Annotated in this window: 48 protein-coding genes, 1 tRNA gene, 1 other RNA gene and 3 pseudogenes (2 of these 53 cut by a window edge); 27 read left to right on the top strand and 26 right to left on the bottom strand. The window is 59.6% G+C overall.

The genetic code is table 11. The features are described 5' to 3' along the window. The 4 genes and pseudogenes from ACCQ06_RS17280 to ACCQ06_RS17265 all read left to right on the top strand — a co-directional run. Positions 1-465, top strand: the 3' end of a protein-coding gene (locus ACCQ06_RS17280) for an autotransporter outer membrane beta-barrel domain-containing protein (RefSeq protein WP_316692647.1). It extends 1,320 nt beyond the left edge of the window; the window shows 465 of its 1,785 coding nt (coding positions 1,321-1,785); its start codon lies off the left edge, out of view; it ends in the stop codon at positions 463-465. 116 nt (positions 466-581) lie between these two features. Further along, a tRNA-Gly gene (locus ACCQ06_RS17275) sits at positions 582-655 on the top strand. Positions 656-722: 67 nt separating this feature from the next. Further along, positions 723-2,278, top strand: a pseudogene (locus ACCQ06_RS17270) (tyrosine-type recombinase/integrase). 163 nt (positions 2,279-2,441) lie between these two features. Further along, entirely contained in the window at positions 2,442-3,251 is an 810-nt protein-coding gene (locus tag ACCQ06_RS17265) for a hypothetical protein (RefSeq protein WP_316688091.1), read from the top strand. Positions 3,252-3,569: 318 nt separating this feature from the next. Here ACCQ06_RS17265 and ACCQ06_RS17260 read toward each other — a convergent pair whose 3' ends face one another. From ACCQ06_RS17260 to ACCQ06_RS17250, 3 genes are all read right to left on the bottom strand, one after another. After that, positions 3,570-5,060 carry a hypothetical protein gene (locus tag ACCQ06_RS17260; protein ID WP_316688088.1) on the bottom strand — a complete coding sequence of 497 codons (1,491 nt, stop codon included), beginning with the start codon at positions 5,058-5,060 and terminating at the stop codon, positions 3,570-3,572. 221 nt (positions 5,061-5,281) lie between these two features. After that, complete coding sequence (locus ACCQ06_RS17255) at positions 5,282-5,959, bottom strand: hypothetical protein (RefSeq protein ID WP_316688086.1); 678 nt, start codon at positions 5,957-5,959, stop codon at positions 5,282-5,284. A 200-nt stretch (positions 5,960-6,159) separates the two neighbouring features. Next, positions 6,160-7,262, bottom strand: a protein-coding gene (locus ACCQ06_RS17250) for an IS3 family transposase (protein ID WP_316688085.1) whose coding sequence is annotated in 2 segments (ribosomal slippage) — positions 6,160-7,004 and positions 7,004-7,262 — 1,104 coding nt in all. Because the reading frame shifts where the segments join, the coding sequence is not laid out codon by codon here. A 60-nt stretch (positions 7,263-7,322) separates the two neighbouring features. Between ACCQ06_RS17250 and ACCQ06_RS17245 the strand changes: the two are divergent. Further along, positions 7,323-7,967, top strand: a pseudogene (locus ACCQ06_RS17245) (hypothetical protein); the annotation flags it as partial. A gap of 73 nt (positions 7,968-8,040) precedes the next feature. Here the strand turns inward: ACCQ06_RS17245 and ACCQ06_RS17240 are convergent. From ACCQ06_RS17240 to ACCQ06_RS17225, 4 genes are all read right to left on the bottom strand, one after another. After that, positions 8,041-8,409: an HVO_A0114 family putative DNA-binding protein gene (locus ACCQ06_RS17240; RefSeq protein ID WP_316688084.1), complete on the bottom strand. Its 369-nt coding sequence runs from the start codon at positions 8,407-8,409 to the stop codon at positions 8,041-8,043. A gap of 7 nt (positions 8,410-8,416) precedes the next feature. Beyond that, positions 8,417-8,698, bottom strand: coding sequence for a toxin-antitoxin system TumE family protein (locus ACCQ06_RS17235; protein WP_228325566.1), 282 nt, complete (start codon positions 8,696-8,698; stop codon positions 8,417-8,419). Between the two features lie 64 nt (positions 8,699-8,762). Further along, entirely contained in the window at positions 8,763-9,104 is a 342-nt protein-coding gene (locus tag ACCQ06_RS17230; protein WP_316688082.1) for a hypothetical protein, read from the bottom strand. A gap of 608 nt (positions 9,105-9,712) precedes the next feature. Further along, positions 9,713-9,997: a hypothetical protein gene (locus tag ACCQ06_RS17225; protein WP_316688080.1), complete on the bottom strand. Its 285-nt coding sequence runs from the start codon at positions 9,995-9,997 to the stop codon at positions 9,713-9,715. 169 nt (positions 9,998-10,166) lie between these two features. Between ACCQ06_RS17225 and ACCQ06_RS17220 the strand changes: the two genes are divergently transcribed. The 3 genes from ACCQ06_RS17220 (at position 10,167) to ACCQ06_RS17210 (ending at position 12,128) form a co-directional block, all read left to right on the top strand. After that, complete coding sequence (locus tag ACCQ06_RS17220) at positions 10,167-10,712, top strand: hypothetical protein (protein ID WP_104617557.1); 546 nt, start codon at positions 10,167-10,169, stop codon at positions 10,710-10,712. 542 nt (positions 10,713-11,254) lie between these two features. Continuing rightward, the gene (locus ACCQ06_RS17215; protein ID WP_316688076.1) at positions 11,255-11,647 is read left to right on the top strand and encodes a hypothetical protein; all 393 of its coding nucleotides are present in this window, start codon (positions 11,255-11,257) and stop codon (positions 11,645-11,647) included. Positions 11,648-11,735: 88 nt separating this feature from the next. After that, entirely contained in the window at positions 11,736-12,128 is a 393-nt protein-coding gene (locus tag ACCQ06_RS17210; RefSeq protein ID WP_104617555.1) for an H-NS histone family protein, read from the top strand. A gap of 554 nt (positions 12,129-12,682) precedes the next feature. Here ACCQ06_RS17210 and glgX read toward each other — a convergent pair. Further along, on the bottom strand, positions 12,683-14,815 hold the full coding sequence (gene glgX / locus ACCQ06_RS17205; RefSeq protein WP_316688074.1) for a glycogen debranching protein GlgX: 2,133 nt from the start codon (positions 14,813-14,815) through the stop codon (positions 12,683-12,685). A gap of 497 nt (positions 14,816-15,312) precedes the next feature. Here glgX and rimK point away from each other — a divergent pair, with 497 nt between their 5' ends. From rimK to ACCQ06_RS17185, 4 genes are all read left to right on the top strand, one after another. Continuing rightward, positions 15,313-16,188, top strand: a complete 876-nt coding sequence (rimK, locus tag ACCQ06_RS17200) for a 30S ribosomal protein S6--L-glutamate ligase (RefSeq protein WP_055848862.1) — start codon at positions 15,313-15,315, stop codon at positions 16,186-16,188. A 103-nt stretch (positions 16,189-16,291) separates the two neighbouring features. Beyond that, entirely contained in the window at positions 16,292-16,876 is a 585-nt protein-coding gene (locus ACCQ06_RS17195; protein WP_316688070.1) for a hypothetical protein, read from the top strand. Positions 16,877-16,894: 18 nt separating this feature from the next. Then, positions 16,895-17,572: a response regulator transcription factor gene (locus ACCQ06_RS17190; protein WP_003490678.1), complete on the top strand. Its 678-nt coding sequence runs from the start codon at positions 16,895-16,897 to the stop codon at positions 17,570-17,572. Further along, positions 17,565-18,899 carry a sensor histidine kinase gene (locus ACCQ06_RS17185; protein WP_316687925.1) on the top strand — a complete coding sequence of 445 codons (1,335 nt, stop codon included), beginning with the start codon at positions 17,565-17,567 and terminating at the stop codon, positions 18,897-18,899. The genes ACCQ06_RS17190 and ACCQ06_RS17185 overlap by 8 nt, the downstream gene beginning before the upstream one ends. A gap of 144 nt (positions 18,900-19,043) precedes the next feature. On the opposite strand, the gene ACCQ06_RS17180 is transcribed toward ACCQ06_RS17185, so the two are convergent. The 7 genes and pseudogenes from ACCQ06_RS17180 to ACCQ06_RS17150 form a co-directional block, all read right to left on the bottom strand. Then, positions 19,044-19,535 (bottom strand): GNAT family N-acetyltransferase, encoded by a 492-nt coding sequence (locus tag ACCQ06_RS17180; RefSeq protein WP_316687924.1) that lies wholly within the window; start codon positions 19,533-19,535, stop codon positions 19,044-19,046. Beyond that, positions 19,532-19,822 (bottom strand): type II toxin-antitoxin system TacA family antitoxin, encoded by a 291-nt coding sequence (locus ACCQ06_RS17175; RefSeq protein WP_228325572.1) that lies wholly within the window; start codon positions 19,820-19,822, stop codon positions 19,532-19,534. Before ACCQ06_RS17175 ends, ACCQ06_RS17180 begins: the two co-directional genes overlap by 4 nt. 75 nt (positions 19,823-19,897) lie before the next feature. Beyond that, a pseudogene (locus tag ACCQ06_RS17170) lies at positions 19,898-20,301 on the bottom strand (SymE family type I addiction module toxin). Between the two features lie 636 nt (positions 20,302-20,937). Further along, on the bottom strand, positions 20,938-25,719 hold the full coding sequence (locus tag ACCQ06_RS17165) for an RHS repeat-associated core domain-containing protein (protein ID WP_316687923.1): 4,782 nt from the start codon (positions 25,717-25,719) through the stop codon (positions 20,938-20,940). Between the two features lie 153 nt (positions 25,720-25,872). Then, positions 25,873-26,493 (bottom strand): dephospho-CoA kinase, encoded by a 621-nt coding sequence (gene coaE / locus ACCQ06_RS17160; protein WP_316687922.1) that lies wholly within the window; start codon positions 26,491-26,493, stop codon positions 25,873-25,875. A 13-nt stretch (positions 26,494-26,506) separates the two neighbouring features. Beyond that, positions 26,507-27,370: a prepilin peptidase gene (locus ACCQ06_RS17155; RefSeq protein ID WP_115513691.1), complete on the bottom strand. Its 864-nt coding sequence runs from the start codon at positions 27,368-27,370 to the stop codon at positions 26,507-26,509. 6 nt (positions 27,371-27,376) lie between these two features. Next, positions 27,377-28,639 (bottom strand): type II secretion system F family protein, encoded by a 1,263-nt coding sequence (locus ACCQ06_RS17150; protein ID WP_316687921.1) that lies wholly within the window; start codon positions 28,637-28,639, stop codon positions 27,377-27,379. A 350-nt stretch (positions 28,640-28,989) separates the two neighbouring features. On the opposite strand from ACCQ06_RS17150, the gene ACCQ06_RS17145 reads away from it, so the two are divergent. From ACCQ06_RS17145 to ACCQ06_RS17125, 5 genes are all read left to right on the top strand, one after another. Then, a complete protein-coding gene (locus ACCQ06_RS17145) occupies positions 28,990-29,388 on the top strand; it encodes a pilin (protein WP_316687920.1) in 399 nt (132 codons plus the stop codon). A 100-nt stretch (positions 29,389-29,488) separates the two neighbouring features. Beyond that, the gene (locus ACCQ06_RS17140; RefSeq protein WP_316687919.1) at positions 29,489-29,911 is read left to right on the top strand and encodes a pilin; all 423 of its coding nucleotides are present in this window, start codon (positions 29,489-29,491) and stop codon (positions 29,909-29,911) included. Positions 29,912-29,969: 58 nt separating this feature from the next. After that, positions 29,970-31,790 carry a hypothetical protein gene (locus tag ACCQ06_RS17135; protein WP_316687918.1) on the top strand — a complete coding sequence of 607 codons (1,821 nt, stop codon included), beginning with the start codon at positions 29,970-29,972 and terminating at the stop codon, positions 31,788-31,790. 123 nt (positions 31,791-31,913) lie between these two features. Next, complete coding sequence (locus tag ACCQ06_RS17130) at positions 31,914-32,672, top strand: class I SAM-dependent methyltransferase (protein WP_316687917.1); 759 nt, start codon at positions 31,914-31,916, stop codon at positions 32,670-32,672. A gap of 256 nt (positions 32,673-32,928) precedes the next feature. Continuing rightward, complete coding sequence (locus tag ACCQ06_RS17125) at positions 32,929-33,855, top strand: glycosyltransferase family 9 protein (RefSeq protein ID WP_316687916.1); 927 nt, start codon at positions 32,929-32,931, stop codon at positions 33,853-33,855. 2 nt (positions 33,856-33,857) lie between these two features. Here the strand turns inward: ACCQ06_RS17125 and ACCQ06_RS17120 are convergent, their stop codons facing one another. Genes ACCQ06_RS17120 through ACCQ06_RS17105 form a run of 4 tightly spaced genes read right to left on the bottom strand, consistent with a single transcriptional unit; the run spans position 33,858 to position 37,617 of the window. After that, the gene (locus tag ACCQ06_RS17120; protein ID WP_316687915.1) at positions 33,858-34,700 is read right to left on the bottom strand and encodes a glycosyltransferase; all 843 of its coding nucleotides are present in this window, start codon (positions 34,698-34,700) and stop codon (positions 33,858-33,860) included. Continuing rightward, positions 34,694-35,869 (bottom strand): glycosyltransferase, encoded by a 1,176-nt coding sequence (locus ACCQ06_RS17115; RefSeq protein ID WP_316687914.1) that lies wholly within the window; start codon positions 35,867-35,869, stop codon positions 34,694-34,696. Before ACCQ06_RS17115 ends, ACCQ06_RS17120 begins: the two co-directional genes overlap by 7 nt. Further along, positions 35,854-36,714 carry a glycosyltransferase family 2 protein gene (locus tag ACCQ06_RS17110; RefSeq protein ID WP_316687913.1) on the bottom strand — a complete coding sequence of 287 codons (861 nt, stop codon included), beginning with the start codon at positions 36,712-36,714 and terminating at the stop codon, positions 35,854-35,856. Before ACCQ06_RS17110 ends, ACCQ06_RS17115 begins: the two co-directional genes overlap by 16 nt. A 51-nt stretch (positions 36,715-36,765) precedes the next feature. Next, positions 36,766-37,617 carry a glycosyltransferase family 2 protein gene (locus ACCQ06_RS17105; RefSeq protein WP_316687912.1) on the bottom strand — a complete coding sequence of 284 codons (852 nt, stop codon included), beginning with the start codon at positions 37,615-37,617 and terminating at the stop codon, positions 36,766-36,768. A gap of 154 nt (positions 37,618-37,771) precedes the next feature. Between ACCQ06_RS17105 and pilB the strand changes: the two genes are divergently transcribed. After that, positions 37,772-39,505, top strand: a complete 1,734-nt coding sequence (gene pilB, locus ACCQ06_RS17100; RefSeq protein ID WP_316687911.1) for a type IV-A pilus assembly ATPase PilB — start codon at positions 37,772-37,774, stop codon at positions 39,503-39,505. A gap of 318 nt (positions 39,506-39,823) precedes the next feature. Here the strand turns inward: pilB and ACCQ06_RS17095 are convergent, their stop codons facing one another. The 3 genes from ACCQ06_RS17095 to ACCQ06_RS17085 form a co-directional block, all read right to left on the bottom strand. Continuing rightward, entirely contained in the window at positions 39,824-41,218 is a 1,395-nt protein-coding gene (locus ACCQ06_RS17095; protein ID WP_316692646.1) for a sigma-54-dependent transcriptional regulator, read from the bottom strand. 371 nt (positions 41,219-41,589) lie between these two features. After that, positions 41,590-41,664, bottom strand: a non-coding RNA gene (locus ACCQ06_RS17090) — sX9 sRNA. Positions 41,665-41,715: 51 nt separating this feature from the next. Beyond that, complete coding sequence (locus tag ACCQ06_RS17085; RefSeq protein ID WP_228325307.1) at positions 41,716-43,332, bottom strand: sensor histidine kinase; 1,617 nt, start codon at positions 43,330-43,332, stop codon at positions 41,716-41,718. A 232-nt stretch (positions 43,333-43,564) separates the two neighbouring features. Between ACCQ06_RS17085 and sucC the strand changes: the two genes are divergently transcribed. From sucC to ACCQ06_RS17065, 4 genes are all read left to right on the top strand, one after another. Further along, positions 43,565-44,734 carry an ADP-forming succinate--CoA ligase subunit beta gene (gene sucC / locus ACCQ06_RS17080; protein ID WP_316687910.1) on the top strand — a complete coding sequence of 390 codons (1,170 nt, stop codon included), beginning with the start codon at positions 43,565-43,567 and terminating at the stop codon, positions 44,732-44,734. 24 nt (positions 44,735-44,758) lie between these two features. Continuing rightward, a complete protein-coding gene (sucD, locus tag ACCQ06_RS17075) occupies positions 44,759-45,634 on the top strand; it encodes a succinate--CoA ligase subunit alpha (protein WP_011038208.1) in 876 nt (291 codons plus the stop codon). Positions 45,635-46,086: 452 nt separating this feature from the next. Continuing rightward, positions 46,087-46,458, top strand: coding sequence for an endonuclease domain-containing protein (locus tag ACCQ06_RS17070; RefSeq protein ID WP_316687851.1), 372 nt, complete (start codon positions 46,087-46,089; stop codon positions 46,456-46,458). Positions 46,459-46,479: 21 nt separating this feature from the next. Next, positions 46,480-48,120 carry an NAD+ synthase gene (locus ACCQ06_RS17065; protein WP_316687849.1) on the top strand — a complete coding sequence of 547 codons (1,641 nt, stop codon included), beginning with the start codon at positions 46,480-46,482 and terminating at the stop codon, positions 48,118-48,120. Here the strand turns inward: ACCQ06_RS17065 and ACCQ06_RS17060 are convergent. Both ACCQ06_RS17060 and ACCQ06_RS17055 read right to left on the bottom strand, forming a co-directional pair. Continuing rightward, complete coding sequence (locus ACCQ06_RS17060; RefSeq protein ID WP_316687847.1) at positions 48,114-49,091, bottom strand: glycoside hydrolase family protein; 978 nt, start codon at positions 49,089-49,091, stop codon at positions 48,114-48,116. The genes ACCQ06_RS17065 and ACCQ06_RS17060 overlap by 7 nt on opposite strands. 253 nt (positions 49,092-49,344) lie before the next feature. Continuing rightward, a complete protein-coding gene (locus ACCQ06_RS17055; RefSeq protein WP_055848912.1) occupies positions 49,345-50,226 on the bottom strand; it encodes an outer membrane protein assembly factor BamD in 882 nt (293 codons plus the stop codon). A 120-nt stretch (positions 50,227-50,346) separates the two neighbouring features. Here ACCQ06_RS17055 and rluD point away from each other — a divergent pair, with 120 nt between their 5' ends. Genes rluD through ACCQ06_RS17035 form a run of 4 tightly spaced genes read left to right on the top strand, consistent with a single transcriptional unit; the run spans position 50,347 to position 53,107 of the window. Continuing rightward, positions 50,347-51,342 (top strand): 23S rRNA pseudouridine(1911/1915/1917) synthase RluD, encoded by a 996-nt coding sequence (rluD, locus tag ACCQ06_RS17050; RefSeq protein ID WP_228325303.1) that lies wholly within the window; start codon positions 50,347-50,349, stop codon positions 51,340-51,342. 1 nt (position 51,343) lies between these two features. Next, complete coding sequence (gene pgeF / locus ACCQ06_RS17045; protein WP_316687842.1) at positions 51,344-52,159, top strand: peptidoglycan editing factor PgeF; 816 nt, start codon at positions 51,344-51,346, stop codon at positions 52,157-52,159. Further along, complete coding sequence (locus ACCQ06_RS17040; protein ID WP_316692645.1) at positions 52,156-52,686, top strand: DUF4166 domain-containing protein; 531 nt, start codon at positions 52,156-52,158, stop codon at positions 52,684-52,686. Before pgeF ends, ACCQ06_RS17040 begins: the two co-directional genes overlap by 4 nt. Then, positions 52,673-53,107: a thiol-disulfide oxidoreductase DCC family protein gene (locus tag ACCQ06_RS17035; protein ID WP_228325302.1), complete on the top strand. Its 435-nt coding sequence runs from the start codon at positions 52,673-52,675 to the stop codon at positions 53,105-53,107. Before ACCQ06_RS17040 ends, ACCQ06_RS17035 begins: the two co-directional genes overlap by 14 nt. A gap of 122 nt (positions 53,108-53,229) precedes the next feature. Here the strand turns inward: ACCQ06_RS17035 and ACCQ06_RS17030 are convergent, their stop codons facing one another. Then, positions 53,230-55,098 (bottom strand): methyl-accepting chemotaxis protein, encoded by a 1,869-nt coding sequence (locus ACCQ06_RS17030; protein WP_104616309.1) that lies wholly within the window; start codon positions 55,096-55,098, stop codon positions 53,230-53,232. 442 nt (positions 55,099-55,540) lie between these two features. Here ACCQ06_RS17030 and ACCQ06_RS17025 point away from each other — a divergent pair, with 442 nt between their 5' ends. After that, positions 55,541-55,768 carry a hypothetical protein gene (locus ACCQ06_RS17025; protein WP_228325301.1) on the top strand — a complete coding sequence of 76 codons (228 nt, stop codon included), beginning with the start codon at positions 55,541-55,543 and terminating at the stop codon, positions 55,766-55,768. A 61-nt stretch (positions 55,769-55,829) separates the two neighbouring features. Here ACCQ06_RS17025 and ACCQ06_RS17020 read toward each other — a convergent pair whose 3' ends face one another. Further along, positions 55,830-57,671 carry the 3' portion of a membrane-bound PQQ-dependent dehydrogenase, glucose/quinate/shikimate family gene (locus ACCQ06_RS17020; protein ID WP_316692644.1) on the bottom strand. Its footprint extends 597 nt past the window's final position, so the window shows 1,842 of its 2,439 coding nt (coding positions 598-2,439); its start codon lies beyond the right edge, outside the window; it ends in the stop codon at positions 55,830-55,832.

Below are 57,671 nucleotides of genomic sequence, written 5' to 3'. Positions count from 1 at the left end.
AACCTCACCGCCGCCGTCAACGCCGGCTATTCGCTGGGCGAAGGCAACGTCAAGTACGGCCCGGTGGTCGGCCTGACCTGGCAGAAGCTCAAGCTCGACGGCTACACCGAAAGCAACGAGAGCTCCACCGCGCTGGGATATGCCGACCAGGACATCGACTCGCTGGTCGGCCGCATCGGCTTCCAGGTGCGTCTGGACGGTGCGGCGGTCAAGCCGTACGTGCAGGCGACCTACGACCACGAGTTCAAGGACGGCGGCGAAGCCAGCGCCTGGCTGCAGTCGATGCCGGAAGTGGGCATGTACACCGTGCCGGGCCAGAACTTCGACCGCAATTACGCCACCGTGGTGCTGGGCGCGCGTACCGGCCTGTGGGGCCTGCAGAGCAACGTGGGCCTGAGCACCACCACTGCTCAGCGCAGCGCCCGCGACGCCACCTTGTTTGTGAACTTCAGCGGCAATTTCTGATCGCGCCGACTGGCTGGGTAGCACTTATGTAAGACACGAGGGCCGGGCAACCGGCCCTCGTCACGTCTGCGCATTGCGCCCGACACCTGCACCCGCCTAAACTCTCCCCACGCCGCGCGGGCGTAGCTCAATGGTAGAGCTGTAGCTTCCCAAGCTACTGACGAGGGTTCGATTCCCTTCGCCCGCTCCAGAGCTTCTACTCAGTCCGTAACTGTTTGATTGAGTTGGATATTCAGGCCGATTGATGATTCCGAGCGATGCCCCCTGAGGTATCAATCGAGGTATCAATCTTGCCCAAGCCTCTGATGATTGCGCGCTCGGCAGGCCTGTATGCGCGCTTCTTTGTTCCCACCGATCTTCGAGCCTCCATCGGCTCGCGTTACCTTGTCCGATCGCTGGGAAACCGTCGCGGTGACCACGCCAGGCTGGCGGCGGCTACGATGGGGATGGCACTATCGATTGCATTCGATGCCATGCGGAAAGGGATTGCCGTGGACGTGGACGAGCTGCTGAAGAAGTTTCGGGATGGAGAGATCTACGAGTTGACACTGCACGATGTGAAGCTGCCCAACGGCACTCGCATCGCCCAAGCCCAGCTGGACACGCCCGCGGATGCGGTGTTGTTTAGCGACCTGATGGCCAGAGCTGGAGCAGACGGATCCTCCAGCATCGTCACCCCAAAGATGCCCAAACGTCCGAAGATTAACTGGGACGCGGATGAGCCCAGGACAGGCAAGTCTGCGGGCGGGTTGATGCTGTCGAAGGCAATGGCCGATCATTTGAGGGACCTGGCCGGGGCGCGCTTGCATCAGAAGACTGTGCTCGAAAGCCGCCACACGCTGCGCCTGTTTGCCGGGATCATCGGCAAGGACGTGCCCGTCGCGTCGCTGTCCCAGGATCACGTGCGGGCCTTCTTTGAGGGCGTGCGGTATTGGCCGTCGAATGCGACCAAGCGGCCGGCCTATCGGGACCTGTCGGTGCCTGACGTCATCAAGCTGGCGAAGAAGAACCAGGAGCCAGAGCCGGCGGCGTGGACGATGGCTAAGCACCGGCAGCGGTTGAGCGTCTTCCTGGTGTCGCTGGTCGAAGGCAAGCATCTGGCGGTGAACCCGCTGGCAGGCATCCGGGCGATTTCCACGCCGGATTCGGAAGATACGGGCTCGCCTTTTACGGATGCCGAGTTGAAGGCCATCTTCGACCCGGTCGAGTTTCCGAAGTGGGCTTCGAAGTATCCGCATCGCTGGTTTGGGCCGATCTTGGGCCTCTACTCGGGCGCCCGTGTCAACGAGATCGCGCAGCTTCGGCTGGAGGACATCGACACCATCGACGGGGTGCCTGGCTTCTTTGTCCGCAAGATCGGGAAGAAGCAGAGCATCAAGAACAAGCACAGCCGGCGGTTCATTCCGCTGGCTCAGCCGGTGATCGATTGCGGATTCCTAGATTACGTTAAAGAGGCCCGGCAAGCTGGGGTTGAGCGGTTGTTCCCAGACCTACCCAACTCGACCGGGCTGGGTTATGGGCGCAGCTGAGCCGCCAGTTCTCCGTCTACATCAAGCGGCAAGGAGTGTTGGAGAAGGGCCAGGGGTTCCACGGGTTCCGCCATACCATTGCTTCAAAGCTCGACGAGGCGGGGGTGTCGGCTTCGGCGATTGGGGCGCTCACGGGCCATGGGAGTGGACAGACCGTGCTCGAGAGGTTCTATATTGATCGGCGGAGCTTGCCGGACCGGGTGGCGACGCTTGCCAAATTTATTCCGCCTGTATTGATTCCCACATATAAGCCGGATGAATTTGAAATCAATTTGCGCAGATGAAAGGCCCTATGAATGATGAGCTTGTTGATGCCTACTGGAAGGCGCGCTCCAATCGGATAGAAGCTTTTTTTCCGGGACCTGGAACATAGATCAATATTGAAAGTGGGTTCCGCCGTGTCGTAAGGGATGTCCTCGAAAATCACAACCATTAAGAGGGATGGCGATGGGTATCGGTGAAGAGATTTTTTCTAGATTCGGGCCTTCAGAAATTTCCGGGTCGCAATTGCGCTATTACCAAGACCGTCTGAGTGGATTGTATGCTTCCATTTCATCTCATGAGATTACAGGTCAGTATCTGAGTGCGCACAACGTTTCATTTCTAGGAAATGGGCTTGCTAAGCACAGAAAGGTCGGGGCATTCAATTTGAATCCTATTGACCTCTGTAGGCTCTTTATGGTCTTCAATAATGCTTGTGCTTATGAATATACAAAGACGTGGTCAAGGCGCTACGGGCAAAGAAAATCTCTAGAGGCTCCATTGGGAGTTTATGTGATTAGTTCTGTTCGCGGTTTAACGACTAAAGATGTTCGGGTCGGTATATTTAAGGATAGTCCTTTTGACCTTTTTGGTAAGTCTCTATACATGGATCACCTGAAGTTTGATGAGAATTTTTCGAGGCAACTTATTGGCACCGTCGCGATATCGCTCTCGCTTCTCACGGCTTTCCGAGTCGGCATTAAGTCAGTCAGGCTATTCGCTGCGGGGGGATATGATCGCTTTCGTCATGCCCAACCAAAATCCGGGTATTGGGGCTATAGAGTGTGCCCAAGATTGGGTTTCGACGCGCCGCTTTTTCGTGAAGAAATGAGGGCACAAAAATTCAAGGGATGTAAAAAAGTTTCAGATGTTGTTAGGCAAGATCCTGATTTGTGGGATGAGTTTGGCTTCGAGCGAATGATGGAGTTTGATATGAGGCCTGATAGCCATTCTTGGAATACTCTGATAGCCTATCTCCATGGAAAAAATTTTTAAATTTATCTTGTTAGGAAATTAGGATTTAAATATGGCTGGGGTAGATGATAGGAAAGAGTGGATGATAGAGGCGGGGAAACGTGTTCCACCTTGTGGGCTGCGTGACTGGTTCTATTCAAAGTTTGTGATCAGGAGAGGTTATGACGACTATCCTGAGCCCATGCCGGATGTGTTTTTGGATAGTTCTTCGATAGCGCAACATGAGGAATTAGAGCATTTGGAAGGGTCGATTGGTTCTGATTAGTGATAATTTCTAACGAAGAGAAATGGGTGCATCGAAAGTAGGTGCTATAGAAGCGATGTTCCACAGTTGTTAGATTATTGACCCGATTTCACCGGGAATCGGATTCTGAGGCGCTCCATCAAATCCTTCCATTCGCCGTCAAACATTGCGGCCGCCGGCCCCTCGCTGAATAGGTTGGCCTCGCTCAAAAACTGCGGAAAAAAGTAGCCTTTGAAGCGCTGAGAGGCTTTGTCCGTGAAGATATGTAGCCCATGCTCACTGATTGAGTCGACCACACGTGGCAATGCGGCGCATCCGACAATGGCAAATGGGTAACGTTGCGGGATGCGCGCATCCATCCCGCGCTCGCATAGCTCTTGCTCCACGAGGCTGGTAAGGGCATCTACTGCCTTCTGACCAAATAGGATCCAGTCTTCAAGGGTGACAATCAGGGAATAGATAGGCCCATCGGGCAGTTTAATTTCTGCGCGGCCTGACGTTACGTCGATGATATTTCGATAGTTCTGGACTACGGCTTGCGCTAGGCGCCTCAGGCCGTGCTCCAGCTCGCCAGGGCTAGCCGAAAGCTGTGCCGAGATGGGCATCCTCATTGTCTTGCATTCCATGAAGACTGTGGTGGCCGCGTCTCGGAGAATCCAGTCGCTACCGTGTCGCTGGGAACCGGCAACGGTGTAGGGGGCGGGGCGCTCGGCAGTCGTTGCACCTGTGAGGTGACCAAGGCAGTCGCCCACCAAATCCTCGAATGCATCTCCGTAGGCTTGGGCAAAGCCGTCAGCGTTCGCAAGGTCATAAAAAAGTCCTGCGAGTAGTCGCTTTCCCAGGAGTGACGGGCGTGGACAGGACAGCCTAGTCGGGGCGTCGGGTCGCAGTAGGATTAGGGGTTTCACCGCTACAGGATTAGGGGTGTAGTCCCACGACGAGTCATGCCGCGCATCCAGTAGGCAGCGGTTACGCAACAGCTTGGGCGTGGCAGTGATCGCAGCTACCCTTGCTGTCACTGCCGCGACGTCCAAGTCGAGTGCGGTCAGCTGTGACAACAATGGGACTTCATAGTTGCTCATGAAAAGCGCTTGGGTGGCTCCGGCGAACAGAAAGTAATCTTCGGATGTTAGGCCCAATGCGTTGTAAAGGACTTCGGAGAGGCGACCACGCTTGTAGAGAGACCAGTAGCGTCCAAGATATGAGGATCCAAAGCGATCGAAGTGAGGCAACTGTTGATGCCCGATACGGTGCATTGTGGTCCAGATGTCTAAGTTACACTTCGCTTTGAAATCGCTGTAGCTGCGAATGGCGTTGTGGAGTGTTCCAAGGTCATTCCAGTCCCGTAGCGAGCGGCGCGCGCCTTCCGAAGCCCCTGCGTGAATAAGCACCTCTCTGAGGTAGAGGTCCAGGTAGAATTCATGGACGCTTGGCTTCATTTGATTGTGAAAACCTTGCCTGGAGTGCGAATACTCAAATGGAAGGTTGTATCCATAACTGACATGTAAGCTGTATGCCCAAATATGGATGATGGAATCTCGCAGTCCAAAAGAAGCAGCAATCTTGGCAAGCTGGTCGTAAGTCACGTTTGGCCTCTTCCGGTCTTTTCATATTTTCTCGCTACTCATTCGATATGAGGCCAGTGCAGTCATGGCGCAGCAGTAGTCGTCCTTGGGCGTTGACTGCATCATACTGTGATGGGCCCGTGTTCGGAGTCCGAGGTTTGGAGCCTATCCACGCTCGCATCTAACAAGGGAGCTCGAGCGAAAAGTCTGTATCCACCAAGATGCGACCCAGCTTAAAGACTTCAGTTTTTTAGCTCCGTTTGCAGCTGAGTCGATTGAGGTATGGAAACATCTGAATTAGCCCCAGGATCTGGTTTGGCGGATTGCGGTGCCGGTGACCAGCGTTGGGGAGCTTGGGCGCGCAAAACTGTAGCTTCAGGGGCAAGGGCACAAGCTTTTCGAGCAAATTGTGGCCCGGCTTCGGTAAGTCGGCCGACAAGCACCAAGTTGTCGTTGACGCGAGCTACTTTGTCGCCTTCCAGTGGAGCGCATGCCGCGTCCTGCTGTAAATCAAGGAAGAAAGCACTGTAAGCGGCAACCCATCGCATAGCTGGGTAGACGACAGATTGGCTATTCGATAGGGCAGATGCTCCAAATAAAACCACAAATGCAGAGAGCCCCCTGATCAGGGTAACGATTACATCTAAGTGACCATTGGTGGCTTCGGATCTGGAAAGCTTCAGTAGACCCCATCCCATGGCAAGAAAGGCAGGGATGGCGCCAAGGACGGTCATCAGGGTTGCTGTCACGGGCACAATGGAGAGCAGGCTGAGCAATGCACTCGAGGTTGGGAAAAGGGACGCCTGCTGGCTGGTTGCCTCATTGACTACGACTCTGCCGACCCCTGTTGCTGCTGCGAGTGCTATTGCTCCAAATACCGTGACTGAAATCTTCATCAGAGGATGGGCCAGTTTGGGCATTACCCACGCGTAAGTGTCTCCTAAGAAAGCGATAGCTAACAGCGAGCAACTGGCATAGAAGGCCACGTCTGAAGGAAAAGAGCCTGGTGATCGTAGGAAAAGAGCGATGGACGCAAGCATGCATACGCCGCCACCTAGGTAGAGACGAATCACCCAGTGGTGATTTAGCGACGTCCCCCCGCCCTGAGTAGCGATCGGGTTTAGAGTCCGGGGTTGATGATATCGGTGTTTGCCAGATGTTGGGCATAAGCGGACGGCGTCATGCCGCCAATTGCTTTCTTGGGTCGGTCCTCGTTGTATTCGCGTCGCCAGCGTTCGATCTCGGTGCGCGCATGCAGCAGTGTTGGGAACCAGTGTTCGTTGAGGCATTCGTCGCGTAGCCGGCCGTTGAAGGATTCGACGTAGGCGTTCTGGTTCGGTTTGCCTGGCTGGATGAGCCGCAACTGCACGCCACGGGCATGCGCCCAGACGGCCATGGCCTTACCGCAAAACTCCTTGCCGTTGTCGGTGCGGATCACCTGCGGCAGGCCGCGACTCTCTGCCAGCCGGTCCAGCACACGCGTCACACCATGGCCCGAGATTGAACGCTCCACCTCGATGGTCACTGCTTCGTGTGTCGCGTCGTCCACGATCACCAGACACTTGATCGCCCGGCCTTCGGCGGTGCGGTCGAAGACGAAGTCCATCGACCACACTTGATTGGCCTGGGATGGCCGCAATAACGGCTGACGCTCGCCCACCGGTACTTTTTTCCGCTTGCGGCGACGGACTTGTAGCTGCTGCTCGCGATACAACCGCTCCACGCGCTTGTAGTTCACCAGGCGTCCTTCCTGTCGCAGCTTGAGATAGATCATCCCCGCACCGTAGCGGCGATGGCGATGCGCCAACGCAAGAATGCGCTCGCGCAGTTCGCCGTTGCGGTCTTGGCGTGGGCAATAGCGCAGCGCGCTGGCGCTCATGCCGATCGCCGCCAAGGCACGACGCTCGCTGGCACCACGCCCGATCCACTCGCACACCAGCGCACGACGCGCCGGTGCGCTCACCACTTTTTTCGCAACGCATCCTTGATCAGGTCGTTCTCGAACAACTGCTCGGCCAGCAACTTCTTCAGTCGCGTGTTCTCGGCCTCAAGGTCCTTGAGCCGCTTGGCATCGGGCACGCTCATCCCGCCGAACTTGCTGCGCCACAGGTAATAGGAGGCCTCGCTGAAGCCATGCCGCCGGCAAAGGTCCTTGATGGCCACGCCCGCTTCAGCCTCGCGCAGGAAGCCAATGATCTGCTCTTCGGAAAAACGCTTCTTCACATCCAATCTCCTCGGGATAGGGAATTGGACTCCAAACTGAGGTGCTACTCAAAATTGGGGGGACGTCGCGAGGAGGCCACGCCGTCGCGCGCGCCACGTTCGGTCGCGGAGCTCGTTGAGGAGGCCAGCGACGAGTGGGGAGTCGCTGTTCAAGCGGATTCCCGCTTGGCTCAGACGCTCCAAGCAACCCTGGCCTTGATGCAGTGGATCAGGGAGCGCGTGACTGCCTTCGCCGAGGAGGCCCGGCTGCGCCCGGACCTCAACGAGTTGCTCCGTCGGCTGGGGCGCTTCAAGGCTGCTGTCATGAAGTTCGCCCGGCGGCTACTGGCGGTGCGCCGAGCGGAGAAGCTGCACCACATGGCCGAGAACGCGTGGCACGACTTTTTGGCGAACAATCCCGAGCCGGGGACTTCATGGACGCAGGGGGACTGGAAGCAGCGGCGCGGGCGTCGGTTGAGCACCCTCGAAGCCCGAACCGCAGAGCTGGCCGATGCAAGGGCTCGGGTGTCCCCGGAGGAACAAGCCCTCTGCGAGAAAGAAGCCTCGGCCAGTGCGGTGCATCTGGAGGCTTGTAGCCGGGACATGCTCCAGCGGTATCCCCTCCAGCTGGACTTGGCGAGCAAACCGGATGAGCCGCGTCCAAGCCCAGCCAGCGCCGCACTTCCCGCGCCCGTCTACGTTCCCAAACCGCCGCGCTTCCACTGAAACCAAAAGAGCCCCGCAATGCGGGGCTCTTTTGGAGATGGTGCTGAATGGTCAGACGATGGCACCACCTAAACTATGCTGCCTCAGCTTCCGCTTCCGTGCGCATTTCGAACTTAACGTGCACGCCGTCATAGGGTAAGTGAAGAGCGCCGGCCTCGGTTTTGTTGATCAGGCCGCAGTCCACCAATGCAGTCGCGTCGGTGTGGACGCCCTTCACGTCGCGGTCTACCCGCCGAGCCAGTTCTCGCACGCCTAGCGGGCCGTTGCCGGCAAGAGCTTCGAGCAGACTCCAGCGGTTGGCATTCAATGTTCGCAGAAGATCTTCGCCGCTCGTGAAAGTGAAGTGCGGCACGGCGTCGCCTTTTCCGCGCGCTGCAGCTTTCATCTGCGCTTTCACTTCCTCTATGGTGGCGACCCCAATGGTCAGAATGTTCTTTTCCATGTTGTCCTCACAGTAGGGCCACATCGGCCCAAAAATCATCGGTTAATTGATCCAGGGTGGTGAAGTTGTAAGGCATTTCCACCGTGCCTATGTGCTTATGGTCGCCTTTGCCAGCTTCGTTGTCGTAACGCAACACACATATCCCAGCGACCACGTAAGCCAAACCGTATTTGTAGTTGTGGGCACTACCGCGCACGGGCTTGGGCACAAGCACAATACGTATTTCAGCAAAAGCATCTTCACCCAACTTGACGCGGCGATCTGTCAGCACCTGACTCTTGCTGCTCATGTTGTAATCCTGACAACAACCAATGGTGTTGTCAAGATTACATCACCCGCGCCCCGTGTAGGGTTCAGTGAAGCGTTGGGCGCTTCTTGCTGCGCACTGGATCCAGCTGGGCCTCCTTGGGCTTACGGCCCGCGCGCCATTCGTCTATCGAGGGGAGCTCTCGAACGATGACGGCCTCCCGTGTGCGCATCGGTTGGGAGGGATTCGGAAGGGCATGCTCCAAGGATTGGGCGGCGATGCCCCCACCTGGCGGCTTCTTCTGGCTGTAGACGATCAACTCGCCAGCGGACGCCCAGGCGTTGCAAACATTCCGTTGGCGCACCAGCGGCTCGTCAGAGAGCGTTTGGCTCATCAGCCCGGCGAGCAGTTGGCCAGCGATTTCGAGTTGTTGTGGGTTGGTGGTCATGAAGACTCCTGCGTGTGGGGAAGTCCTCATCCAACCAACAATTCGCAACTGCGCAAGAGCTCGCTTATGTGCTCATTTCACAAATTTGAATACGGTCGAAGATTTCATTTCTAGTATGTCCAATTCTGATATTTGGGCCGCGGTTGCTCTCCCAAGCAGCCGGAAAAATTGTGGGCTCTGCGTTGCTGAAGGAGGGCGCCTCGCGGGCGGGGAGGCCATACGGCCACTATCCCGCCGGAGCCAATTCGGCCCCCAAGCAGTCTAGGGTTCGCAGGCACAGCGACTTGAAGCGCTGCCGTTCGCTTAGCTATGATCGGGTATCACGCGGGGTATCATTTTTGGATCACCCCACTCCGGGATAAGTTAGGAAAATCAATTGGTTGGCGTGGGAGGATTCTGTTCCCTTCGCCCGCTCCAAGGCCGCAACGGCTTGGGTGCATTGAGACGGCCAAGCTGCCGTGCTGCCGCGTCATCTTCCTGTCTTCGCCAAGCTGCGCGTTTGCCCGGCAATATCAAGCGATGTCTCGCTGCATCGACTGCCGTTGCGCAGTTCTGACCGCAGGCAGGCATTTGAGCGTGTTTGCACCTTCATTGGATGTGATAGCAGGTCAAACGGCCATCGCGGTCTGGTTTGTCGCGTTTTCCCTGGTGGCATTGATGCTCGGTAGGCATGCCTCGGGTCGCACGTTGATGGTTGTCGAACAGTGCGCAATGGCAAGTGTGGCCGTGGGGCTGCCGCTGGCAGTGTGCTTGCCATCCTCGGCATACGTCGTGAAGTTTGCGGTGATGCTTGCATTGTCGCTGTGCATGTTTGTTGTGGGCGTCGCGCGGGCCGCGGCGATGTCTGTGGTTCGGTTTAATTGCGGCAGCGCTGGCCTGCGGCGTCGTTGCATTTCAGTACATGCTGATGGAGATCGCCAGATAGGCGCTTGACGCTACTGCGATGTCTTGACGCGGACGCGTTGGCGATAAGAGCGCCGTCTTCCGCCGATTTCAGTGCCGTTCGGGGTCGTCGGTCTAGCGTTCGCAGCGCACGGATGTCCGTGTAGTCCGGATGCTGTCATGTCTGTCGCACGCAATCGTTTGCCTTCGATCATCGTTGCATTGGGTGCCATCATTTGTGCGGGGCCGGTGTTTGCGGCCTGCCAGCCCGGGCCGTTTGCTGTCTCGCTGCCTGCGCAGCGGCTCGACGAGCGTTTGCAGGAGCTGGCCCACGTCACAGGATGCGCGGTGGAAGTGGATCCATCGCTTCTGCAGGACAAGCGCGCCGCTGCCTTGACGGGGTCACTGACCGCCGATCAGGCCTTCATTCAATCGGTGCGTGGCAGCGGCCTCGAAGCTGGGCCGGCCGATGACCATTGGCGCGTCAATCAAGCGCAGCAACTGTATTTTGCCGAGCGGGTGGAGACTTTGCGCAGCGCGATTGCGGATGCGCGCAAGAGCAAATCGATGACGCCCGTACGTGCGCAAAAACTGATGGCGTATCTGTCGAAAATTGCTGTGGATGTCCCCAAGCTTGTGCGCGAGCAAGGTTTTCTCAGTGCGGCAGAGCGGGCCTCTTACGGGCGCATGTTGAAGGATGTGGAACAGTCGTTAGGGAAGGTGTGAACAACTTGCGGCGTTGCGAGTGAAATGAAACTTCGCTGGATCCAAGCGCTCACCCCTGCTGACAAGCAACCACTTCCGCGTAGTCACGGTGGTCTCGGTTGTTGGTCGAATGCGCATTGAAGCGTTGTTCGGAGGTTCCTTAGTGCGGTGATTCGTTGCAACAATGAAGCGTGATGTTGCGGCTTTCGTCAGGCCGATTCGCCGCATTTTTGATTCAGTGGTGGGTGAGGCGCATTGCAGCTGCAGGCACGGTCTCTGTCAGCACGATGGCGTATCCAGCCTGATTTCAAGATCTTTGGCGATCGGCTCGGTGCACCCCAATTAGATGTTTTCGATCCATGTCGCAGGTTTCGCGCGATGCGGATGATCCCAGCCTGTTCTCTATCGTTTCAATGTGTGTTGCCAATGACATCGATTGCAGGCTCGCCATGGTTGGAAAAAGTGCTCCACAACTTCGGCTTTTTCTTCTGCAGGGTCAGGAACCTCCTGATTGAGAACGCGTCGCATGACGACCATAGTGGCTGCATCATTGAGCGGACACCATGACGACTACTCACTCCCAACTGGTTGGTGCGTTGATGAAAGGCATGCGTCGCGCCGAGTCTGCGCGCGTCGCTTCGATTGCCCACCGCACCGGGCCTGCGGATCAGACGAGTGCGTTTGGGACGCCGGACAACGCCGGCAAGGTGCTGGAAATGTTCAAGCTCGACGCCGATCAGATTCGCCAGATTGGTCTGGTCGGGGTCGAGGAACTCGGCGAGGCGGTCTGTCATGCGTGGTCGATCAACGCAGGGCAGTTGGACCGGGTAGTGCAATGGTTCACCGCCCCCAGGGTGGAATTTGTCGGCAAACACTGTAGCGAGCTGATCCGGGCAGGGCGCATTGGGCCGGTGCTGACCATGGCCCGCGAGCATGCCTTGCTGCGCCATCGCTGAGCGCCAGCAGACCCGGCGAGGGCTGGGCGCTTTACGCTAGACGGCGCAGGCGCAATACTCGCTGACCCGCCCAACCTTAGTTCCGTCAATGCGCCAGGTTCCGCCCGCTTCACCCTCTGCCGCCGCCAAAGCCCAATTGCTGGAAGAGCTGCGCAAGCTTGAGCAGGAAGAGGCGCAGCTCAAATATGCCCAGACCCTGGAAGCCTTCGACCAGGTTGTCGAGGTCCTCACCCAGTTCGGCAGCCGGTTCAATGCCAAGCAGAAGTCCCAGATCGCTTCGCTGGCGATGACCGGCAAGTCCAAGGGCCCGCTGTCGTCCACGGGCGAAGTCGTGGCCAAGTACTGGATCCCACATTCCGGCGAGACCTGGTCCGGCCGTGGCCGCACTCCGCGTGCGTTCAAGGCCTGGGAAGGCACCAGTTCCTACAAGGAATGGAAGTCCAAGCATCCGGACAAGCGTTTCCCGCTCTACCCGGGGTGAGTTTTCGCCGATTTGGCATGCTCGTGGGGGAGCTTGGATCCGAGTCGCGTGGGTTAGCCGCGTGGTCGCTTGGCGATGCGTGCAGCGTTTCGCAGTGCGCGACTGCCTGTTCGTATGCTTGTCATAGTGGCGACAGTGAGTTTGTGATGACGACCCGATCGCGCTGAGCATCGTGCTGACGGAAGCCGGTAGCGAAATCAAAATGGAAGCGCAGGCCTGGCAGTGCCGAGGCGCTACGCCAGTTACTGTGATCGCCAGGCGCTGATCACCACAGGTTCCGATGCGCTGCGTTTCGCTTTGCTTGCGCGTCTACCGCCTGCTGCGAAGATATTTAAGAACTGCGCTGAGTTCGCGGCATCGTCTAGTTCGCGCATTCGCGTAGAAAGCTCTCAAAGCTGCATTCTTAATCGATGCCAGCAGTATCAGTGCGGGAATGACGCTGCATCTCGTCGACGCACGGCGCATACGGTCGCCCAGCGAGCATCCCGGCACCGCATAAAAAAGCTCGCCGCCCACCATGTCGGTAGACAGCGAGCCGTTCGACCGCTCAATCGTTACTGATCGCTCTTGCACTCGAAGACCGACACGCTGCGCGGCGGGGCCAGAAATTCGCTGGCGCCAGCCGGCATCATGTCTACCTCCAGCGCTTCATCGGTCGACAGCACCAGCTTCCAATGCACCGGTTCATCAGCGGCCGGCAGGGTGAAGGTCACGCCCTCGTGGTAGGCGTTGATGACGATCAGCAAGGTGTCGTCGTTGGCTAGCTCCTTGACGCCGGAGGTCTGCGCCTTGCCTTCGAGCAGCAGGCCGACCGAGCGCGCACCGGCATCGGTCCAATGCGCGTCTTCCATTTCGGTGCCGCCTGGATTGAGCCAGGTGAGATCGCGCAGGCCGGCCTCTTCGTTGTATTGCCCATTGAGAAAGCGGCCACGCGACAGAATCGGGTAGCGCTTGCGCAGCGCGGTCAATGCCTTGACGAAGGCGGTGAGCCGGCCCTCGGTCGGGTCGTTTTCCCAATCCAGCCAGGTGATCTCGTTGTCCTGACAATAGGTGTTGTTGTTGCCGCCCTGGGACTGCGCACGTTCGTCGCCGCTGAGCATCATCGGCGTGCCTTGCGACAGCAGCAGCGTCGCAAGCAGATTCTTCATTTGCCGCTCGCGAAGTTGCAGGATGTCGGCGTTGTCGGTTTCGCCTTCTTCGCCGTAATTGCAGGAGCCATCGTTGGAAGAACCGTCGCGGTTGTCTTCGCCGTTGTCGATGTTGTGCTTTTCGTTGTAGCTCACCAAGTCGCGCAGGGTAAAACCGTCGTGCGCAGTGATGAAGTTGACCGAAGCCCAGGGACGGCGGCCGCGGCGATCGAACAGATCGGCCGAGCCGGTGAAGCGCGTTGCAAACTCTGCCAATTTGCCATCCTCGCCCTTCCAGAACTCGCGCGCGTTGTCGCGGAACTTGTCGTTCCATTCCGACCAGCCCGGCGGGAAGTGACCCACCTGGTAACCGCCCGGGCCGCAGTCCCACGGCTCGGCGATGAGTTTGACTTCCGACAGCAGCGGGTCCTGATTGCACGCATCCAGAAAGCCGCCGCGCTGGTCGAAACCGCTCGGCTCACGTCCCAGGATGGTGGCCAGATCGAAGCGGAAACCGTCGACGTGCATTTCGCCGGCCCAGTAGCGCAGCGAGTCGTTGACGAACTGGATCACCCGCGAGTTGCTCAGATTGAGCGTGTTGCCGGTGCCGGTATCGTTGATGTAATAACGCTTGTCTTCGGCAAGCCGGTAATAACTGGCGTTGTCGATGCCCTTGAACGACAGGGTCGGGCCCAGCTCGCTGCCTTCGGCGGTGTGGTTGTAGACCACGTCCAGAATTACTTCCAGACCCTGCTTGTGCATGGCCTTGACCATGTCGCGGAACTCATCGCGGTGGCCGCTGGAGAGGTAACGCGACTTCAACGCAAAAAAGCCGATGGTGTTGTAGCCCCAGTAATTACGCAGTCCCTTGTCCAGCAGATGCTGATCATCCAGATACGCGTGCACCGGCAATAGCTCGACGGCAGTGATGCCCAGGTCCTTGATGTACTGCAGTACCTGCGGCTGGGCGAGACCTGCAAACGTGCCGCGCACCGCTTCGGGCACCTGCGGGTTGCGCATGGTGTAGCCGCGCACGTGGGTTTCGTAGATGACCGTCTCGTTCCACGGCTTGAGCAGCCGCGCATCGTCGCCCCAATCGTAGGTGTCTTCGACCACCACGCACTTGGGCATGAACGGCGCACTGTCGCGCTCGTCGAAGCTCAGGTCGCCGTCTGGATGGCCGACGGTGTAGCCATACAGCTCATCGGCCCAGATCAGATCGCCTTCGAGCTCGCGGGCATACGGGTCCAGCAGCAGCTTGTTGTGATTGAAGCGGTGACCTTCGGTCGGCGCATAGTGGCCGTGCACGCGATAGCCATAGCGCTGACCCGGCTTTGCATCAGGCAGATAGCCGTGCCAGATTTCGTTGGTGTATTCGGGAAGGTCGACGCGGGTTTCGTTGCCCTGTTCGTCGAACAGGCACAGTTCCACCCGTGTGGCATGCGCGGAAAACAGCGCGAAATTGGTGCCTTTGCCATCGAAGACAGCGCCGCGGGGAAACGGGCGTCCCTGGCGGATGCGGGAGGGGTTGGCATAGGCCGCGCTTGCTGGACGTCGCATGGAGAGTCTCGGGTGCGCCGGCATGCCGGCATTGAGGGGACGCAAGCATTGCGGTTGTTGCTGTGCAAAACGCGTTACGGCGACACGGGTATGGCGTGATGGCGCGTCGCCGAGGCTTCGCACCATGCAGCGCGCTGTGATCTGGCGCACCGGCGGCGTTCGCTTGTGGCAAACGCGGCCCTATCGAGCATGGACGAGTACTGCGATGCCGCGTCAGCACGACAAGGTGCAGTGGTGGATCCAGCGCGGCTTCCCACTGCTTGAGCGCTGCGCGTGCGCCCTGCTAGCATCGATCCGGTTGGAGCTGCGCATCCCTGCGTGGTTGCAGCACGTGCCGAGGCGCTATCGCGTCTCCATCCTCGGGGCCGTCGCACACCAGTTCAACCGTTGCGAGCTGCGCACAATGCGCCCGCGCGGTCGGCCGGCAGACGTACGGGCTTGGGTCACCTCGTCATCAGACTCCGACCATGTCCAGGCCGCGCCGTGTCCCTGCTGCGATGAAAATCGCGATTCTTTCGCGCAACAGCAAGCTGTACTCGACCCGACGGCTTATCGAGGCGGGCCGCAAGCGTGGTCATACGGTGCGTATCCTCGACCCGCTGCGGTGCTATATGCGCATCGCCGCCGATGGCTTCAGCCTGCACTACAAGGGCAAGCCGATCACCGGCTTCGATGCGGTGATTCCACGCATCGGCGCTTCGGTCACCCGCTATGCCACCGCCGTGCTGCGCCAGCTCGAATTCATGGGCACCTACACGCCCAATCCCTCGGACGCCATCCTGCGTTCGCGCGACAAACTGCGTGCGCATCAACTGCTGGCGGCGCAGGGCATCGACATGCCGGTCACCGTGTTCGGCGACAACCCCGACGACACCCAGGACCTGCTCTCCATGCTCGGCCCGCCACCGCATGTGGTGAAGTTGAACGAGGGGGCGCAAGGCGCCGGGGTAATCCTGACCGAGAAGGCCAGCGCGTCGCGCGGCGTGGTCGAGGCACTGCGCGGGCTGTATGCCAATTTCATCGTGCAGGAATTCATTGGCGAAGCCGAAGGCGCAGACCTGCGCTGCTTCGTGGTCGGCGACCGCGTCGTCGCAGCGATGCGGCGCCAGGCGGCCGAAGGCGATTTCCGTTCCAACCTGCATCTTGGCGGCACCGCTGCAGTGGCCCAGGCCACCGAGCAGGAGCAGCAGGTGGCGGTCCGTTCGGCGCGCGCGCTGGGCCTGGCGGTGGCTGGCGTCGACCTCATCCGCTCCAAGCGCGGGCCGCTGGTCCTGGAGGTCAATTCGACCCCCGGTCTTGAAGGCGTTGAGGGTGTCTGCGGCGTGGATGTGGCCGCCAGCATCATCCAGCATCTCGAGGAATCGGCCCGTTGATCGGAGATCAACTGTTTTTAGCGGAAAATTAACGAAACTCTAATCCTTTGCTCGCTAGCCTCTGTCGACCGTAGCTCCGCTCTCGGCAGTGACGGTGATCGGGATGAACTTTTGGCCCAAGTGCGGTGTCGCACTTGGGCCTTTTTATGGATGGCTTGCCGCTCTTGAGGTTCACGTCTACATTCAGCTACCTACCATCGATGGAACGACCTGCAACGTCATGAAAGGACTACTACTGATATTGATGTGCGCAGCGCTGCCTGCATTTGCCGCGGGCAAGAAGGCTGTAGACGTTGAGGCTCAGCCTCCCTTTGCCGAGCAGGCAGAGCAGGTGCGTATGGATCTGAGGAGCGGCGATAAGTATTCGGAGATGGGCGCCGAGGATCGCAGCAGGGTGCTTTCGGCCTTGCAGCGTATAGAAACTGCACTGCAGTCCCGGCCCGCCCCGGCGGAACTCACGCCTGAGTCAAAGATGGCGGTGTTCAATGACCAGTCTTTGGTCAACGCACTGTTGAGCAAGGCAGGCGAAGAGAGCCGGATGATCTGCCAGCGTGTGCGTGCAGTGGGCTCCAATCTCTCTACGACCCAATGCATGACGGCGGCCGAACGGCGCCGACTTCGAGAAAATAACAAAGACGAATTGACGCGGATGCAACGGCAAACTGTCCAGAGGCAGCCGGGTACGTGACCAAACAACGAGGTTCCAGTGCGAATTCTAGTAATTGAAGACAACAGCGATATCGCCGCCAATCTGGGCGACTATCTTGAAGACCGTGGCCATACCGTGGACTTCGCCGCCGATGGCGTCACCGGCCTGCATCTGGCGGTGGTGCACGAGTTCGACGCCATCGTGCTCGATCTCAACCTGCCCGGCATGGACGGCATCGAGGTGTGTCGCAAGCTGCGCAACGAAGCGCGCAAGCAGACGCCGGTACTGATGCTGACAGCCCGCGACTCGCTGGACAACAAGCTGGCCGGCTTCGATTCCGGTGCCGACGACTACCTGATCAAGCCATTTGCGCTGCAGGAAGTGGAAGTGCGCCTCAACGCGCTGTCGCGTCGCGGCAAGGGCGTGCACACCCGCGTACTGGAAACCGGCGATCTGGAATACAACCTGGATACCCTGGAAGTGCGTCGCCGCGGCAAGCTGCTGCAGCTCAACCCGACCGCGCTGAAAATCCTGCAGGCGCTGATGGAAGCCTCCCCGGCGGTGGTGACGCGGCAAGAGCTGGAAACCCGTGTCTGGGGCGAAGAACTGCCCGATTCCGACTCGCTGCGCGTGCATATCCATGGCCTGCGTGCAGTGGTCGACAAGCCGTTCGACGTGCCGATGATCCAGACCCGTCACGGCATCGGTTATCGCATCGCTTCGCCTGATGCCTGAAAGTAACAGCAGCGCGCGGCCCGCCCGTCGGCGTGGCCGCTACCGGCGGCGCCTGCGCAGCCGCATCATTCTGTCGTTCGTGTTGTTGGGCTTTTGCCTGACAACACTGTTCGCCTTCGCCACCAACTGGGCACGCGCGCGCGTGGAAAACCAGTTGGTCGAAGACGTGATGAATCGCAACATCGACGCCTTTGCGCAGCGGTTCTATTCGGACCCGCTGCGCAATCCCGATCTGCCCGTGCAGCAGATGCGTGGCCGCGTGGTTAAAAGCGACAAGTTCGATGCGCTGCGGCTGGAACAACCGGAGTGGTACCAATTGCCGGACGGCATCCACACCATCTCCGGCGTGGACGACAGTGGCAATGCGTATTCGTACAAACTGGCGGTGCGCAAGACGCCCAGCGAGTGGTTCTTCCTCGCTTACGACATGACGCAGACGCTGCGCGGCGAAATTCAACTCAAGCGCACCTTGATGTTGTCGGTGCTCGTCTTCAGCGGGTTTTCGTTGGTGATCGGCTGGTGGTCGGCGTCCAAGGTCATGCGCCCGGTGTCGGATCTGGCGGCCCGCCTGCGCGCCTACCGTGGCGGCACCAGCGAGCCAAAACCGTTGGCAGCGCATTTCCCGGACGACGAGGTCGGCCAGCTCGCCGAGGCATTGGACGACTACTCGGCGCGCCTGACCGAAGTCGTGCAGCGCGACCGCGAATTCAATGCCGACGTCAGCCATGAGCTACGCACCCCGCTGGCGGTGATCCGGGGTGCCACCGAACTGCTGCTGACCAAGCCCAATCTGGATGAGAAGGTGCTGCAGCGGCTGCAGCGCATCCAGCGCGCCGAACTGCAGTGCAGCGATCTGATCGGCTCGCTGCTGCTGCTCTCGCGCAACGAACGCGGGCAGGGCAGCAGCAATGTGGCCAAGGTCGCCGAACAATTGATCGACTCCCATCGCGCACAGCTCGGCGGCAAACCGCTGGAGCTACTGCTGGAAGGCGAGCGCGACCTGGTCATCGACGCGCCGGAATCCGCCTTGTCGGTGGCGCTGGGCAACCTGATCGGCAATGCCGTCAAGTACACCCAGGACGGCCAGGTGCGCGTACGCGTGCGCGGCGACTGCGTGGAAGTCATCGACTCCGGCCCCGGCCTGAGCGAAGAAGACGCGGCCAAACTCTTCCAGCGCGGCTACCGCGGCACCCACGCCGGCCACTCGCAAGGCGGCGGCATCGGCCTGTCGATCGTCAGCCGGCTATGCGACCTGTACGGCTGGCGGGTGAGCGTGCGCCCAGGGCAGGAGCGCGGCGTGATCGCAACGCTGGCGTTCCATCGCTAACCAACCGCCCGCTTGCGTAGGAGCGCACCCGGGCGCGACCGCTGTACCGGCAATGCCTCCTCCGAGATTGGTTGCGGTTCTGAAATCATCAAGCGCACCATCTTCCACAACAGTCTCCATCCTCGAACGACCCCCCCGGCCAGATCACAAGCTGGCTCTCAGGTCTTCCAGCGTGACGACCAGCACCATGGGATCCAGAGGGGAAGGCTCGAAGCCGATGCGCTCGTAAAACGCCTTGGCGTCCGTCGACAGTGCATGCACGAGCAGCCCGCGAATACCAATGGTGTCGGCCGCATGCAGGATGCGCTTGCCGGCATCCTGCACCAGGGCGCGGCCAAACCCTCTGCCATGTAGGGATCGATCAACAGCTAGCCTGCCAAGCACCACCACGGGGATCGGGTCCGGCATATTGCGGCGAAAGCGGCCGGGCGTCGCGTCCATGGCAACCGCACTCGAGGCCAAGGCGTAATAGGCCACAACCCGGTCATCCTCGCAGGCAACGAAAGTTCGCGACGCGCCGGTCGCCTGATTTTTCAGGGCGCGGCGCCTGAGCCAGAGGTCCAGGCTCTCCACGCCAGATGCGAACAGTTCGACCCGGTGATGCGCTGTCAGCGGTTCCGGCGCCGATACCGTCATGCCTTCTCCCAAGGGGCGGGAGTCTGCATCGTCTTGCGCAGGCGCGCATTCGGCTGCGGCGGCATGTCCAGCCGTGCCAGAAAGGCGGCGTAGGCGTCCGGGCTAGCCGCGATGAGGGTCTGGTCCAGCAAGGCTTCCTCGGCAGCCGAGCGCGCCGCGTCCAGCACGAAATCAGTGCGGTTCTTCCCGCGTGCCTTGGCGGCCCGGTCGATCAGGCTGCGTTCCTCGGGCTTGATGCGGAGATTCAAGGTTTCGCGCTTGCCGGGCATAGTGCTTGGTGTGGGCATGGTGTCGCCTCCTGCATGTCCAGGTAGTGTAGCGCCTCCGTAATGTCGATGTCATTACGATGAGGTGCTGTTCGTTCATTGCGAGGGCGCGCGCTCCACCGTCACCACCAACTCACCCTCGCGCGCAGTGATCTGCAGCTTGCAGCCCACCGCAAACCCCAATTGCTCTAGCCACAGCCCGCGTAAGCGCACGCTGGGAATGCGCTGGCTATGCGGCCGGCCGGGTTCGGCCTCGTAGAACGCATAGCCCACCGTGCAGCACGTGGGGTGCGCGCCTTGCGGGGTTGGCGCTGCGGTAAATCGTCCGCGCGAGGCCTGGTGTGACGGTCGAAGTCGAGATTGTCCACATCGAACGTGGGCGAAGGCACCAGTCGCATGGGCTGCGCGTCCTTTACCGGCGTGGCTGCTCGCTTGGCGGTAGCGGCGCGCTTGGCGTTTGGTTTGGACCGTTTGGCGGTTGAAGACGGCGCCCGGCTCATCGCCTCACCTCCGCCAGCACCATTGAGCGACGCCGCCTACCAACCTGCAATATCGATACATTTGCCATGACAACGCCTCCTTCGAAGAACAGACACCGTCGCCCGATGGCGACGGGATGTCGGGAGGTTAGAAACCGCTAGTAGTCGGCGGGCGTATTCCTCCCGAAGGAGTGTTGTATTAGCCGCCCTCCCGACGCAGGCATCGCGTCGGCTTGCGCCTGCGAACAGGCACAAAAAACCCACCAGTTTGACGGAGGTGGGTGCCGCTACTAGAGGAGTTTCTACGCTCCTTGAGGTAGAGGTTGCTACTGGTTGCTTGGGATGTCAACAGTTTGACGACAATCAGTCTTGTCTATATCTAGCCGCCACAGTGGCTAGCCTTAGATACTTCTGTTAGCCATTAAATGGTTCATTTTTACCGACATGCAGAACTAAAACGCTAGCGAAGTGATTCGTAAATTACCGTAACAAGGATCATCCACGACGCACCTGCAATTGCCATTATTAAACCCCTCTTGTCCCAGGCTGATCGGAAAGGCTTAGCTTGAGGCGCAGCTAAGAACGATCCCCATCGAATCAGGCCTCCTAGCCCAAGAAAAAATCCACCTGCAAGCATCGCTAGGATATAAACCAGTTTCATTGCGTTTCACATGAGCATTTTTTTTGCTGGATAACGACGGCATTACCTGCGGCAGCGCCATAAATAGTGGCGTCAAATCCGCCTTGGCTCTGATGCCATCCTGTGCTCTCAGCTCCAGCGCCGAAGTTCCACCAGGCTCCGCCAATCGATATTTTTTGATACATCTGATAGCCCAAGCCAAATGAAACTGATCCTGCAGAGAATTTTGCATAAGGACCGTTGAATACATCAGGGTCTGGCACATCATTGGAGTCCTTTAGTTCTACTTGTGAACCAGCCATTGAAATTGGTGCCCCTAATCCACCTGCGCCTCCGACTGCCATCACATAGGCAGATGCGAGTCCGCCACCTGGACAGGGGGAAGTGACTTGATAGAAGTCTATGTTCAAGCCGAACTTTCCTGCCCCGACACCCACTCCAAAAGTAGAGCCTTTCCAAGTTGCCAAGCCATAAAAATCCATGTGGACAAAAGGAGCCTGCAATGCGTATCCAAAAGTGCTGATGCCACCTCTCAAGCCAAGCGGATCACTCTGCCCATACCGCCCAGTCGCTGCCTCATAGTCCCGGAAGTAGTTCTGATTCAACCCGCTCGCGGCATCGAATCGCTGACCCGGGAAGCGCATATCCAACACCAGCGCCGCACCATCGCCATCAGGATCCTGATTCGGGGCGGTGTTGCCGAAGGCTTCGCCTTTCAAGCTCCATGTCCATACCGCCACATCGCGGGTGGGGTCGATGACCACGCGCGGGCTGCCCAGGTGATCGGGTTCGATGTAGAGCAGTTTGTTGGCGTTGGCGAGCAGGCCCACCGGTAGGTCGTCCAGCCAGATCGCTTGTTGCTTGGGCGTGCCATTGCTGTCGTAATCGCCCAGCCAGTGGCCGGCTTCGTCATAGAGCGTGTAGGTGTTGGTGGTGCCCAGGAAGCGGCGCACCTGCTCGCCACGGCCGTTGTAGCGGTAGTTCATGGTCACCGCGCCGGCGCGGCGGGCCTGGGTCATGCGGCCGGTGGTGTCGTAGGTGTATTGGCGGGCGGTGCCGCCGATGGCGGTGGTGTTGCCGGCGGCATCGTAAGTGCGGGCCACACCGGCCACGGCGCTGAGGCGATGACTGTCGGTCGGGTAGGTGTAGATCTGCGTAGCCGTGCCGACCTTTGCGCTGAGACGGTTGCCGGTGGCATCAACGATGTAGCCGTCGATCAGCGTGCCGGTGCTACCGTCGGTGAGGCCGGTCAGGCGGCCCAGCGTGTCGTAGCCCAGGCCGATCTCCGGGGTCGGATTGCCGGCAGGCGTCAACGCGGTGAGGTTGCCAGCCGGGTCGAAGCCGAAGCCGACTTCCAGCCCGCCGGGGCGAGTGTCCTGGATCGCTTGCGGGCGGTAATCCAGATCGTACTGGCGGGCGAGGGTGCGGCTATTGCCATAGGTCCAGCCGGCGGCTGGGCCGAAGGGGTAGTAGCTGGCATTGCCCAGCACCACTTGGCGGCTGCCGCTGGCCGGGGTGACGCCCACTTCCGTGGTCTGGCCTTGCGCGTTGCGGACGTAGTCCACTGCCGCGCCATCCGGGTAGGTCATGCGCCGCAGCTGGCCGCCGACGGTGTAGTCGTAGCGCAGTGCTAATGTCTTACCGTTGCTGGTCTGCACCTTGCGCACCAGATCGCCGAAGCGGTTGTAGCAGTACTGAGTAATCGCGCCGCCATCCTGCATTTTGGTCAGGCGACCGACGGAGAAGGTCTCCCCACTGGTGCAGGCCGCCTGCGTCACGTCAAAGGTATAGGCGACATTGAGGCTGGTGGTGGGGTAGGTGACCTTGGTCAGGCGATTGAGCGCGTCGTAGCTGTAAGCGGTGGTGGTGCCGCGCGCATCGGTCTGGGTGGCGCGATTGCCGGCGCTGTCGTAGCTGTAGCTGGTGACGCCGGTGTCCGGGCTGGTGAGCTTCACCAGATCGCCGAAGCCGTTGTACTCGTACTTGGTGTCCAGGCCCTTGGGGTCGGTGACCTTGGTCAGGTTGTCCAACGCGTCGTAGTCGAATGTGGTGTCGGCCTTGATGCCGGCCACATCCTGCAGGGTGCGCGACAGCCGGTTGAGCGGGTCGTACTCGCTCTGCGTCGCGGTTGCCAGCGCATCAGTGACCTTGGTGGCGTTACCGTTGGCGTCGTACTCGAAGTCAGTCGGATCGCTTGTCGCGGTGGCCTGCGTCTTGAGCTGCCCAAGCTGGTTGTAGACGCGCGACAACGTACGCTTCAACGTGCCTGCCGCATCTTTGGTGTCTTCCTTGATGCGATTGCCGGCATTGTCCAGCGTGTAATGCACGGTGTTGCCCGCGTTGTCGGTGATGTCGGTCAGCCGATGTGCCGCATCGTAGGTGAAGGCGGTGAACGCGCCATCGGGCTGGGTGACCTGCTTGACCAGGCCGGTGGGCCAGTAGTCGATGCGAGTGATGCGGTCATCGGCCTCGCTGGACGCATCGCTTCCGCGCACCTTGCTGGCGGTCAGCCAACCGCGCGGGTGGTAGCTGTAGTCGGTGACGATGCCGTTGGCGTCCTTGATGGACAGTGGGCGGCCAGCGCCGTCGTAGGCGAGGTATTCGGTGGTTTGGCCCAGGGCGTTGGTGATCTTTTGCAGGTCGCCTTTGCGGTGCGCGCAAATACTACCGGGTGAACCGCAATCAGGCGCATCAGAGACGAAGTAAGCGTACTGCAACGCGTCCGATGCTCCCTGTCCCGAGCTGTCGACCCGCTTCAATAGCCCGGCGATCGGACAGTTGTTAGAAGCTTGGGCAGCATCGTTGCTTGTGCAGTAGCTGTAGGACGTTTGGCGGACAGTGGCCGGGGCGTTTTCTTGAGAGCCGCAGACATATGCCAAAGAGTTCGTAGCTGCGGCGTCGTAGCGACAGCGAAAGCTTACAAGTCCGCCGCTGTAAATACTGCGCGCAAGCGAAGTCATACCGGCAGCGTTGTTGGTCTCTTGTTCTATGACACCATTCTCCGCATTTCGCGTTATTTTTTGTGATCGCAGGTAATTCGTCCCGCTGGCCTCTGTAATAGTGCTGGAGGAAGTCGCTTCTCCAGAAAAGCCATCTTGATAAGTAAATCTGGTGGTGTTCCCGCGCCGATCGGTTGTCGAGATGGGTCGTCCCCTTTCAAAGCTCATGGCCACCGCGCCATCGGGTCCGCTAATTGATTCGATTTGCCGGAAAAGACCTTGCCCGAATTGGTAATTATAGCTCGTGCCGTTGGGCTGGCTTACTTGGGCGCTGGATGCTCCCGAATAGGCGATCGAGGTTGTCTCCACCGCGCTTCCATTCGCATGCAGGCTGCTCGATGTCACGCGTCCATCGGATGCATAGCTAAACGTGGCATATCGGATTCCACCTTCTTCTATACCCGTCATCAAGTGTGCAAGACCAGCGGGAGCTAGGTTAGCTTCTCCGTACTTGTAGGTACGTGCGCTTCCATCAGAATGCGTCGCACTTATGAGATTCTGATCTGAGTCGTAGCCATATTGGATGTAGCTCCCATCGTCGAGCGAGACTTTATCTAGCGACCCATTGCGATAGCTGAATTTTAGCGAGTGACCTAAGCCATCAATTGCTTTGATCAGCCTATTACTGGCATAGACGAGTTCGATGTCAAATGCAGGGGAAACGTTTGATTGGATGGCAGTGAGCCGTCCCGCTGAGTTGTAAATTCGTTTGTCTCCCTCTGCAGTGACCAACATAGTGGTGCCGTCTTCCGACCGCAGCATCAGTTCCGAGCTGTTGCGTTGACCTCGGTAGGTGCCGTTACTTATGGATTTGAATTGTTCAAAGAAACCGTCGAAGGTCGTTAGGAATGTTCCGCCACCGCCTACGGAATCTGAGAACGAATGGCTCCAGCCAGGTGCCATTCCTTGATCTGCCTGAAGTTGCTGGAGCGAGTGATAAAAGCGTTGGAAAGGCTTGCCGGCGAATACTAAATCATTCTCTAGTCTGAATTTGTCCCCTGTTGCTGGAAGGCAGGGATTTTTATTGGCTGGACATGATTTAGTTTGGTCGATGCCCTTCGCATAGATTATCGGTGTGTCGCCATTTTGACATAGGAATGGATAGTCAGCGGTAGCGTCAGGATTGCCTGTAGAATTATAAGCTGGATTGAAGGCGTCAACGGGGTAAAGCCCCGCTGGGCACGAATAGATTTGCCGTTTTACAAGGATCAGCTGTTGAGGGCTAGGGGTCGGATCGCTCCATCCGGGGCAAGAGCGATTGAATTTCAGCCATTTCCCTCCTGGTGCATCAAAGCTAAGGTATCCCTTGCCTTCATAGTACGGAATGCTTTGAACATAAGGTTCGCCGTAAACCCCTTCTATACGTTCTGATGATATTGTGCACTCTGGGAGCGATTGGCGCTCATAGGCCATCCAGCCTTGGAGCATTTCGTCCTCATTGATGCAATATGCTTTCAGGAACGGATCTTCGTTGGCCTGGCATATCCCCATGTCGCCGCTCCCGTGGCCTCCTACAAGATAGCCGGGGGCGCTCATGTTGCTCGGTGGCTGCCGTTTGACTCGGTACTGGATTTGATAGGCCGGGGTGTCGGAATTTCCATCTGTTATTATTGTTTTGTATTTTGTTAAAAGTGCCCCGTACGGAAGCGCTGAGCGCATTTCAGCTTCGGCTTCATCAAGCGAACGGAAGCAGGATTGATAGCAATACTCGCCTGCTGTCTGTGCTTCCGCTTTGAAAGTTGGTGTGCCAAGTGCACTTCCAATCAAAAAGATGAAGGCAATCTTTGAGGCGAGCCGCATACTTCAATTCCTTTGATATTTTTTTTAAAAAATCGATGGCTTTAATGTGAGCGAAATATTGCGAGGTTCTATGTGTCAAATTTCATGTCGAAAAATTTTTGATGCTGCTTAATTATGAGCGTGAATTGCATACGGTTGGTGTATGCTGTAGGGTTATCCCGCTTCTTTGATTGCTGCTCTTTTTCGATAGTTGGTATCAAGATCGGATGCTTTCTCTGCCAGGCAAGCTATCGGTCCATTGTTGATCAACATATCATCTGCTAACGCCAACCTTTGCTCACGCGACGCCTGTGCAGAAATCATCTGAACTGCCAACGTCGACGTGGTGTTATCTCGTTGCATCAGCCGCGCGCGTTGCACTTCGATTGGTACATCGATGACCAATATCCTGTCCAGCCAAGGATAAGCTTTACGCCCACCAGCCTCGGCGAGCAAGGGAATAGCGACGATGACATAAGGCCTTTCGGCAGCCAGCGCAGCCCGCTGTAGTTCCGCACGGATTGCAGGGTGGGTGATGGCTTCCAGGGCATGCCGTTGCACTGCATCGGCGAAAACAATCTGGCGCAACGCCTGGCGGTCCAACGTGCCGTCCGGCAACAAGATATCGCGACCGAAACGTTCCACGATGGCATCGAGAATGGGGCCAGGCGCGACCACCTGCCGCGCGATCACGTCTGCGTCGATAACCGGCACCCCCAGCTTCTCGAACTCGGCGGCCAGCGCGCTTTTGCCAGAGGCAATGCCACCGGTGAGGCCGACGATGAAGTTGCTCATCGCCATGCCCCGGTCAACGCAGGCCTGCGAAGTGCAGGTAGCCGTCCACCAGATCGTTGCCCCAGAAGAACACCACCCAGCCGGCGATGGCCAGATATGGGCCGAACGGGATCGGCGTGGCGCGGTCGCGACCCTTGGCTACCAGCCAGGCCGAGCCGAGGATGGCGCCGACCAGCGAAGAAATCAGGATGATCGGCAGGATGCCTTTCAGCCCGCACCAGGCACCGAGCGCAGCTAGCAGCTTGAAGTCGCCGTGGCCCATGCCTTCCTTGCCAGTGAGCTGCTTGAACAGCCACCACACGGTCCACAGTGACACATAGCCGACCGCCGCACCCAGCAGGGCGGGCTTGGCCGGCATATAGAGGTTGTCCATCGAGCCGACCAGGCCCAGCCACATCAACGGCAAGGTCAACTGGTCCGGCAGCAGCTTGTGGCGCAGGTCGATGCCCGACATCGCCACCAGAAAGCAGCTCAGCACGATCGCACCGAAGCCCTGCCAGCCGAAGCCAAAGCGCCAGACGCTGGCCACGCACAGGATGGAGGTGAGCAACTCGACCAGCGGGTACTGAATGGAAATCGGCTTGCCGCTGTAACGCGACTTGCCGCGCAGCATCAACCAGCTGACGAGTGGAATGTTCTCCCACCACTTGAGCTTGTCGCCGGTGACCGGATCATGGGAGGGCTCCACCACGATCCCCGGCGGTGGCGGCTCGTACAACTCCGGCAGCTCCAGGATCTCGCGCGCGTCGCGCCGCCACTGCCACTCCATGCGCTTGGGCAAGCGCAGGATCACCACGTTCAGGAAGCTGCCGATCAGCAGTCCCAGTCCGGCCGCGGCGGGAAAGCCGAGACCGGGATGCTGGTCGAGAAATGCCATTACGTCTTATCCAACCACCGAAGCGAGCTTGAAGATTGGCAGGTACATGCCGATGACCATGCCACCGACTACTGTACCAATGAACACCATGATCAAGGGTTCGATGAGGCTGCTCAATGCATCGACCGCATTGTTCACTTCCTGCTCGTAGTACTCAGCCACCTTGAACAACATGGCATCCAATGCACCAGCTTCTTCACCGATTGCTGTCATCTGAACCACCATGTGTGGGAACAGATTGACCTGTTTCATCGACACGTTGACCGGATAACCCACCGACACATCCTCGCGCATGCGTAACACAGCTTTTTCATACACCGAATTGCCAGTAGCGCCGGCGACAATGCCAAGAGCCTCTACAAGTGGCACGCCCGCCTTGAAGGTCACCGCAGTAGTCCGCGCAAAACGTGCAATCGAGCTGTTGTGCATGATCTGTCCGATGATCGGCACCTTGAGTACTACACGATCCATAGCATGCTGCATTGCAATGGAGCGCTTATAGGCAAAGATGAAGCCCACAGCCGAGCCGACGACGACAAGTAGCATCAGCCACCAATACGAAACCATGAATCGGGATGCATTGACGATTAGCTGAGTGAATGCAGGCAGTTCCGCACCAAACCCTTTGAACACGTCCTCGAACTGCGGAACGACCCAGATCAATAGAATCGAGCTGACCAATAGGGCGACTGCCACGACCATTGCAGGATAGAACAGTGCCTTCTTGATCTTGCCCTTGAGGGCTTCCAGGTTCTCTTTGTATGAGGCAATGGTGTCCAGGACGGTTTCCAGCACACCAGCCCCTTCGCCCGCCTTGATCAGGTTGCGATACAGCTCGTCAAACTGCACCGGATGCTTGCTCACCGCCTCGTGTAGCGAGGAGCCGCCTTCGATGTCAGTACGGATCTGCCCGACCATCTGTTTCATTCGCGGATTTTTATGACCATTGCCGATGATCTCCAGCGACCCGACAATCGGGACGCCCGACTTCATCATGGTGGCCATCTGACGACTGAAGAACGCAATTTCCTTCGGCGTGATTTTCTTGCCTGCTGCCCCGAATAGCGGCTTGGGCTTGGCCTTGACAACGCTGGGTGTGATGCCTTGCCGGCGGAGCTCGGCCCGCAGCATGTTGGCGTTGCGGGCAACCTGCTCGCCCTTCATCTTCACGCCGCGCTTGTCCGTTCCCTCCCAGACGAACGGGCTCATGAGTTGCTCGGCGTTGATGGTCGCCGGTTTGTTCTTGATGGTACTACGGACTGCCGACATGTCTGATCCCCATCCGCCATCCCCAGGCGGATACAAGGCGATGGTAACGGGTTCTTTACCTCCTGGCATCTCCTGAGGCGCTCGACTCCTAGATAAGGTGGGTCGCTGACCCACTGCGTCACTTATTGACCCGTGCAGGCCTTGGCGCAACTCTGTCGCAAATCTGCGAAAGATGTGTGCCTACACGCTGGGGAGTAGTGCATCATCCAGGCTCAGGGGTTGAATTGCAGCGAGGCCATGACGTTGGCACGCATTTTGCTTGATATCTCCTGCACGTGGCACCCGCCGCGCGGCGCCCAAAGGGAGTGGCCCGCGGGCGGACAACTTTCACCAACTCTAGGGGATACCTAATGAAGAAGCAGCAAGGCTTTACGCTGATCGAACTGATGATCGTGGTCGCGATCATCGCCATCCTGGCCGCCATCGCGCTGCCGATGTATCAGGACTATGTTGCCAAGTCGCAGGCGACTGCGGGTCTGGCAGAAATCACTCCTGGCAAGACACAGTACGAAGTTCTCGTCAACGAGGGCACGATTCCAACCACTGCAACGCAGATTGGCTTGACGGCGAGCACTGCGCGCTGTGGTATAGCCGTTGCTAGCACCGGCATTACCTGCACATTGAAGGGTAATGCAGCCAAGATCCAGGGCAAGACGATTAGCCTCAATCGCGACTCCACGCTTGGCACTTGGTCGTGCGTGACTGGTAATTCCTTGGATCCCAAGTACAAGCCGGCTGGTTGCAGCTGATCTAAGTATTATTCATCGGTTCATTGCGTGAAATACAACCCCGCTTCGGCGGGGTTGTTCATTGGTGGTGTGCACATTCCTAACTACGGGGGAGTGGGAAATGGGGCGATCTACAGGATTTACTTTAATCGAGTTGATGATTGTCGTTGCTATCATCGCCATACTGGCAGCCATCGCAATGCCCATATATATAGCTTATATTGGCCGCAGCCAGGTGGTGGCGGGCTTGGCCGACATCAGTATTGGTAAGGCTGGCTATGAGGGCTTGGTGGCAGGGGATCGTCCGAGCTCGGAATATTCGCCGGATGGCATAGGCATCCGGAATATCACTGTCCGCTGCTCCAGCATTGTAGTGGCTGCGCCTTCAGCAAGCGGAAATACGCAGGCAATTGCATGCGTGCTGAACGGAGGCAGCGGCGTGCAGGACCGAACTATTCGGTTGGATCGTGATGGGAATGGCGCGTGGCAATGCAAAGGCAACATGGCTTCAAATTACCTGCCTGCTGGATGTGTTTCAGGGTAAGTGTGCGACGAAGTATTTGAATGGATGGGCGGACTCGATGTACCAAAGAGGCGGCTAGATGCGTGGTATCAATAAGGCTGGTTGGCATAACCTGAGTGTTGCATTTGTTATAGCTTCGCTGCCTGTATTGCTGATGTGGGCTGGTGTGCATGGTGGCTTCATTTTTGATGACTATGGAAACATAGTATTCAATCAAAAAGTACATTTGCAGCAGTGGGACATGCCTTCTATCAAGATGGCTTTGCTAGCATACGGCGGTCCCATCTCGCGCCCACTAGTGACATTCAGTTTTGCCTTAAACTATTGGTTTGGTGGTCTTGATCCTCTCGGTTTTAAGGTGGTTAATCTACTACTGCATGCCATCAATGCCATTCTAGTTTTATTTTTTTTGCAGTTGCTATTCGAGCGGGTATGGGATGGTGTGGCGCGTCGCCGCATTAAAACAGTTGCCGCGATCTCAGCCCTGATCTGGGCAATACATCCGATCCAAGTTTCTACTGTGCTGTACGCTGTGCAGCGCATGGAGGTAATGGCGGCTGGATTCGTCTTGGCGGCCTTGATCCTGTATTTGCAAGGTCGCACGAGAATGCTGCGTGGCGAGCGTGGTTGGTTTTGGATCCTGTTGTCTTCGCTAGCTGCAGGTGCAGGCCTATTGTGCAAAGAGAGTGCAGCTTTAGCGCCGCTATACACGCTCGGGCTAGAGCTATGTATCTTGCGATTCTCTGCAGGTCAGCCTCGCGATAGGCAACTGCTTCTTGTTTTTTACAGCCTTGCTGGAATTGTGACACTGCTGGTTATGCTGTGGGCTATTCCAAGCGCTGAAGCAGCATATGTTGGTCGCAATTTCAGCATGCTGGAAAAGGGGCTTACTCAGTTACGCATATTGCCAATGTACTTGGGTCAGATATTCTGGCCATCGTCCTCGTCGTTGGTTTTTTATTATGACTGGATTGAGCCCTCGTCGTCGCTATTGATGCCGTCTACTACGTGGCTTGGTGGACTGTTTTTGCTTACTTTTGCAGCTTCTGCGGTAATGTTGCGTCGAATTCGGCCATTGTATGCGTTTGGGGTTTTCTTTTTTCTTGCTGCTCATTCCCTTACAAGTAGTTTCATCGCTTTGGACTTGGCTTTTGAGCATAGGAATTACATTGCGCTACTGGGAGTCGTGATTGCTGTTTGCGATATTGTGCGCCTGGTCTCGGCGCGGATATCTGCTTCTGTATTGACGGCGCTCGTTACGGCAGTTCTGATCTTGCTGGGAACTGCGACGACGATACGCGCTCTCACTTGGGCAAATCCGATCGTTCTCGCGAACAGCTTCGCCAAGGACGCACCAGAATCGCCGCGTGCCGCTTACACGCTCGGCGTACTAATGATTCGGAACTCGGGCGGAGACGCGGGTTCCATCGCCTATGGCTTGGGCATGATGCACCTCATGCGAGCATCTGAAATGAGGTTTGCTTCGCCGCTACCAATGCAGGCAATGATCATTGTGCATGCAAAGACGGGACAACCTGTGCCGGATGAGTGGTGGCAGGCGCTAATGAAAAAATTCGCAGAACGCAGTATGGGAGCTCAAGAGCAGAGCGCATACGGTACGCTGATATCTGAGCGAATTGCTGGTCTTCCCTTGTCGGATGTTCGCTTGCAGGAATTGAGTGAGCTGGTTGTTCGCCAGCGTCCCGATCTCAAGGAGCTGCACCTCTATTACGCTGATTTTGCCCGTGCTCGACTCAAAAACCAGGAGCTCGCTATGCAGGAGTACCGGAAGGCCATCGCGTTGACGCCACCGAAGCAGCGGCTAGCATTTGTGGAGCAGGTAATGTCAAAGCTCGTAAGTGAGGGGGATCTGGATATGGCCATGGCATTGGTTAAATAAAATGTCCCCATGCTTGCCAGGCCTGTCGCCAACTTCATCGCGTGTCAGGTCGGAACGCTTGAAGGTTTGCATAACGGCAGTGGCTATGATGCAGGGTAGTGTTGCTTACAGGATGAATTGGAAATGACAAATCCCGAGGATCTCTTCAACAGCTACGCCCGCCACTATCGGGCAGGTTCTGAGGCTTACTTCATTGATCCCGCTCTCGCGAAAGCACGTCATAAAAGTCGCTTGCCTGCATGGATGCGAAAGATGTCCCGCGAGATCAGCATCTTGGATGCTGGTTGCGCCGACGGGTACATGTTGGCGATACTTCAGAATGAGGGTTTTCGTGACATCGCAGGAGTCGATGTATCTCCTGAAATGTGTTCAATTGCCCGTTCGCGTTTGGGGGGCGATATTAAGATCGAAAATAATTCGCTGGCTCAATTTTTAGCTGAAGAAAAAGACAGTTATGATGTCATCCTGCTTCATCATGTGATTGAGCACGTACCACGTGATAAAGCTTTAGATCTGCTGCGTGGCCTCCGTCTGCGATTGAAGCCAGGTGGCTTTCTCGCTATCCGTACTCCGAATGCCAATACGTTGGCCCCTGGTTATCACTGCCACGGTGACTTCACCCACGTTGTAGCATTTAATGAGCGATCAATGCTACAGGTCTTAGAAGGTGTTGGCTTCTTATCTGATCGGATTTCCGTGCAAATTAATCCGCCGGAGCTTTTCTGGTCATTTAGGCATCCTTTGGGCATGATGCTCCGCATGCTGAACCGTTTTCGGTGGTCATTGAATCGATGGATCCATCTTGTGGTTTATATGCTCGGAGATCTTCGTCCATTACCAAAGTCTTTTGATTGGGAGCTGGAAGTCATTGCGCGTCGCTAGATTTACATTTCGACAGCATTTCCGCCTTCAGTTGAAGCGATGTAAGAGGCTGGTCGAATGGGTAGTCTATGCTGTATTTGATGCGGTGGCTCTGCGATTGCCGCCCCCTGTTTCGGGCCATTCTGCGGTATTCGTTTGTGCTCAGTTGCTCGGAGATTATGAGCTATGCAGGCCTTACATTCGCGCATGCTTTGACCAGTGGCGCCGCGAAAATCTTAAGACTGTCTTGGTCTGCAATGCCACATGGAAGGAACTGGTGGCCGACGATCTGCATCCTGATCAGACCATTGATGTCGATGTGTATAAGCTTACGCACGACCTTAGATATAGAGTCGGGATGCTACGCGGCTTACGTCGATTACAGGCTTGCATTGCGATATGTGCCGCTCACCCGCGTGACGGAATAGTCCATGATGCCTGCATGAAGTCAGTGGCTGCATCAAAGTCCTTTTGCTATCAGGACGAATATTCCGATAGAGCAGCGATAGATGGCAGAATGGCAAGGCGCCATTATACGAATGTTGTCCGGTGCCCCTCAGATATTCATCGATCGGAGCGGCATGCTCTGCTGATTGCAGCCGCAGGTATTTCGCCGCCTAGTGAGCCGGTCCCTTTGCCAAGGGGTAAGCTGCATTTGAAAAATCCGAAGACTCCTTATCTTGTGATTTCTCCAGGGGCAAGTAGACCCGAAAAGACTTGGCCATTAAGCCGCTTTGTGGCGATTGCGAACCGGGCCATGGTGGAGTATCCGGACCTTTCCTATGTCTTAGTAGGCTCTCCTGCCGAGGCGGTATGGATAGATGCAATGTGTGCCGAACTCGGAGAGCGCACAACGAGCCTGGCCGGACGAAACTCACTCAGTGAACTGCAGGCTTGTATCCGGGATAGCGTAGCGGTGCTGGGGAATGACTCTGCAGCTATTCATATCGCTGCAGCATGCCGTGTGCCAAGTGTCGTGGCTATGAATGGTGCAACCTATGGGCATTGTCTGCCTTATCCGCATCGGGATAATCCGGTGTTTCCGATTGCGCCGACAATGGCAGTTGAGATCATGTCCTGCTTTCGCTGTGACTGGAACTGCAGATTTTCTATTGCCGACGGAGCGCCATTTCCCTGCCTTGATGCGTTGAAGGTCGATCAGGTCTGGGACAAACTCAGCCCTATCCTCGCACAACGGCAATAGTGTCAGGCATCGACCAAAGCGTGATAAAGCGCTTTCAATGGCATGGTGCTTCTGTATCGAATGCAGCGAATCAACGCTCTCGTTGGCAGAATTAGTAGCCTGCCAATCGTCATCATAACCCTGTCGATTCCATTTTTGCTCAACTTGCTTATCAACATGATGTGTGCTTTTGCGATCCTCGTTTCGTAGAATCGCGTGGCCATGCCGCTACTGGCAGAGCCCTCATGTCGTACTAGTAAGCTCGGTACATGAATCATTGCACCCGGAATAGATCCAAGGCGCGCCCCGAGCTCGACGTCTTCGCCGTACATGAAAAAGTCTTCGTCAAACAAACTGGTTCCAGTTCTAATCAAATTTATTAGAATGCAACATCCGCTTGGGTACGAGAATGATCCAGGTAACTTCTTATCAGTGATCAAGCCTGTTAGGCGGTGATAGTAAACGGTGCCTCTAACCCACCCCCCGTGGTCGATGTTAGGGTAAACAAGCATCGCCTCAGGATTGAGTAGCAGCTGGGAGCAAAGTAGATGCAGAGCACCCGGGAGCAAAATAGCATCGTTGTTTATGAGGAGAACTTGGCTGTCTGGGAACCTTGCAGCGATTTCTGCAAGACCTTTGTTTACTCCGGCCGCAAAGCCGAGATTGTATTCAGGTGAGACGATGCTTACTCGATGTTTCTTTGTTGTCATGACGTATAGAGAATCAGCGCTGTGCCCCCCGTCAGCACTATTGTCCACGACAAGGACGTGATGAGCATTGTGTGAAAGAAGTGAATTGATACACGCTGCTGTTAGTGCAGCATTGCGGTGGTGAAGCGTCAAGCCGATGACTGTGGGAGTCAGCATGTTCCGGCACTTTCCATCAAGCACTCTCGGAATTGGGAGTAGGCTTTTTGATTGGATAAACAGTCTGCGTAGAAGCGGTTGGATGCTTCAGCCATCTGCTCTTGAAGCGTAGTGTTGTCTGCCAAGCGTACGATGGTATCCGCAAGTATCGCGGGATCGCCAGGAGGTATTCCGAGAAAAGGAGGCTGCCCGTAGTCCTGTGTTGCCTGTTTCAGCCAAGAAGAATTTCTAGTGATGACCGGGCGTCCGACACTAGCATACGCATAAATTTTGTAGGGGCATACGCGATCAGCTTTTGAAGTGCTGCCAAAGATACCTAGGCAAATGCTTGAATCAATGATGTACTCGGCTAATTTTTCGGGAGGCATCCACTTGCGTTGCCATATCAAGTTGGAAGTTCCATTGATGATCGAGTTTTCCACTGCGCAGGCTTCCTGTCCATCCCCAACAATTGTGAAAACTATATCTTCTCGATAGCTTAGTAGCTCCGCGGCTGCCAAGATCACTTCGATTCCATGCAGAGGTATAAGTGTCCCTACAAAGAGGACATTCAAGGTCTTTTTTTTTGATGGCGGGGCTTTTAGGTAATCTTTTTCGTTGGTCGATAGTGGAATGGGCCTGAATAATTGAAGTGGAAGATGGAACGTCTTGGCGTAGAATTCTGCATTTTGTGGCGTATCTACAATAATTACGTTGGCAGTGCCGAAAGCTCGCCGCTCAGCACTTTTTAATAGCTTGGAAATGTAGCTATCTCGACTTGCGAGTTGGCGGTCATTTATGACGGTATCGTAGATTGAAATAAATGCGTCGGCAATGATTCTGCACGGGCGTAGTTGCTTGGGAAAAAAAGACCATGCTAGAAGTAAAAACGTACTAGGATAGGGTACATATATGCATCGCCGGGGTCGTAGGCTTAATGCTCTCCATAGTACACGCACGTGGGTGGTAATGAACTTTAATGTCGATCTTAATCGGCGGCCTCTCAAATTAATTGCGCCTCCGGTTTCAGGTAGTAAAGGGATATTTATTTCATGCGGATTAAAATCAATGCGTAATTTTTCTAGTATATAAAGGGTGTTGGGATAGGCTTCGCTCGAAGTATGTACGCCTATTACAAAAAGATTTTTATCATCCGCTTTTTGTGAGTGGTGATTCACGTGTTCTTCCACCGGCGTATTCCATCTTTCAATCCGCGCGCAAAGGAAGATATTTTTTCCTTGCGATTTTTCTCAAAAAAGAGGACGCCTGCGAGTTCCGCGATCAAGCGTGCAGTCTGTCGTACACACCAGGCGGGATTTTTCAGGATGTAGCGTCGTATCGTCCAGATCGTATTGCGTGCAATATAATACTTCCGTATTGGTTCATGCGATAAGGAGAAAGCTAGGGTCAGTCTATTGCCAGCGCGAGGCATCCCGATTTTATGTTTCATTAGTGGGGTTCTTGTAATCATTATCTTGGCCCCATGTAATGACGCGCGTAGACAGAATTCGTGGTCTACAGAGTCGATGAAGTAATCATCTCGAAACCCGCCAATTACTTTTGCAAACTCAAGGCGCAGGAGCATTCCTGAAGTAATTAAAGTTGTTTTGGGGAATGGATCAACACCGCAGTAGGGTGGCGGGTGTGCAACGCGATTGCGGTGTGTGTGGTAATAATTAGCTCCGAGAAGAAATTCTCGCGCACTTATTTTGTCGCGGGAACGCAGCATTTCGTCAAGGAAGTTCGAAGAAGGTTCGCAATCTTGATCGAAGGTGACTCCCCACGAGCATCCTGATTCCAAAGCATCCTCTATGCCTTGATTGAGTGCAGTGGCTATTCCTAAATTTCGCCTGTTGTGACGAACTTTCAGCGAGGCACTGGCTTCAATCTCAGGAAAAGATCCGGACCCATTATCCACTATAAATATCATGGGAAACTGGGTCGACAATGTCTCGATGAGGCTATAAAGGTTGCATTTCGGATTAAATGTGACGATGATGGCGCAGATACTATTTGCTGCTATTTTGGAATTCATCTGCGATTCCGATGTGTTTTTGTCGCCCTGCCGTGATTTCTTAAATCCTCATTATTTCTTGTACGTTAGTGCCGTAATCTGTTCTGAAATAAGACCAATAAGGAAGATGATGGCGGCGGCGCTGAGTAGTAATGCACTCATGTTGGTGAATCGATGCGTGCTTGCGAAAGTGTAGCCATAATATCCTAGGCCTAATAAGAAAAAAAACACTGCCACAGGCGCAAATAGCTTTAGGGGTGAGTATAGGGTGGAAATTTTAAAAATAATTAGCAGGAAGCGTATGCCGTCTTTCAGCGGGCGTATATGGCTGCCGTTGCCCACGCGCTTTGCGACAGGGATGGATACGTAAGCCACGGGGTAAGCGCTGCGAAAAAAAGCCATTGTGCTAGTGGTTGGATAACTGAAGCCGTTAGGCAGTAGGTGTAGAAACTCTCGAAACTTCTCTGCGCGAACTACTCGGAATCCAGAAGTGAGATCTCTTATCTCAAATCCCGTCATGCGGCTAGCTAGCCAATTATAAAAGCGATTTGCAATTCCTCGGTGCCTGCTCGCCTGTCCATGGCTATCTCGCGCTCCAACTACCATGTCGTAGCCTTGCTCGAGTTTGGTAAGCAATTTTTCTATATCGTCCGGATCGTGCTGTCCGTCTGCGTCCATAAAGACGAGTATTGCTCCGTTTGCGCAGCGAGCCCCGCGCTTGATTGCCGCGCCATTTCCCATTGAGTAAGGGCTGCTGATGACCCTTGCTCCATGCTCCTGAGCAATTTTCACTGTCAAGTCAGTAGAGCCATCGTCAACGACAATGATTTCTGCCAAAGGCAGTTTTGCTTTTAGCTTCGGCAAGGTCTTAGTGAGTCCTGCAGCCTCGTTTTTTGCCGGCATGATGATGCTGATATTTTCCACGGCTACGCCCCTAGTGCCCGGCCACTATGGTAATGCCTGAAGTCGTGCAGTGCAGGCGTCGTTTTGAGCGCGCCTCCATTGAGGTCGTAGCGCCCACTTTCACACAGATCTACAGTATCTTTCGCGTTGATACGATCATTAGGTGTCTTCCGCTATGAACGCAGTGGTCTCAGCCAATCTCGTTGGCATAACCGGCATAGCTCGTCGGCTCGTGCAGGATGGCGCACTTGATGAAGCGGCGGCCCGCACCGCCATGGAGCAAGCTGCTTCAGCAAGAGTCCCACTGCCACAATGGTTTGCAGAGAAGAAGCTGGTCACTGCAGCCCAGCTTGCCGCTGCAAATGCGGTCGAGTTCGGCATGCCCCTGATGGACGTTTCCGTGTTCGATGCTAGCCAGAACGCGGTTAAGCTGGTCAGTGAGGAGTTGCTCCAGAAGTACCAAGTGCTGCCGCTGTTCAAGCGCGGCAACCGGTTGTTCGTGGGGGTGAGCAACCCGACCCAGACCCGGGCGCTGGACGATATCAAGTTCCATACCAATCTGGTGGTCGAGCCTATCCTGGTCGACGAGGACCAGATCCGGCGCGCTCTGGAACAATGGCAGGCGAGCAATGCGTCGCTTGGCTCGTCGTTGGGGAACGACGATGACGAGATGGGGGATCTGGACGTCTCGTCCGGGGACGAGGACATGGGCGCCGGCGGGGATTCCGGGGTCGATGCCAAGGGGGACGACACGCCGGTGGTGAAGTTCGTCAACAAGGTGCTGGTGGATGCGATCCGGCGGGGCGCCTCCGACATCCATTTCGAGCCGTATGAAGACGACTATCGGGTGCGCTTGCGCATCGATGGGTTGCTGAAGAACGTGGCCAAGGCGCCGGTGAAGTTGAGTCAGCGCATTGCGGCGCGCCTGAAGGTGATGTCGCAGCTGGATATCGCGGAAAAGCGGGTGCCGCAGGACGGGCGAATCAAGCTCAACCTGTCCAAGACCAAGCAGATCGACTTCCGTGTGAGCACGTTGCCGACGCTGTTCGGCGAGAAGGTGGTGTTGCGTATCCTGGACGCCAGCGCAGCCAAGCTGGGGATCGAGAAGCTGGGCTACGAGGCGGACCAGCAGAAGCTGTTCCTGGATGCGATCCACAAGCCCTATGGCATGGTGCTGGTGACCGGGCCGACCGGTTCGGGCAAGACGGTGTCGTTGTATACGGCGCTAGGCATCCTCAACGACGAGACGCGCAATATTTCCACGGCCGAGGATCCGGTCGAAATCCGCTTGCCCGGCGTGAATCAGGTGCAGCAGAACGTCAAGCGCGGCATGACGTTTGCGGCGGCGCTGCGCTCGTTCCTGCGCCAGGATCCGGACATCATCATGGTCGGCGAAATCCGCGACCTTGAGACAGCCGAGATCGCGATCAAGGCGGCGCAGACCGGCCATATGGTGCTGTCGACGCTGCATACCAACGATGCGCCGCAGACCATCGCGCGTCTGATGAATATGGGCATTGCGCCTTACAACATCACCTCGTCGGTCACGCTGGTGATCGCGCAGCGTCTGGCGCGGCGGCTGTGCAACAACTGCAAGCGCAAGTCGACGCTGCCGGAGCATGCGCTGCTGGCGGAAGGCTTCACGCCCGAGCAGATCGCGAACATCGAGCTGTATGAGGCGGTGGGCTGCGATGAGTGTACCGAGGGGTACAAGGGTCGTACAGGTATCTATCAGGTCATGCCGATGACCGACGAGATCGGCGCGATCGTGCTGGAAGGCGGCAATGCGATGCAGATTGCCGAGGCCGCACAGAGGGTAGGTATCCGCGATCTGCGCCAGTCGGCGTTGATGAAGGCTTCGCATGGGGTAACCAGCCTGGCGGAGATCAATCGGGTGACCAAGGACTGAGCGCCCTCATCCGCCCTTCGGGCACCTTCTCCCGCAGGCGGGAGAAGGGTCTTTAGCGTAGTTTGTGTTGCGGGTTGGTGCTGCCTTGGGCCGTCCTCGGGCAGTTTGGTGCGTGGATGTAAAGGGCCGAGCGGCGGGGAGTCGGATTGGGAATTAGGGAATCGAAGGCGAGCCATGCGCGTGCTGATATCGACTCAGCTTCGGCTCCGCGAGAGTAATCGAAGCTGCTACGTTTTCCCGATCCCGATCCCGATCCCGATCCCGATCCCGATCCCGATCCCCCCAATCCCCAATCCCCAATCCCCAATCCCGGCCTCTCTACTCCATCCCCAACTTCTTGAGCTTGTAACGCAGCGCCCGAAAGGTAATGCCCAGCTGCGCGGCGGTTTTGGTCTTGTTCCAGCGGTTTTCTTCCAGTGCCTTCTGGATCGCGGCGCGCTCGAGCTGCTCGATGTAGGAGGGCAGGGCGGACGACGCGGGGTCGATATCCACCACGGCTTCGCGCGGTTCGACCGCTGCGCTGCCGGGCGTCGCGGCTAGGCGGTGGCCGCCGTGAGCGGGTAGGCGCAGGTCGGTGGCGCTGATCTGGTCGTCTTCGGCCAGGGCCAGGGCGCGTTCGAGGATGTTTTCCAGCTCGCGGACGTTGCCCGGAAAGCCGTAAGTATTCAGCGCGTCCAGGGCTGATTGGGTCAGCAGTGGAATCGGCCGGCCGTGGCTGCGCGCCAGGCGCGCGATGATGGCGGCGGCCAGTTGCGGCAGGTCGCCACTGCGCTCGCGCAGCGGCGGCACGCGCAGTTCGATCACGTTGATGCGGTAGTAAAGGTCATGCCGGAAGCGGCCGTCGGAGACCAGGTCGCCCAGGTCCTTGTGCGTGGCCGAGAGGATGCGCACGTCCACCAGCGTTTCGCCGGAGGCGCCGACCGGGCGCACCGATTTTTCCTGGATCGCGCGCAGCAATTTGACCTGCATCTGCAGCGGCAGCTCGGCCACTTCGTCCAGAAACAGCGTGCCGCCGTGCGCGGCCTGGAACAGGCCGGGTTTGTCGGCATGCGCCCCGGTGAAGCTGCCCTTTTTGTGGCCGAAGAACTCGCTTTCCATCAGTTCGGCGGGGATGGCGCCGCAGTTCACCGGCACGAACGGGCCGGCGGCGCGGGCGCCTTGCTCGTGGATGGTGCGTGCCACCAGCTCCTTGCCCACGCCGGATTCGCCGACGATATACACCGGCGCCTGGCTGCGCGCGACCTTGCCGATGGTGGCGCGCAGGCTCTCCATTGCGGTCGAATCGCCGAGCAGACGGCTGGCTTGTTCGGGCGGCGGCGCGGGCGGTGCAGGGCGGTCGCGGTTGTTCAGTTCCAGCGCGTGCTTTACCAGGCCGCGCAGCACACTGATGTCCACCGGCTTGCTGACGAAGTCGAAGGCGCCGGCCTTCAAGGCCTCCACCGCCAGATCCATGCTGCCGAACGCGGTGATCATGGCGACCGGCGTTTGCGGATAGTGCTTTGCGATTTCGGTAACCAGTTCGATGCCGTTGCCGTCGGGCAGCCGCATGTCGGTCAGGCACAGGTCGTAGGGGTTGCTGGCCAGCAGCTCGCGCGCTTCGGCCAGGTTGGCGGCGGTGCTGATGCGCAGGCCCATGCGGCCCAGGGTGAGAACAAGCAACTCGCGGATATCACGCTCGTCATCGACAACCAGGGCACTTTTGGGTTCGCTCATGCTGCGCACGATAGCCCAGCGTGATGACAATCGACAATTGCCTGCACCGATGGCGCGGCGAGGCTGTTCGAAGGGGCTGTCGGAACGCGGGCCCGCGTTGTCGGATGGCAATCAAGGCCTCGGCGCGCTTCCTTGGCACATGCGATCTTATTTGCATGCGGCCTTTTCTGAGAGTGAAACATGCTTTTTCAGCCGTTTTCAAGCGTTTTAGCATCGGTATGCTGTTCTCGAAAGCATCAGCCTTAGACCAAACTACAGCGTGGACGTCGCCGCATCTCGGACGCATGCCCACGCGCACTACAGCAGCGGCGAACCAACCCTGCCCACACACGCAATCGCGAAACGCCCGAATCGGCAAACTCACTTGGAGCGGCTCAAAAAACATAGCGAGCACGTCAGGTGGGCGCGGAAGGCGCGGAGGAAAACGGGACGTACTGGAGGTGCATGCCGACGTCGAGCATCGGCCGCTCCCGCCCGGCGGTTGCACAGTCCTTCTGTTAGCTGCTCTTACCCTGCAAGGTGTTGGGGCCCTGCAAGGCAATCCGGAAACACGCCCCACCACCGGGAACCGGCACATAGTCCAGTTGCGCCTGGTTGGCGCGGCACAGCTCCTGGGCGATGTACAGGCCGAGTCCGGTGCCGTGTTCGGAGGTGGTGTAGAACGGGCGGAACAGTTGCGCGGCCACCGTCTCGGGGATGCCGGGGCCACGATCGACGACATCGATCACCGCCATGCGCTCCTGCCGCTCCACGCGCAGTTTTACCCGAGCCGGTTCGTCCATGACGCGGCCGTACTTGAGCGCGTTATGGACCAGGGCGGTGAGAATTTGATACAGGTGCTTGGGGTCGACCAGGGCGTGTACCGAGCTGCCTTGGATGCTGGCCTCCAGGATGTCGGTTTCCATCGACAGGGTCTGCCGATATTCGACCACGAAGCGACGCACGAACGCGGCCAGATCCAGGTTTTCCGGGCTGGCGCGTTCACGGCGGGCCAGGCCGAGCACGCTTTCGACGATGCCGTTGGTGCGCTGGCACTGCTGATGGATGATCTGCAGCAGGCGGCGGTCGGCATCGCCGATGTCGGGGGATTCTTCCAGCAATTGCGAGGCGTAGCTGATCGCGGCCAGCGGGTTGCGGATCTCGTGGGCCAGGCTGGCCGAAAACCGCCCCATCGCCGACAAGGTCAGCGACTCGGCGCGGCGCGAGACCACCGTGGCATCGTCCAGAAACACCAACACCAGGTCGCTGTCGGCGAGCAGGCGCACGAAGCGCGGCTGCACTTCCGGACGGTCGGCACCGAGTTGCAGCGGCGCTTCTTCCTGTCGCCAGCCGCTGCGCCAGCGCTGCAGTCTGCGCGCCAGTTCCGGGGTGAGCGCGGCCAGCGACAGATCCGCCGGCGCATTGCGTTGGTCGCCATCGCCAAGCAGTGCCAGTGCCGCTTCGTTGGCCAGGGTGATGCGGTTATGCGTGTCGACCACCAGCACGCCGGTGCGCATGCGCCGGATGATCAGCTCGTTGATCTCGTACAGATTGGCGACCTGCGCGCCGCGTTCTTCGGCCAGCACCTGGTTGCTGCGCGCGCGCGCGGCGATCTGCTGGCAGATGTAGGCCACCGCCACGTAGCTGGTGGCAAACATCGCCAGCTCGGCCAGCGGGCGGGTGGCGCCGCCTTCGAGCAGCGTCCATAGATATTCGAGCACGATGGCGATGCTGGCGAGCACCGCCACGCTCATGCCGTAGCGCAGCCGCAGCAGAATCGAGGCGGCGGCGACATTGAATAGCAGCATCATCGCGATGCCGGCGCTGGCGCCGGGCAGGGCGTGGGTGGCCAGGGTGGCGGCGAGGATGTCGGCCACCACCGCGCACAACACGGTGGCAGTCAGCCGGCGTTCGCTGCGGCCCCAGAACAACAGCGGGATGGCCATGCACAGGTAGCCGATTGCCACTCCGGCAGCCAGACGTGGGTAGCGCGGCTCGGGAATGGCGTCGGACAGGGGACTGAACACCAATGCGGCGATCAGCCCGGCCACCAGCACCCGGTACAACGAAAAGAAGTACAGCTCGCGCTGCGGCGCGGACTGCACCCGGGCGATGAGCGATGCAATGGAGGTCAAGCCGATTCCCCGCCGTAACAAGCCGCGAGTATAGGCAGGTGCGGTCCTGGGCACAGCGCGTGCGCACATTGTCGGGCGGCGCGCAAGCGCGGCGATCGGACGGGCAATGCCGGCGAATTTTGCGCCGCACGGCGTGGTCGGCCACAATAGGCGGCCCGTTCGCGTCTTTCGACGTGCCGCCCCGGCGGTCTGCGTTGCACGCAGCGGTCGTTTCCTTTTCCCACGGTGACGCATGAATTTCCACGAATACCAGTCAAAACAGCTGCTTGCCGAGTACGGCATCCCCGTTCCGGCCGGCAAGGTCGCGGCGACCCCGGACGAAGCGGTTGAAGTCGCCAATTCCCTGGGCAAGGGCCCCTGGATGGTGAAAGCGCAGATCCACGCGGGCGGCCGCGGCAAGGCTGGCGGCGTCAAGTTCTGCAAGACCAACGACGATGTGAAGGCCGCAGCGGCCAAGATGCTCGGCACCAAGATGTCGACCTACCAGACCGCCGGCGTCGAGCTGCCGATCAACCTGGTGCTGGTGACCACCGCCGGCGAGATCGTCAAGGAGCTGTACCTGTCGATCCTGGTCGACCGCGGCACCAAGACCATCACCTACATCGCCTCGTCCGAAGGCGGCGTGGAGATCGAGCAGGTCGCTGCCGAAACGCCGGAGCTGATCCACGCGCTCAACGTCGATTTCGTCGAAGGTGTGCAGGGCTACCACGGTCGCGATTTCGGCTTCAAGCTCGGCCTCAACGCCAAGCAGGCCGGCCAGTTCGCCAGCATCATGATCAACCTGTACAAGCTGTTCAACGAAAAGGACCTGGCGCTGGTTGAGATCAACCCGCTGGCGATCCTGGACGACGGCAACCTGTACGCGCTGGACGGCAAGTTCGACAGCGACGACAACGCCGCATTCCGTCAGAAGCAGCTGATCGCCATGCGCGACAAGACGCAGGAAGACGAGACCGAAGTGACCGCGTCGGAGCTGGACATCAACTACGTCACCATGGACGGCAACATCGGTTGCATGGTCAACGGCGCAGGCCTGGCCATGGCCACCATGGACGTCATCAAGCTCAATGGCGGCGAGCCGGCGAACTTCCTGGACGTGGGCGGCGGTGCGAACAAGCAGCGCGTGATCGAGGCGTTCAAGCTGATCCTGTCCTCGGACAAGGTCGAAGGCATCTTCGTCAACATCTTCGGCGGCATCGTCCGCTGCGACATGATTGCCGAAGGCATCATTGCGGCGGTCAAGGAAGTGGGCGTCAAGGTTCCGGTCGTGGTGCGCCTGGAAGGCACCAACGTGGAAGAAGGCAAGCAGCTGTTGCGCGACAGCGGCATGGCCATCATCCCGGCCGACAACATCAACGACGGTGCCAAGAAGGTCGTTGAAGCTGTCAAGAACGCCGCCTGATTCACGACACCGAAGGAACTATCCATGTCCGTTTTGATTAACAAGAACACCAAGGTGATCGTGCAGGGCTTCACCGGCCAGCAGGGCACCTTCCACGCCACTCAGATGATCGAGTACGGCACCCAGGTCGTCGGCGGCGTGACCCCCGGCAAGGGCGGCACCACGCATATCGACCTGCCGGTGTTCAACACCGTGGCCGACGCCGTGCAGAGCACCGGCGCCGATGCGTCGGTGATCTACGTGCCGCCGCCGTATGCGGCCGACGCGATCCTGGAAGCGGCTGCGGCCGGCATCAAGGTCATCGTCTGCATCACCGAAGGCATCCCGGTGCTGGACATGCTGCGCGTCAAGAACGTGCTGACCCGCTCGCATCCGGACACCGTGCTGATCGGGCCGAACTGCCCCGGCGTGATCACCCCGGGCGAGTGCAAGATCGGCATCATGCCGGGCCACATCCACAAGCCGGGCAAGATCGGCATCGTGTCGCGTTCGGGCACCCTGACCTATGAAGCGGTCAAGCAGACCACCGAAGTGGGCCTGGGCCAGAGCACCTGCATTGGCATCGGCGGCGACCCGATCAACGGTCTGAACTTCGTCGACTGCCTCAAGCTGTTCAACGAAGACCCGCAGACCGAAGGCATCATCATGGTCGGCGAGATCGGCGGCGACGCCGAGGAAGCTGGCGCCGAGTACATCAAGCAGTTCGTGAAGAAGCCGGTGGTCGGCTTCATCGCCGGTGCGTCGGCTCCGGCCGGCAAGCGCATGGGCCACGCCGGTGCGATCGCATCGGGCGGCAAGGGCACCGCCGAAGGCAAGTTCGCGGCGATGGAAGCCGCTGGCGTCAAGACCGTCCGTTCGCCGGGCGATCTGGGTGCGGCGATTGCTGCGCTGGTGAAGTAAGTACTCGCTGCGCGCAAGTCTGCGAGTTGAGAGAGGCCACCTTCGGGTGGCCTTTTTTATGGCTCGGTAGTGCTTCCCTCATCCGCCCTTCGGGCACCTTCTCCCGCATGCGGGAGAAGGGAGTGACGCACACAGTTGCGTGGCTGATAGATGGCCGGAGCGGGAGCGGGAGCAGGAGCAGGAGCAGGAGCAGGAGCAGGAGCAGGAGCAGGAGCAGGAGCAGGAGCAGGAGCAGGAGCAGGAGCAGGAGCAGGAGCAGGAGCAGGAGCAGGAGCAGGAGCAGCAGGGCCGGACTACTTTAGCTTGGTGCCTTGGATTTCCCCTCTCCCGCTTGCGGGAGAGGGGGTAGGGGTGAGGGCGGCTTTCCCCTACACCCCAAATCGATCGCAACCGATCGCTGGCACGGGCAGTTCCATAACACGCTGTGATCTGACAAAAACCCGATGCATCCAATGCGCGCTGGCGAAAAAATCCGATTCGCGAAAACCTTGCGGCGCCAGATGACTGCCGCCGAGCGTTTGCTGTGGTACCGCCTGCGTGATCGGCGCTTGCTGGGCTTCAAGTTTCGCAGGCAGTGTCCGGTCGGGCCGTACATCGCCGATTTCGCCTGCCTGGACTGGGCATTGATCGTCGAACTTGATGGCAGCCAGCATCTGAACGCTTGTTCCGATGCAATACGCGACGCCTTCCTGCAGCGCGAGGGCTTCCAGCTGCTGCGCTTCTGGAATAATGCGGTACTGGCGCGCACCGACGCTGTGTGCGACGCGATTGCGCAACGTCTGTGCGTCGCTCGTTCTTCACTTCCTCCTTCCGGTGTTCGGTAGGAACCGCAAAAGGCTGCCGATATGTCCCAGACCCTCCGCATCGCCATGGCCCAGTTCGACTTCCCGGTTGGGGCGGTGGCAAAAAATACCGATCGCATCATCGAGTTCATGGCCACGGCACGCGATGAGTTCGAGGCGGATATCGTGCTGTTTCCCGAACTGGCGATCAGCGGCTACCCGCCGGAAGATCTGCTGCTGCGTCCCGGATTTCTGGCGCACTGCGAGCAGGCACTCACGCGCATCGCGGCGAGTGCGCGCGGCATCGTCGCGGTGGTCGGCTGGCCGCAGAGTGCCGGCAGCGTGGTCTACAACGCGGCCAGCGTGTTGCGCGATGGCCGCATCGAAGCGACCTACCGCAAGCGCGAACTGCCCAACTACGCGGTGTTCGACGAGCGTCGTTATTTCGATGTGGATCCGGATGGCGACAATTGCGTGGTCACGGTCAAAGGCGTGCAGGTGGGCGTGGTGATCTGCGAAGACCTGTGGTTCGCCGAGCCGCTGGCCAAGACGGTGCATGCCGGCGCCGAGCTGGTGCTGGTCCCCAATGCCTCGCCGTACGAGCGCGGCAAGCACGCGCAGCGCGATGCGCTATTGGCCGAGCGCACGCGCGAGAGCGGGGCGGCGATTGCGTATCTCAACGTGGTCGGCGGCCAGGATGCGCTGGTGTTCGACGGCGCGTCGGTGGTGGCCGATGGCGACGGCACCGTGCATCCGGCCGCTGCCGCCTTTGTCGATCAATGGCTGGTGGTGGACTACGCCGCCGGCGAACGCCGCTTCACTCCGGTGGTCTGGGTGGACGATGGCGACGAGAGCATGGACGCGCTCGCCTGGCGCGCGGTGGTGCGTGGCCTGCAGGATTATTGCCGCAAGAACGGCTTCAGCAAGGTGTGGCTGGGCCTGTCCGGCGGCATCGATTCGGCGCTGGTGCTGGCGATGGCGGTCGATGCGCTGGGTGGCGATAACGTCACCGCGGTTCGGCTGCCGTCGCGCTACACCGCCGGTCTGTCCAACGATCTGGCCGAGGAGCAATGCCGTGCGATGGGCGTGAAGCTAGAAACCATCGCGATCGAGCCGGCCTTCGAAGGCTTGCTCGCCGCGCTGGGGCCGATGTTCGAAGGTACCCAGCCGGATGTCACCGAAGAGAATCTGCAGTCGCGCAGCCGTGGTGTGATCCTGATGGCGCTGTCCAACAAATTCGGTGGGCTGCTGCTGACCACTGGCAACAAGAGCGAATACGCAGTGGGCTACGCCACCATTTACGGCGACATGTGCGGTGGCTACGCGCCGCTGAAGGATCTCTACAAGACCGAAGTATTCGGCCTGGCGAAATGGCGCAATACCGTCGGCGGTGCGCCGGTCATTCCACCGGCGGTGATCTCGCGCCCGCCGTCGGCCGAGCTGCGCGACAACCAGACCGACCAGGATTCGCTGCCGCCCTACGATGTGCTGGACGGCATCCTATACCGCTATGTCGACCAGGAGCAGTCGCGCGATGAGATCGTCTCCGCCGGTTATGCCGCCGACACTGTCGAACACGTGCTGCGCCTGGTGCGGATCAACGAATGGAAGCGCCATCAGGCCGCGCCCGGGCCGAAGGTCTCGCGGCGCGCGTTCGGTCGCGAGCGGCGTTACCCCATCACCAACGGGTATTCCGGTCAGTAATCCGGCGCGCCGGCCATCGCTGCGGTGGCCGGCGGTTGCGCAAAGCGGGTGAGCAACTCAAGAGTCGGCTTGGGTCGCGTCAGGTCGTACATCAGGCCGAAATGGCCTTCTGCGCCCTGGATGGTGCTCTGGTCCAGCAACTCGTAGACATTGATCTCGGACACGACGTCGGCATAGTTGGCGCGCACGTTGCGCAGCAGCTGCGCCAGGCTGTCGTAGCAGCCGCGGTCGCCTTCCGCGCCTCCGCTGGTGTTGCCGGTGTAGACCTCGGCGCAGTTCAGCTCGTTGAAGAACACCGGCGTGTTGTAGGTCTGCGCAGCCGTGCGCAGCTGGCCAAGGTACAAGTCCGTCCAGTAGCCGGCATCGTGGTGGAAGGCGTAGTAGTGGAAGCTGATGTGGTCGAAGTCGAAGCCGGCGGCCTTGGCCTTGGCAAGAAACCAGAGCGAGCCATTGCGGTCGCCCGGGCAACGCGCGTTGGCGCTGCGGTCGTCGCTGTTGCAGGCGGTGATGTTGATGGTGAAGCGCAGGCCCGCGCCTAGTTCATTGGAGGCCTGGCGCATGCCCAGATACATGGTGGTCATCGCGGCGATGCGGGCATCGGCGTCGGCGCGCACCAGGTCCTGTTCGTTGCCGATCTCCCAGACCTTGATGTCGGCCGCATAGCGACGTGCCAGTTGGTAACCGATCTCGCGCGACATCGGGTAGACCATCGGGCGTAGCGTGATGCCGTACTGACGCGCCAGTGGGACCAGCGCATCCAGCGTTGCGTAATCGCGCGGATCCACATCGAAGCGGTAGCTGCGCAGATTGCGCGCGGCCAGCAATTTGAAGCGTGCCTCGGCCTGGTTCATGGGGTAGCCGGGGCGATTGTCGTGGGCGTTGACGCCGTAGACGATCGGGGCCGCGACTGAGACCGTGCTCAGTGTTGCCAGCGACACCGCGAGCAAAAATAGGGCGATGAGACGAGACATGCGGCCTCCTTGGCTGGCGCCGGCGGGGAGTCGGATCTTCTGGAGAGTTGAGTATAGGCAGGCCAGCCGGGCGGTTCGGTGATCTGGCGCCGGTTACGGGACGCGCGATGCGTGAGCGGGGGATCGGTCGGGTGCGCGCCTAGGCTAGAGCGGCATAGCGCTTTTCAAGGTGGCGACTGCTTGTTGCACCAATCTCGCTGCCACGAAAAAGGGGCCTTTCGGCCCCTCGTGAATTCGGCAGTGATTGCAAGTGTTAGTCGCGGCTCATCTGTGCATTGCGCTGACCGGTAGCGGCGGACTTCTCGCCGGCAAACGGGTTGAGCTTGCGGATCGCCCAGGGGTACTTCGGCCAATTGCCGGTCAGCCACGGGTGCTGCGGGCTGTTGAGTTCGAGCACGCGGCGTGCGTCTGCGGCCAGGGTCTTGTTGCCCAGGTGTGTGTAGGCCTCGGCCAGCACCGCAACGGCGTCGTATTGATAGGCGCTTTGCGGGTAGGTTTCCAGCAGGTAGTTGGCGCGGCCGGCTGCGGACACCCAGGCGTTGCGGCGCAGGTAGTACAGCGCGTTATCCAGCTCGTGCTGGGCGAACACGTCGCGCAGTTCGATCATCCGCTTGCGCGCGTCGGGCGCGTAGCGGCTGTTGGGATAGCGGTCGGTGACCGTGTTGAAGTCGTTGTAGGCCTGCTGCGGCGACGACAGATCGCGGCGGCTCGGGTCCAGCGACCACACCCGGCGCAGGAACACCGTGTCGCGGTTGCTGTTGGCCAGCCCGCGCAGGTAGTACAGGTACGAGATGTTGCGGTGCGTGGGATAGGTGCGGATAAAGCGGTCGACGCTGGACACCGTGTCGTCGTGCTTGCCGGCCTTGTACTGGGCGTAGGCGCTTTCGATCATCGCCTGCTCGGTGTACGGACCATACGGGTACTGGGCGATCAGGCGCTTGTAGCTGGCTTCGGCGCCAGCCCAGTTGCCTTTCTCCATCAGGCCGTGGCCTTTGCCATAGAGCTGCTCGACCGGCATGCCCTCATCGGGATTCTTGTCCTTGGCGCCGCGGTGGCAGCCGGTGACGACGAACGCCATGACCAGCATGAGGGCAATCAGGCGCGCAGGCGCGGAAAACGTGGACCGTCGGATCATGGGTCTGGGCAGGACGCGTCAGGAAAACGAAAGCGCGATGATAGCCTAGTGGCCTGTCCGGCGACTGACTCCTGCCGCCCGGACCCCCAAATTCCCGTTTTTGCCTGAGTGCCCGTGTCCATGTCCGACCCATCTGCCGACCCCACCGACCCGTCCATCCGTCAGGCCATCGTGCCCGATAACGCCGCAGGGCGCCGTTTCGACGCGGTGTTGGCCGAGCTGTTCCCCGAATTCTCGCGTTCGCGGCTGTCGGAGTGGATCAAGTCCGGCGATGCGCTGCTGGATGGCGAAATGGCGCGTCCGCGCGACACCTTGCGCGGCGGCGAGAGCGTGCAGCTGCAGGTGGTGCTGGAAACCCAGACCCATGCCGCCCCGCAGGACATCCCGCTGAACGTGTTGTACGAAGACGACCAGGTGCTGGTAATCGACAAGCCTGCCGGCCTGGTCGTCCACCCGGGCGCGGGCAATCCGGACGGCACCCTGGTCAATGCGCTGCTGTTCCGCGACCCTGCGCTGTCGGCGGTGCCGCGCGCCGGCGTGGTGCATCGCCTGGACAAGGAGACCAGCGGCGTCATGGTGGTCGCGCGCACCGTGCAGGCGCAGACCGCGCTGGTGGAACAGCTGTCCGCGCGCGATGTGCATCGCCAGTATCTGGCGGTGGTGGTCGGTGCGCTGGTGTCCGGCGGCACCGCCAATGCGCCGATCGACCGCCACCCGCGCGATCGCCTGAAGATGGCCGTGCGCGACGACGGCCGCGACGCGGTCACCCATTACCGGCTGCGCGAACGCTTCCGTGCGCATACCGCGCTGGAATGCCGCCTGGAAACGGGGCGCACCCATCAGATTCGCGTGCATATGGCGCATCTGAAGTCGCCGATCGTCGGCGACCCGCTGTACGGCGGCGCGCTCAAGCTGCCCAAGGGCGCCACCGACGAACTGGTGCACGAACTGCGCACCTTCAAGCGCCAGGCGCTGCATGCCGAAACGCTGGAATTCCTGCATCCGGTCAGCGGCCAGCCGGTGCGCGCCACCGCGCCAGTGCCGGCCGACCTGCAGCGGCTGATGACCGCGCTGCGCGAAGACAGCGCACGTGCCGCCGAGCTGGCGCGCCGCTGACATGGCCGTGGCCGCACCGTTTGTGCTGGCGGCCGACTGGCCCGCGCCGCCACGCATCCAGGCGCTGACCACCTTGCGTTACGGGCTGGGCGGCTCGCTGCCGCCGTTCGACACGCTCAATCTGGGCAACCGCAACAGCCCAGAGGGCGATACGCCCGAGCAGGTGGAGCGCAACCGGGCACTGCTGGTCGAGGCGCTGGCGTTGCCGAGCGCGCCGCACTGGTTGCGGCAGGTGCACGGCGTGGAGGTCGTGCGCGTCGAAGCGCCGCTATTTGCATCCGATGCGCGGTCCAATGGCGCGGGCGATCACGCGCCAGCTGCGTCCGAGCCGACGGCCGATGCAGTCGTCACCGCCGTGCCTGGCGTGGTACTGGCGATCCTCACTGCCGATTGCCTGCCCGTGGTGCTGGCGGCGGCCGATGGCAGCGAAGTGGCGGCCGCGCATGCCGGTTGGCGCGGGCTGGCCGACGGCATGCTGGAGCGCAGCGTGGCCGCCATGCGCACGCCTGCATCGCAGTTGATCGCATGGCTGGGGCCGGCTGCGGGACCGCAGGCGTATGAAATCGGGCAGGACGTCTTCGATGCCTTCGTCGCCGACGATACGCAGGCGCAGGACGCCTTCATCGCCACGCGGCCGGGGCATTGGCGGGTGGATCTCTATGCACTGGCGCGCCAGCGCTTGCAGCGTGCCGGCGTGCCGGCCAGCGCGATCCATGGCTGCGGCCTGTGCACCATTTCCGATCCGCAACGCTTTTTTTCGCACCGCCGCGATCGACGCAGCGGACGCATGGCCACGCTGGCCTGGATCGCACCCTGAGCACGCCGCTATTTGCGCAGGTACTGGGCCAGGATGCCTTTGCGCAGCTGCCTGCGCCGGTGCGCGCGCTGCATTCGGTGCAGCAGCGGCAGACCTTTGGCGGACGGGCGCGGATCCAGCGCGGTCGTCATGCCTTGGTGCCGTTGCTGGCGTTGCTGAGCCGGTTGCCGCGCAGTGGCGAGGTGGATGTCGAAGTGGAGTTTCTGGTCGATGCGCACGGCGAGCGTTGGCATCGGCGGTTTGCGGGGTTGCCGATGTATTCGCGGTTGTGGCGGCAGGGCGGCGCACTGCGAGAGCACCTGGGCGCGGTGCGCTTCGAATTTGCGCTGCGCGCCGATGCCGACGCGTTGTACTGGCAGGCCACGCGCGTGTGGGCGTTCGGCGTGATTCCGCTACCTGCGCGCTGGTTCGATCAGGTGCGTTGCCGCGAGCATGCCGACGCCGGCCGCTATGGATTTTTCGTCGACGTACACTTGCCGTTGGTCGGGCCGTTCATTCGCTACGAGGGTTGGCTTGCGCCACGTTGAATCCCCGCAGGTCGCTACGCGCAGTGCGCCGGCCACCATCGTGTTCGATGGGGTGTGCCTGCTGTGCAATGGCTGGGTCAAATTCCTGCTGCGCCGAGATCGGCGCGGGCGTTATCGCTTTGCTGCGATGCAGGGGCAAGCCGGGCGTGCGTTGTTGCAGCAGCACGGGCTGGATCCGGATGATCCGTTGTCGTTTCTGCTGGTGGACGGCACCGGCGCATGGACCGACAGCGATGCGATCGTGCGCGTGCTGGCCGGTTTGGGTGGTTTTTGGCGCTTGTTTGCCGTGTTGCGCGTGGTGCCGCGCGGCCTGCGCGACATCGGGTATCGCCTGATCGCACGCAATCGCTATCGCTGGTTCGGGCGCACCGAGCACTGCATGCTGCCAACACCCGAGCAGCGTGCGCGGTTTCTGGATTAGCCCTCTCCGCTGAGAAGCCATCCTCGCGTAGGAGCGCACCCGGGCGCGATTGGGCTTACCGGGAACGCTACGTCGCGCCCGGGTGCGCTCCTACTGGGGCTGCAATTTGCTGCGCTGGCGGTTTAGGCCGCCGCGCTGTTGAAGCTTGCGCGCACAACACTCGCGTTGCCGCTGTGCGCAGGCTGCAGGCGGAAGATCGAAACCGCATCGGCCAGTTCCACCGCCTGTTCTTCCAGGCTGCGTGCGGCCGCGGTGGCTTCTTCCACCAACGCGGCGTTGCGTTGGGTGACCTCGTCGAGCTGCGCGACGGTGCGGTTGACCTGTTCGATGCCGCTGGATTGCTCGGCGCTGGCTGAGGTGATCTCGCTCATGATGTCGGTGACGTGTTTGACCGAGCCGACGATCTCGCGCATGGTCGCGCCGGCACGATGCACCAACCCCGAGCCCAACTCCACCTTGTCGGTGGAATCGGCGATCAGCGTCTTGATCTCTTTTGCCGCATCGGCCGAGCGCCGCGCCAGTGCGCGCACTTCGGAGGCGACGACCGCAAAGCCGCGGCCCTGTTCGCCGGCGCGCGCCGCTTCCACAGCGGCGTTCAACGCCAGGATATTGGTCTGGAACGCGATACCGTCGATGACACCGATGATCTCACCGATCTTGCGCGAGGCGGTGCTGATCTGGCTCATGGTGGAGACCACATCGTCCATCACCTGGCCGCCGCTCTGCGCCACTTCACCGGTGCCTACCACCAGGCGGTTGGCCTGCAGCGCGCTCTCGGCGTTTTGCTTCACGGTGGAGGTGAGTTCTTCCATCGAGCTTGCGGTTTCTTCCAGGTTCGCCGCCTGCTGTTCGGTACGTTCGGACAGATCGGTATTGCCGGCAGCGATTTCCACCGCCGCCTGGCGGATGGTGTCCGATGCCGTCTGGATGCCGCCGATGATTTCGGTCAGACGGGCGACGGTCTGGTTGGTGTCGTCGCGCAGACGCGCAAAGATGCCGTGCGCATCGCCGTCCACGCGCTGGGTGAGGTCGCCTTCGGCCAGCGCGCCGATCACGCGCGCCAACGCGGCCAGGTGGGTTTCCACCGAGTCGTAGATGCGGTTGATGCCTTGCGCCAGCGACAGCAACACGCCGTCCATGCCGTCGACCTGCATGCGGCGGCTGAAGTCGCCAGCCGATGCCGCGTCGATGATCTGCATCAGCGCCTGCTCGGCGTTGACCTGCGCGGTGACGTCCATCCACTGCGCGATGGTGCCCAGTTTGGTGCCGTCGGCGGCAATGATCGGGCTGTAGACGAAATCGATCTGGCGGCCGAAGAACGGGGCGCGCACGGCCTTGGATGCAGTCAAGGCGCGCATGCGATCGATGGCGGCTTGGCTGTCGGGATAGATGTCGCCGATGCTGCCGCCGACGAACCCTTCGGCATGGAAGCTGGGGCGGAAGCTCTGCACATCCGGCTCGATCAGCTTGAGCATCGCGAGCAGCTTGCGGTTGGCGAACAGCACCTGGCCGTCGTCGTCGGCGATGCGGATCATGGTGTCCAGATCGTCGAGTGCCTTGATCACGAATTGCCCATGGCGCAGGCCTTGTTCCATCACGTCGATGCGGATGGCCAGCTTGTCCTGGGCTGCCTGCAACGTCTGCAGCAGCGGTGCGAGCTCACCGGATGCGGTGCGCAGGTCCAGGCGCTGGAAGCGGCCTTCGCCCAGCGCAGCGACCGCATTCACTGCCTGCTGCAGCTGCGCGCTGTTGCGACGACGCGTCCACCACCATAGGCCAACGCTGGCCGCGCCGAGCACCAGCAGGGCCGGGAACAGCTTCGCGAACGCGCTACCGATGCCGCCGGGCACCAGCGTGGCGGCGTAGAACGTCAGCAAAGCCAGCAGCCCGAGGTGTGCGGCAGCGGGCATCCATGCAGTCCAGGTGGTACGCGCAACGTTTGCGCCCGCCGGTGGGCGGGAAACGGGTGCGGCATCGTGTGAAGGCAACATAGGCTGAGTCCAACTAGTGTTCTGGGATAGGGGGAACGGTGTGCTGCAGGAGTGGCTGCAATGGGGGTATCGGCGGCCGAGCCCGAATCATGATGGTGTGAAAGGACCGTTTATCGGAATGCGTGCTGCGGACCACGTAAAAAGCTGATGTGGTTGATTTGGAAGCGTTTTCAGTTGCGGTGCGTATGTTTTGAGCAACTCGCGGGCGCCCGGAATCGGTGTTGGTAGTTGTAAATTTCGCGTGAATTTAGATCGTCGTGAGGTCGGGCAATTCCGTGCTCCGATGGAGTGCACATGGGCTGTTTGCTTCCATCTGATCTGGTCGCGGCGACTAGCGCGCGTTGCACCATTGCCGGTAGTCCGACATCGCGCTGAAATCGGAGCGGGCACGAACCACCGCCATGGCAGTGCAACGGGCGTCGGGAAATCGCAGCAGGAGAACGTGAAAGGCAGCGATCCGAAAAACTTCGCCAAAGACCACTATCCGACAAGGCTCGGTGCGATGCAGATGGTTCGCCCGTCAAACCGCAGTTCCGGCACACCTGTCATCGGCGGACGCAACACCGTGCAGTCAGGCGTACCGCCAGAACCACGGATTCCGACCGCACACCGCATGCTCCGCCGCATCCGGGCAACGACGATCCGGCCGATCGGCAGGCCGCACCCATAAAAAAAAACCGGCCGTCTCGCGACGGCCGGTCTGTGGTGTCACTGCACGACGGGTCTGGCGATTACTTCGCTGGCGCCGCCTTTGCATCGTCCGGCAATGCCCAGGCGATGACGCTGTCGCCGGACTTGGTTTCCATGCGGTCGTGTCCACCCACGGCGGCCACGATGTACTGCTTGCCATCGATGGTGTAGCTCATCGGGGCAGCCTGCGGGCCGGCCGGCACGCGGGTTTCCCAGACCTGCTTGCCGGTGCGGGTGTCGAAGCCGCGCATGAAGTCGTCCAGGGTTGCGCCGATGAAGGTCACGCCGCCGGCGGTGGCCAGCGAGCCGCTGTTGTTGGGCGTGCCGATCTCGAACTTGGTCTTGGACGGGATGCCCATCGGACCCTGGTCGTAGCCGGTGCCCAGCGGACGGCGCCACAGCACTTGCTGCGTGCGCAGATCCACACCGGAGATGTAGCCCCACGGCGGCGCCACGCACGGGGTGTTGAGCGGCGACATCCACGGCTCCTTGCGGGCGCCGTAGGCCAGGCCCTTCTGCGCCATGTAGCCGGGGGTCTTGCTCTTGCCGTCGAACACCGACACGACGCCGAGTTCGTTCATTTTCTCGCGGGTATAGACCTGCAAGGTGTAGGGCAGGCGATTGCTGTTCATCACCATGATGCCGCGCTGCAGATCGACCGAGACGCCGCCCCAGTTGATGCCGCCGTGGTTGCCGGTGAACGCCAGCGAGCCTTGCAGCGTCGGCGGGGTGAACATGCCTTCGTAGCGCAGCTGCTTGAACTGGATACGGCAGGCCAGCTGATCGAACGGGGTCATGCCCCAGGCATCGGATTCGATGATGGTTTCGACCTCGCGGCTGGGCGCGCCCACGGTGTTGGGCATGCCCGGCGAGATCGGCTGGGTGGCAGCGGTCCAGTCGCCATGATCGGTGCCCTGCGGCACGGCCATCTGCTTGACCGGCATCAACGGCGCGCCGGTGGCACGATCCAGCACGAACACCTGGCCGGACTTGGTGGCCTGGATCACTGCAGGACGGGTGCCGCCGCCGGCGACCGGCCAATCGACCAGGTTCGGCTGCGGGCCGATGTCGTAATCCCACAGGTCGTGGTTGACGGTACGGAAATGCCAACGCTCCTTGCCGGTAGCCGCGTCCACGGCGACCAACGAGGCGGTGTATTCCTCATCCTGCGGGGTACGGCCCTTGCCGAAGAAATCGCCGGACGCATTGCCGGTGGGCAGATACACCAGGCCCAGCTCGTCGTCGGCCGCCATCAGCGACCACACGTTCGGGGTCGAACGCGTGTAGGTCTGGCCAGCTGGCGGTTCGGCGGTGATCGCCGGGTTGCCCAGATCCCAGGCCCAGCGCAGCTGGCCGGTGAGGGCATCGAAGCCACGCACCACGCCGGACGGCGCATCGCCTTCCTGACCATCACGCACCTGGCCGGTCGGCTGGATCACCACGCCGCGCATCACCACCGGCGGCGAGGTCGGGCCGACGAAGCCCGGCTTGGTATTGCCGGTGCCTGCATTGAGGTCCACATAGCCGTTGTTGCCGAAGCTGGCGCAAAGCTTGCCGGTCTGCGCGTCCAGCGCGCCGAGGCGGCCATCGACCATCGGCCAGAAGATCCGCGTCGGGCACTCGGCAGTGCCTTCCGGCGCCTGGTAGTACGAAACGCCACGGCAGGTGGTGGCGGCCACACCGGCCATCGCCTTGGGGTTGGTCTGTGGGTCGAAGCGCCAGCGCTCCTTGCCGTTGGCCGCTTCCACCGCGATCACCTTCTGGGTGGGTGTGCAGATGTACAGCAGGTCGCCGATCTTGAGCGGGGTGTTCTGGAAGGCGTAGCCCAGCTTGGAGCCGGCCGGCTTCAGATCGCCGGTATGGAATTCCCAGGCCACCTTGAG

The sequence above is a fragment of the Xanthomonas sp. NCPPB 4467 genome, assembly GCF_041475665.2.
GTDB lineage: Bacteria > Pseudomonadota > Gammaproteobacteria > Xanthomonadales > Xanthomonadaceae > Xanthomonas > Xanthomonas dyei.
Note: the sequence above shows the minus strand (reverse complement) of the source record. Positions and strands in the feature narration are given on the sequence as shown.

Bases quoted from the DNA above. Each gene is read 5' to 3' on its own strand.
- ACCQ06_RS17265 (WP_316688091.1), top strand. From the start codon at position 2,442: ATGGGTATCGGTGAAGAGATTTTTTCTAGATTCGGGCCTTCAGAAATT.
- ACCQ06_RS17255 (WP_316688086.1), bottom strand. From the start codon at position 5,959: ATGCCCAAACTGGCCCATCCTCTGATGAAGATTTCAGTCACGGTATTT.
- ACCQ06_RS17240 (WP_316688084.1), bottom strand. From the start codon at position 8,409: ATGGAAAAGAACATTCTGACCATTGGGGTCGCCACCATAGAGGAAGTG.
- ACCQ06_RS17235 (WP_228325566.1), bottom strand. From the start codon at position 8,698: ATGAGCAGCAAGAGTCAGGTGCTGACAGATCGCCGCGTCAAGTTGGGT.
- ACCQ06_RS17230 (WP_316688082.1), bottom strand. From the start codon at position 9,104: ATGACCACCAACCCACAACAACTCGAAATCGCTGGCCAACTGCTCGCC.
- ACCQ06_RS17225 (WP_316688080.1), bottom strand. From the start codon at position 9,997: ATGCAACGACGCCGCAGGCCAGCGCTGCCGCAATTAAACCGAACCACA.
- ACCQ06_RS17220 (WP_104617557.1), top strand. From the start codon at position 10,167: ATGTCTGTCGCACGCAATCGTTTGCCTTCGATCATCGTTGCATTGGGT.
- ACCQ06_RS17215 (WP_316688076.1), top strand. From the start codon at position 11,255: ATGACGACTACTCACTCCCAACTGGTTGGTGCGTTGATGAAAGGCATG.
- ACCQ06_RS17210 (WP_104617555.1), top strand. From the start codon at position 11,736: ATGCGCCAGGTTCCGCCCGCTTCACCCTCTGCCGCCGCCAAAGCCCAA.
- glgX (WP_316688074.1), bottom strand. From the start codon at position 14,815: ATGCGACGTCCAGCAAGCGCGGCCTATGCCAACCCCTCCCGCATCCGC.
- rimK (WP_055848862.1), top strand. From the start codon at position 15,313: ATGAAAATCGCGATTCTTTCGCGCAACAGCAAGCTGTACTCGACCCGA.
- ACCQ06_RS17195 (WP_316688070.1), top strand. From the start codon at position 16,292: ATGAACTTTTGGCCCAAGTGCGGTGTCGCACTTGGGCCTTTTTATGGA.
- ACCQ06_RS17185 (WP_316687925.1), top strand. From the start codon at position 17,565: ATGCCTGAAAGTAACAGCAGCGCGCGGCCCGCCCGTCGGCGTGGCCGC.
- ACCQ06_RS17180 (WP_316687924.1), bottom strand. From the start codon at position 19,535: ATGACGGTATCGGCGCCGGAACCGCTGACAGCGCATCACCGGGTCGAA.
- ACCQ06_RS17175 (WP_228325572.1), bottom strand. From the start codon at position 19,822: ATGCCCACACCAAGCACTATGCCCGGCAAGCGCGAAACCTTGAATCTC.
- ACCQ06_RS17165 (WP_316687923.1), bottom strand. From the start codon at position 25,719: ATGCGGCTCGCCTCAAAGATTGCCTTCATCTTTTTGATTGGAAGTGCA.
- coaE (WP_316687922.1), bottom strand. From the start codon at position 26,493: ATGAGCAACTTCATCGTCGGCCTCACCGGTGGCATTGCCTCTGGCAAA.
- ACCQ06_RS17155 (WP_115513691.1), bottom strand. From the start codon at position 27,370: ATGGCATTTCTCGACCAGCATCCCGGTCTCGGCTTTCCCGCCGCGGCC.
- ACCQ06_RS17150 (WP_316687921.1), bottom strand. From the start codon at position 28,639: ATGTCGGCAGTCCGTAGTACCATCAAGAACAAACCGGCGACCATCAAC.
- ACCQ06_RS17145 (WP_316687920.1), top strand. From the start codon at position 28,990: ATGAAGAAGCAGCAAGGCTTTACGCTGATCGAACTGATGATCGTGGTC.
- ACCQ06_RS17140 (WP_316687919.1), top strand. From the start codon at position 29,489: ATGGGGCGATCTACAGGATTTACTTTAATCGAGTTGATGATTGTCGTT.
- ACCQ06_RS17135 (WP_316687918.1), top strand. From the start codon at position 29,970: ATGCGTGGTATCAATAAGGCTGGTTGGCATAACCTGAGTGTTGCATTT.
- ACCQ06_RS17130 (WP_316687917.1), top strand. From the start codon at position 31,914: ATGACAAATCCCGAGGATCTCTTCAACAGCTACGCCCGCCACTATCGG.
- ACCQ06_RS17120 (WP_316687915.1), bottom strand. From the start codon at position 34,700: ATGCTGACTCCCACAGTCATCGGCTTGACGCTTCACCACCGCAATGCT.
- ACCQ06_RS17110 (WP_316687913.1), bottom strand. From the start codon at position 36,714: ATGAATTCCAAAATAGCAGCAAATAGTATCTGCGCCATCATCGTCACA.
- pilB (WP_316687911.1), top strand. From the start codon at position 37,772: ATGAACGCAGTGGTCTCAGCCAATCTCGTTGGCATAACCGGCATAGCT.
- ACCQ06_RS17095 (WP_316692646.1), bottom strand. From the start codon at position 41,218: ATGAGCGAACCCAAAAGTGCCCTGGTTGTCGATGACGAGCGTGATATC.
- sucC (WP_316687910.1), top strand. From the start codon at position 43,565: ATGAATTTCCACGAATACCAGTCAAAACAGCTGCTTGCCGAGTACGGC.
- sucD (WP_011038208.1), top strand. From the start codon at position 44,759: ATGTCCGTTTTGATTAACAAGAACACCAAGGTGATCGTGCAGGGCTTC.
- ACCQ06_RS17070 (WP_316687851.1), top strand. From the start codon at position 46,087: ATGCGCGCTGGCGAAAAAATCCGATTCGCGAAAACCTTGCGGCGCCAG.
- ACCQ06_RS17065 (WP_316687849.1), top strand. From the start codon at position 46,480: ATGTCCCAGACCCTCCGCATCGCCATGGCCCAGTTCGACTTCCCGGTT.
- ACCQ06_RS17060 (WP_316687847.1), bottom strand. From the start codon at position 49,091: ATGTCTCGTCTCATCGCCCTATTTTTGCTCGCGGTGTCGCTGGCAACA.
- ACCQ06_RS17055 (WP_055848912.1), bottom strand. From the start codon at position 50,226: ATGATCCGACGGTCCACGTTTTCCGCGCCTGCGCGCCTGATTGCCCTC.
- rluD (WP_228325303.1), top strand. From the start codon at position 50,347: ATGTCCGACCCATCTGCCGACCCCACCGACCCGTCCATCCGTCAGGCC.
- pgeF (WP_316687842.1), top strand. From the start codon at position 51,344: ATGGCCGTGGCCGCACCGTTTGTGCTGGCGGCCGACTGGCCCGCGCCG.
- ACCQ06_RS17030 (WP_104616309.1), bottom strand. From the start codon at position 55,098: ATGTTGCCTTCACACGATGCCGCACCCGTTTCCCGCCCACCGGCGGGC.